The 57,671-nt window shown below is 61.3% G+C and carries 52 protein-coding genes and 1 tRNA gene (2 of these 53 only partly in view); 16 read left to right on the top strand and 37 right to left on the bottom strand.

What is annotated here, in order from left to right; genetic code table 11:
- The 7 genes from ABMC88_RS05430 to dtd all read left to right on the top strand — a co-directional run.
- Positions 1-753, top strand: partial view of a 5-bromo-4-chloroindolyl phosphate hydrolysis family protein gene (locus tag ABMC88_RS05430; protein ID WP_349575826.1) — the 3' portion only. It extends 147 nt beyond the left edge of the window; the window shows 753 of its 900 coding nt (coding positions 148-900); its start codon lies off the left edge, out of view; its stop codon occupies positions 751-753.
- A gap of 27 nt (positions 754-780) precedes the next feature.
- Positions 781-1,965: a toxic anion resistance protein gene (locus ABMC88_RS05425; RefSeq protein ID WP_349575825.1), complete on the top strand. Its 1,185-nt coding sequence runs from the start codon at positions 781-783 to the stop codon at positions 1,963-1,965.
- Positions 1,965-2,939 carry a DUF2927 domain-containing protein gene (locus ABMC88_RS05420; RefSeq protein WP_349576133.1) on the top strand — a complete coding sequence of 325 codons (975 nt, stop codon included), beginning with the start codon at positions 1,965-1,967 and terminating at the stop codon, positions 2,937-2,939. The genes ABMC88_RS05425 and ABMC88_RS05420 overlap by 1 nt, the downstream gene beginning before the upstream one ends.
- A gap of 198 nt (positions 2,940-3,137) precedes the next feature.
- Positions 3,138-4,244 (top strand): SPFH domain-containing protein, encoded by a 1,107-nt coding sequence (locus ABMC88_RS05415; protein ID WP_349575824.1) that lies wholly within the window; start codon positions 3,138-3,140, stop codon positions 4,242-4,244.
- Between the two features lie 141 nt (positions 4,245-4,385).
- Positions 4,386-5,495, top strand: coding sequence for a TFIIB-type zinc ribbon-containing protein (locus ABMC88_RS05410; protein WP_349575823.1), 1,110 nt, complete (start codon positions 4,386-4,388; stop codon positions 5,493-5,495).
- 3 nt (positions 5,496-5,498) lie between these two features.
- Positions 5,499-6,176 carry a nitroreductase gene (locus ABMC88_RS05405; protein WP_349575822.1) on the top strand — a complete coding sequence of 226 codons (678 nt, stop codon included), beginning with the start codon at positions 5,499-5,501 and terminating at the stop codon, positions 6,174-6,176.
- Positions 6,173-6,616 (top strand): D-aminoacyl-tRNA deacylase, encoded by a 444-nt coding sequence (gene dtd, locus ABMC88_RS05400; protein ID WP_349575821.1) that lies wholly within the window; start codon positions 6,173-6,175, stop codon positions 6,614-6,616. The genes ABMC88_RS05405 and dtd overlap by 4 nt, the downstream gene beginning before the upstream one ends.
- 100 nt (positions 6,617-6,716) lie before the next feature.
- On the opposite strand, the gene ABMC88_RS05395 is transcribed toward dtd, so the two are convergent.
- The 4 genes from ABMC88_RS05395 to ABMC88_RS05380 all read right to left on the bottom strand — a co-directional run bounded on the left by ABMC88_RS05395 (position 6,717) and on the right by ABMC88_RS05380 (position 14,728).
- Positions 6,717-7,892 (bottom strand): HlyD family type I secretion periplasmic adaptor subunit, encoded by a 1,176-nt coding sequence (locus tag ABMC88_RS05395; RefSeq protein ID WP_439655581.1) that lies wholly within the window; start codon positions 7,890-7,892, stop codon positions 6,717-6,719.
- A gap of 2 nt (positions 7,893-7,894) precedes the next feature.
- Positions 7,895-10,114, bottom strand: coding sequence for an ATP-binding cassette domain-containing protein (locus ABMC88_RS05390; RefSeq protein WP_439655574.1), 2,220 nt, complete (start codon positions 10,112-10,114; stop codon positions 7,895-7,897).
- Positions 10,111-11,370, bottom strand: a complete 1,260-nt coding sequence (locus tag ABMC88_RS05385) for a TolC family protein (RefSeq protein WP_349575819.1) — start codon at positions 11,368-11,370, stop codon at positions 10,111-10,113. Before ABMC88_RS05385 ends, ABMC88_RS05390 begins: the two co-directional genes overlap by 4 nt.
- A 172-nt stretch (positions 11,371-11,542) precedes the next feature.
- Positions 11,543-14,728: an Ig-like domain-containing protein gene (locus ABMC88_RS05380; RefSeq protein ID WP_349575818.1), complete on the bottom strand. Its 3,186-nt coding sequence runs from the start codon at positions 14,726-14,728 to the stop codon at positions 11,543-11,545.
- A 328-nt stretch (positions 14,729-15,056) separates the two neighbouring features.
- Here ABMC88_RS05380 and ABMC88_RS05375 point away from each other — a divergent pair, with 328 nt between their 5' ends.
- From ABMC88_RS05375 to ABMC88_RS05350, 6 genes are all read left to right on the top strand, one after another.
- Entirely contained in the window at positions 15,057-17,054 is a 1,998-nt protein-coding gene (locus tag ABMC88_RS05375) for a CocE/NonD family hydrolase (RefSeq protein WP_439655573.1), read from the top strand.
- Positions 17,055-17,175: 121 nt separating this feature from the next.
- A complete protein-coding gene (locus ABMC88_RS05370) occupies positions 17,176-18,783 on the top strand; it encodes an ABC transporter substrate-binding protein (protein WP_349575816.1) in 1,608 nt (535 codons plus the stop codon).
- Positions 18,784-18,786: 3 nt separating this feature from the next.
- Positions 18,787-19,743 carry an ABC transporter permease gene (locus ABMC88_RS05365; protein ID WP_349575815.1) on the top strand — a complete coding sequence of 319 codons (957 nt, stop codon included), beginning with the start codon at positions 18,787-18,789 and terminating at the stop codon, positions 19,741-19,743.
- Between the two features lie 127 nt (positions 19,744-19,870).
- A complete protein-coding gene (locus tag ABMC88_RS05360) occupies positions 19,871-20,686 on the top strand; it encodes an ABC transporter permease (protein WP_349575814.1) in 816 nt (271 codons plus the stop codon).
- Complete coding sequence (locus ABMC88_RS05355) at positions 20,683-22,320, top strand: ABC transporter ATP-binding protein (RefSeq protein ID WP_349575813.1); 1,638 nt, start codon at positions 20,683-20,685, stop codon at positions 22,318-22,320. The genes ABMC88_RS05360 and ABMC88_RS05355 overlap by 4 nt, the downstream gene beginning before the upstream one ends.
- A 162-nt stretch (positions 22,321-22,482) precedes the next feature.
- On the top strand, positions 22,483-23,319 hold the full coding sequence (locus tag ABMC88_RS05350) for an alkaline phosphatase family protein (RefSeq protein ID WP_349575812.1): 837 nt from the start codon (positions 22,483-22,485) through the stop codon (positions 23,317-23,319).
- Here ABMC88_RS05350 and ABMC88_RS05345 read toward each other — a convergent pair.
- The 13 genes from ABMC88_RS05345 to ABMC88_RS05285 all read right to left on the bottom strand — a co-directional run bounded on the left by ABMC88_RS05345 (position 23,316) and on the right by ABMC88_RS05285 (position 37,495).
- On the bottom strand, positions 23,316-24,248 hold the full coding sequence (locus ABMC88_RS05345) for an alpha/beta hydrolase (RefSeq protein WP_349575811.1): 933 nt from the start codon (positions 24,246-24,248) through the stop codon (positions 23,316-23,318). The genes ABMC88_RS05350 and ABMC88_RS05345 overlap by 4 nt on opposite strands.
- Positions 24,245-26,125, bottom strand: a complete 1,881-nt coding sequence (locus ABMC88_RS05340; RefSeq protein WP_349575810.1) for an acyl-CoA synthetase — start codon at positions 26,123-26,125, stop codon at positions 24,245-24,247. The genes ABMC88_RS05345 and ABMC88_RS05340 overlap by 4 nt, the downstream gene beginning before the upstream one ends.
- A gap of 223 nt (positions 26,126-26,348) precedes the next feature.
- A complete protein-coding gene (gene lysM, locus ABMC88_RS05335) occupies positions 26,349-26,780 on the bottom strand; it encodes a peptidoglycan-binding protein LysM (protein WP_349575809.1) in 432 nt (143 codons plus the stop codon).
- Between the two features lie 74 nt (positions 26,781-26,854).
- Positions 26,855-28,657 carry an ABC transporter transmembrane domain-containing protein gene (locus ABMC88_RS05330; protein ID WP_349575808.1) on the bottom strand — a complete coding sequence of 601 codons (1,803 nt, stop codon included), beginning with the start codon at positions 28,655-28,657 and terminating at the stop codon, positions 26,855-26,857.
- Between the two features lie 101 nt (positions 28,658-28,758).
- Positions 28,759-28,832: transfer RNA gene (locus ABMC88_RS05325), tRNA-Gly, on the bottom strand.
- 61 nt (positions 28,833-28,893) lie between these two features.
- Positions 28,894-29,586 (bottom strand): maleate cis-trans isomerase family protein, encoded by a 693-nt coding sequence (locus ABMC88_RS05320; RefSeq protein WP_500812338.1) that lies wholly within the window; start codon positions 29,584-29,586, stop codon positions 28,894-28,896.
- Between the two features lie 47 nt (positions 29,587-29,633).
- Positions 29,634-30,674, bottom strand: coding sequence for a pyridoxal-phosphate dependent enzyme (locus ABMC88_RS05315; protein ID WP_349575806.1), 1,041 nt, complete (start codon positions 30,672-30,674; stop codon positions 29,634-29,636).
- 72 nt (positions 30,675-30,746) lie between these two features.
- Positions 30,747-31,310, bottom strand: coding sequence for a hypothetical protein (locus ABMC88_RS05310; protein WP_349575805.1), 564 nt, complete (start codon positions 31,308-31,310; stop codon positions 30,747-30,749).
- Positions 31,307-33,547: a xanthine dehydrogenase family protein molybdopterin-binding subunit gene (locus ABMC88_RS05305; protein ID WP_349575804.1), complete on the bottom strand. Its 2,241-nt coding sequence runs from the start codon at positions 33,545-33,547 to the stop codon at positions 31,307-31,309. The genes ABMC88_RS05310 and ABMC88_RS05305 overlap by 4 nt, the downstream gene beginning before the upstream one ends.
- Before the next feature lie 3 nt (positions 33,548-33,550).
- The gene (locus ABMC88_RS05300; RefSeq protein ID WP_349575803.1) at positions 33,551-34,009 is read right to left on the bottom strand and encodes a (2Fe-2S)-binding protein; all 459 of its coding nucleotides are present in this window, start codon (positions 34,007-34,009) and stop codon (positions 33,551-33,553) included.
- A gap of 310 nt (positions 34,010-34,319) precedes the next feature.
- Complete coding sequence (locus tag ABMC88_RS05295; RefSeq protein WP_349575802.1) at positions 34,320-35,273, bottom strand: hypothetical protein; 954 nt, start codon at positions 35,271-35,273, stop codon at positions 34,320-34,322.
- A gap of 89 nt (positions 35,274-35,362) precedes the next feature.
- Positions 35,363-36,475 (bottom strand): S-(hydroxymethyl)glutathione dehydrogenase/class III alcohol dehydrogenase, encoded by a 1,113-nt coding sequence (locus ABMC88_RS05290; RefSeq protein WP_349576131.1) that lies wholly within the window; start codon positions 36,473-36,475, stop codon positions 35,363-35,365.
- Between the two features lie 57 nt (positions 36,476-36,532).
- Positions 36,533-37,495: an NAD-dependent epimerase/dehydratase family protein gene (locus tag ABMC88_RS05285; RefSeq protein ID WP_349575801.1), complete on the bottom strand. Its 963-nt coding sequence runs from the start codon at positions 37,493-37,495 to the stop codon at positions 36,533-36,535.
- A gap of 92 nt (positions 37,496-37,587) precedes the next feature.
- Here ABMC88_RS05285 and ABMC88_RS05280 point away from each other — a divergent pair, with 92 nt between their 5' ends.
- Positions 37,588-38,469, top strand: a complete 882-nt coding sequence (locus ABMC88_RS05280; RefSeq protein WP_349575800.1) for a LysR family transcriptional regulator — start codon at positions 37,588-37,590, stop codon at positions 38,467-38,469.
- Here the strand turns inward: ABMC88_RS05280 and ABMC88_RS05275 are convergent.
- The 20 genes from ABMC88_RS05275 to ABMC88_RS05180 form a co-directional block, all read right to left on the bottom strand.
- Positions 38,466-38,861, bottom strand: a complete 396-nt coding sequence (locus ABMC88_RS05275) for a Na+/H+ antiporter subunit G (RefSeq protein ID WP_349575799.1) — start codon at positions 38,859-38,861, stop codon at positions 38,466-38,468. The two genes, ABMC88_RS05280 and ABMC88_RS05275, sit on opposite strands and share 4 nt — an antisense overlap.
- The gene (locus ABMC88_RS05270; RefSeq protein ID WP_439655580.1) at positions 38,858-39,124 is read right to left on the bottom strand and encodes a K+/H+ antiporter subunit F; all 267 of its coding nucleotides are present in this window, start codon (positions 39,122-39,124) and stop codon (positions 38,858-38,860) included. The genes ABMC88_RS05275 and ABMC88_RS05270 overlap by 4 nt, the downstream gene beginning before the upstream one ends.
- A gap of 17 nt (positions 39,125-39,141) precedes the next feature.
- Positions 39,142-39,642, bottom strand: a complete 501-nt coding sequence (locus ABMC88_RS05265; RefSeq protein WP_349575797.1) for a Na+/H+ antiporter subunit E — start codon at positions 39,640-39,642, stop codon at positions 39,142-39,144.
- Position 39,643: 1 nt separating this feature from the next.
- The gene (locus tag ABMC88_RS05260; protein WP_349575796.1) at positions 39,644-41,203 is read right to left on the bottom strand and encodes a monovalent cation/H+ antiporter subunit D; all 1,560 of its coding nucleotides are present in this window, start codon (positions 41,201-41,203) and stop codon (positions 39,644-39,646) included.
- Entirely contained in the window at positions 41,200-41,556 is a 357-nt protein-coding gene (locus ABMC88_RS05255; RefSeq protein WP_349575795.1) for a Na+/H+ antiporter subunit C, read from the bottom strand. The genes ABMC88_RS05260 and ABMC88_RS05255 overlap by 4 nt, the downstream gene beginning before the upstream one ends.
- Position 41,557: 1 nt before the next feature.
- A complete protein-coding gene (locus tag ABMC88_RS05250; protein ID WP_349575794.1) occupies positions 41,558-44,425 on the bottom strand; it encodes a monovalent cation/H+ antiporter subunit A in 2,868 nt (955 codons plus the stop codon).
- Between the two features lie 161 nt (positions 44,426-44,586).
- Positions 44,587-45,333 (bottom strand): SDR family oxidoreductase, encoded by a 747-nt coding sequence (locus tag ABMC88_RS05245; RefSeq protein WP_349575793.1) that lies wholly within the window; start codon positions 45,331-45,333, stop codon positions 44,587-44,589.
- Entirely contained in the window at positions 45,324-45,839 is a 516-nt protein-coding gene (locus tag ABMC88_RS05240) for a GNAT family N-acetyltransferase (protein WP_349575792.1), read from the bottom strand. The genes ABMC88_RS05245 and ABMC88_RS05240 overlap by 10 nt, the downstream gene beginning before the upstream one ends.
- Entirely contained in the window at positions 45,832-47,286 is a 1,455-nt protein-coding gene (locus tag ABMC88_RS05235) for an aldehyde dehydrogenase family protein (RefSeq protein WP_349575791.1), read from the bottom strand. The genes ABMC88_RS05240 and ABMC88_RS05235 overlap by 8 nt, the downstream gene beginning before the upstream one ends.
- A gap of 65 nt (positions 47,287-47,351) precedes the next feature.
- Complete coding sequence (locus ABMC88_RS05230; RefSeq protein ID WP_349575790.1) at positions 47,352-48,041, bottom strand: ABC transporter ATP-binding protein; 690 nt, start codon at positions 48,039-48,041, stop codon at positions 47,352-47,354.
- Positions 48,038-48,790, bottom strand: coding sequence for an ABC transporter ATP-binding protein (locus ABMC88_RS05225; protein ID WP_349575789.1), 753 nt, complete (start codon positions 48,788-48,790; stop codon positions 48,038-48,040). Before ABMC88_RS05225 ends, ABMC88_RS05230 begins: the two co-directional genes overlap by 4 nt.
- Entirely contained in the window at positions 48,783-49,766 is a 984-nt protein-coding gene (locus ABMC88_RS05220; protein ID WP_349575788.1) for a branched-chain amino acid ABC transporter permease, read from the bottom strand. The genes ABMC88_RS05225 and ABMC88_RS05220 overlap by 8 nt, the downstream gene beginning before the upstream one ends.
- Entirely contained in the window at positions 49,763-50,683 is a 921-nt protein-coding gene (locus ABMC88_RS05215) for a branched-chain amino acid ABC transporter permease (RefSeq protein WP_349575787.1), read from the bottom strand. The genes ABMC88_RS05220 and ABMC88_RS05215 overlap by 4 nt, the downstream gene beginning before the upstream one ends.
- A gap of 57 nt (positions 50,684-50,740) precedes the next feature.
- Positions 50,741-51,889, bottom strand: coding sequence for an ABC transporter substrate-binding protein (locus tag ABMC88_RS05210; protein WP_349575786.1), 1,149 nt, complete (start codon positions 51,887-51,889; stop codon positions 50,741-50,743).
- A 320-nt stretch (positions 51,890-52,209) separates the two neighbouring features.
- Positions 52,210-52,713 (bottom strand): DUF3299 domain-containing protein, encoded by a 504-nt coding sequence (locus ABMC88_RS05205; RefSeq protein WP_349575785.1) that lies wholly within the window; start codon positions 52,711-52,713, stop codon positions 52,210-52,212.
- On the bottom strand, positions 52,704-53,210 hold the full coding sequence (locus ABMC88_RS05200) for a DUF3299 domain-containing protein (RefSeq protein WP_349575784.1): 507 nt from the start codon (positions 53,208-53,210) through the stop codon (positions 52,704-52,706). Before ABMC88_RS05200 ends, ABMC88_RS05205 begins: the two co-directional genes overlap by 10 nt.
- 18 nt (positions 53,211-53,228) lie before the next feature.
- Positions 53,229-54,479, bottom strand: a complete 1,251-nt coding sequence (locus ABMC88_RS05195) for an ABC transporter permease (RefSeq protein WP_349575783.1) — start codon at positions 54,477-54,479, stop codon at positions 53,229-53,231.
- Positions 54,476-55,177: an ABC transporter ATP-binding protein gene (locus ABMC88_RS05190; protein ID WP_349575782.1), complete on the bottom strand. Its 702-nt coding sequence runs from the start codon at positions 55,175-55,177 to the stop codon at positions 54,476-54,478. The genes ABMC88_RS05195 and ABMC88_RS05190 overlap by 4 nt, the downstream gene beginning before the upstream one ends.
- A 14-nt stretch (positions 55,178-55,191) precedes the next feature.
- Positions 55,192-55,821, bottom strand: coding sequence for a zinc uptake protein ZrgA (zrgA, locus tag ABMC88_RS05185; protein ID WP_349575781.1), 630 nt, complete (start codon positions 55,819-55,821; stop codon positions 55,192-55,194).
- A gap of 158 nt (positions 55,822-55,979) precedes the next feature.
- Positions 55,980-56,357, bottom strand: coding sequence for a DUF1304 domain-containing protein (locus ABMC88_RS05180; protein WP_349575780.1), 378 nt, complete (start codon positions 56,355-56,357; stop codon positions 55,980-55,982).
- Between the two features lie 527 nt (positions 56,358-56,884).
- Between ABMC88_RS05180 and ABMC88_RS05175 the strand changes: the two genes are divergently transcribed.
- Positions 56,885-57,628 (top strand): SDR family NAD(P)-dependent oxidoreductase, encoded by a 744-nt coding sequence (locus ABMC88_RS05175; protein WP_349575779.1) that lies wholly within the window; start codon positions 56,885-56,887, stop codon positions 57,626-57,628.
- A 20-nt stretch (positions 57,629-57,648) separates the two neighbouring features.
- Positions 57,649-57,671 carry the start of a cupin domain-containing protein gene (locus tag ABMC88_RS05170; RefSeq protein WP_349575778.1) on the top strand. It continues 289 nt past the right edge of the window, so 23 of the gene's 312 nt are visible here — the first part of the coding sequence; its start codon is at positions 57,649-57,651; its stop codon lies off the right edge, out of view.

Below are 57,671 nucleotides of genomic sequence, written 5' to 3'. Positions count from 1 at the left end.
ACCACCTTCAGCGATGGTGCGGTGTCCTTCCTTGCGGGTTTGACCGGCGCGCTTTCTCTGACGTTGGCCGCATGGCTGCTGCGCGGCGGTTTGCGTGCCGAGGCCGCGTTCAACTCGCGCAAGGTTGCGCGGCGTCCTGCCCTGCCGCGCAAGATACTTGCGGCGGGCCTTGCAGGGATCGGTGCGGCCCTTGCGGTTTTTGCCCATACCGACACTTCGCTTGGCTTGAACCTGCTCTCGCCCGTTCTTTACGGCATCATTACCACGGGCCTTTTCATCGCGGCCTTCGGCTTTGATCCCATGAAAAGCAAAGGCATGGACGGCATCGACACCTTCCAACAAGACCGCGTGGCCCGTGTGGTCGACGAGGCAGAGCGTCACCTGACCACCATGCGCGAGACGATCCTGCGGGCAGGCGACCGCCAATCAGCTGCGCGGCTGGAAGACTTCGTCGACACCGCCCGCGAACTGATCCGCACAGTCGAAGAAGACCCCCGCGACCTGACCGCTGCGCGTAAATATCTGGGCGTCTACCTACAGGGCGCCCGCAATGCGACCGCGAAATTCGCCGACATCTATGCCCGTACCCAAGACCCCCAAGCGCGGGCCGACTATCTGGCCCTGCTGGATGATCTTGAGCAGAACTTTGCCGCCCGTAACCAAAAATCGCTGCTGGATGACCGCGGCGATCTGAATGTTGAAATCGACGTGCTGCGCGAGCGGCTGTCGCGTGAAGGGGTGCGTCTTAAATGATCCGCACCTCGTTTAAAGGAGACACATATGTCTGATACCGTTCGTGAAAAAGCCGCCCAATCCCTGGCAATGGTCGAAGAAGTGACCGCCGTGGTCCTGCCCGAGCCGATGGACGCAAACGCCGTCATCACGCTGGAGCAAGCGGACGCGCCACTATCCGCCGAGATCCGCTCGCGCATGGACGAGCTGGACATGGACGATACCCAGTCGATCATCAGCTTCGGCTCTGCCGCGCAGGCCGAATTGCAGGAAATATCCCAAGCCATGTTGCAAGACGTGCGCAACAAAGATGTAGGCCCCGCGGGCGACAGCCTGCGCGGGATTGTCACCACCATCCGCGGGTTCTCTGTCTCTGAACTGGACGTGCGCCGCGAGCGTAGCTGGTGGGAAAAACTGATTGGCCGTGCCGCCCCTTTCGCGAAATTCACAGCCAAGTTCGAAAAGGTCCAAGGCCAGATCGACAAGATCACCGACAACCTGCTGAGCCACGAGCATACGCTTCTTAAAGACATCAAATCGCTTGATATGCTCTACGAGAAGACGCTGCAATTCTACGACGAGCTGGCGCTGTACATTGCCGCAGGCGAGGCCAAGATTGCCGAGCTGGACGCCACAGTGATCCCCGCCAAAGAAGCGGAAGTGAACGCAGCCCCCGAGGCCGATCAGGTGATGAAAGCGCAAGAACTGCGTGATTTGCGGGCCGCCCGTGATGATCTGGAGCGCCGCGTGCATGACCTGAAACTCACCCGTCAGGTGACGATGCAGTCGCTCCCCTCGATCCGTTTGGTGCAGGAAAACGACAAGTCACTGGTCACGAAAATCAACTCGACCCTCGTGAATACCGTGCCTCTGTGGGAGACGCAGCTGGCCCAAGCGGTCACAATCCAGCGTTCTATGGAAGCGGCGGTTGCTGTGCGCGAAGCCAATGACCTGACCAACGAGCTGCTCACCTCCAACGCCAAGAACCTGCGCGAAAGCAACAAGGTCATCCGCACCGAGATGGAGCGCGGCGTGTTCGATATCGAAGCGGTCAAAGCGGCCAATGCCGACCTGATTGGCACCATCGAGGAAAGCCTGCAAATCGCGGACGAAGGCAAGGCCAAGCGCGCCGCCGCCGAAACCGATCTCAAGGAAATGGAGGCCAAGCTGCGCGACACGCTGGCCGCCGCCAAAGCCAGCAAGACGGGCTTGGGCGATACGGTCAACACCTGATCGTGGGGCGCGTACGGGGCATAAAAGCGGCGGCGCTGGCACTGTTTGTGCTGGGCGTCGCCGCGTGTTCCGAGACAGTAGTGGCACCCGTTGAACCGGTGCTAAAGCCCAACGCACGCCCTGCCCCGACGCCCAAACCCGCCCCTGCGCCGCAGGTGGCCAAGCCAACCTCGCAAGAGAGTGCGACGCTGCGCAGCTACCTCAATCAAGTGCAGAACGCGCAATTGGGCCAGGGGCTGTTGCGGCGCGATGGCGCTGGGGCGGACACGCCCTTTACCAGTGCCATGCTGGCGCGCAATTTTGAAAAGATCGCCTTTTTCAACGAATACGACAGCAGCTTTTCGGGGCGTGGTGGTGCAAGCCCGCTGCGCCGCTGGTCAGCGCCCGTGCGGATGGACGTGATTTTTGGCGCAGGCGTGCCGCCCTCGCAACGCAAAAGCGACACGGCCAATGTGCGCAGCTATGCCGCGCGGCTGGCCCAAATCACAGGCCACCCCATCGCCATGGAAAAGCAGGCCAATTTCATGGTGATCATCGCAGGCGAGGATGACCGCGCCGAGGCGCTGGCCGCCGCCGCCGCCCGCCTCCCCGGCATCAGCATCGGCAGCCTTGGGCCGCTCATCAATCTGCGCCGCGATGCCTATTGCGTGGTCGCGGCCTACGCTTCCGGAACGGGCAGCAACACCTATACCACCGCCGTTGCCGTGATCCGCGCCGAGAACCCCAGCCTGCTGCGTCTGTCGTGCATTCACGAAGAGCTGGCCCAAGGGCTGGGCCTTGCCAATGACAGCCCCGATGCGCGCCCTTCGATCTTTAACGACGACGATGAATTTGCCCTGCTCACCCGCCATGACGAGCTGTTGCTCAAGATGCTATATGACCCGCGCTTGCGGACAGGTATGAAAGCCGATGACGCGCGTCCAACAGTGCAACGCATCGCCGCAGAGCTGGCCGACGGTGGCGGGCCTGTTTGATCTATGACTCCGAGGGGCAAGGCGACTCCCTCCTCGATCCGCCCCGCTTCTTGTGATGCGCGTCCCGGCGCAACCCAAACTTGATATGTGCGTCCCAGCGCAACCCAACCTTGATATGCGCGTCCCAGCGCAACCCAACCTTGATATGCGCGTCCCAGCGCAATACTCTCCCCCCAATTCAACGCAAGGACCTCACCCATGGGCATTTTCGATTTCCTCTCCGGCCAGTTCATCGACGTCATCCATTGGACCGACGACACCCGCGACACGATGGTCTGGCGGTTCGAGCGTGAGGGCCACGAGATCAAATACGGCGCCAAGCTGACCGTGCGCGAAGGCCAAGCTGCCGTGTTCGTACACGAAGGGCGGCTGGCCGATGTCTTTACCCCCGGCCTCTATATGCTTGAGACGAACAACATGCCGATCCTGACGACCCTGCAACACTGGGACCACGGCTTTAAGTCTCCGTTCAAATCCGAGGTGTATTTCGTCAACACTACGCGGTTCAACAACCTCAAATGGGGCACCAAGAACCCTGTGATCGTGCGCGACCCCGAGTTTGGCCCCGTGCGCCTACGCGCCTTTGGCACCTATTCGGTCCGCGTGACCGACCCTGCTGTATTCCTGCGCGAAATCGTGGGCACCGACGGCGAATTCACCATGGACGAGATCAGCTACCAGATCCGCAACATCATCGTTCAGGAATTCTCGCGCACCATCGCCCGCAGCCAGATCCCCGTGCTGGACATGGCTGCCAATGTCCGCGAATTGGGCAAGCTGATCGGGGGAGAGATTGCGGGCCAGCTGGCCGAATATGGCCTCGCCCTGCCCGAACTCTACATCGAAAATATCTCGCTTCCTCCTGCGGTGGAGGAGGTCATGGACAAACGCTCGTCCATGGGTGTGATCGGGAACCTCAACGAATACATGCAGTTTCAGGCGGCCGAGGCTTTGGGCCAAGAGGGTGCAGGCTCTGCTGCGATACAGGCGGGCATGGGCGCGGGCCTTGGCATGCAGATCGGCGCGCAAGCGGCCACTGGTGGTCCGTGGGGCGCGGCCCTTGCGCCCGCAGCAGCCGCTGCGCCACCCCCGCCTCCGGTTGAACACGTCTGGCACATCGCCAGCGGCGGCGAGACGGCAGGCCCGTTTTCCAAAGCCAAGATGGGCCGCATGGCCGCTGAAGGCACGCTCACCCGCGACAGCTTTGTCTGGACGGCGGGGCAAGACGGCTGGATGCGGGCCGAGGACGTGCGCGAGCTTGCGCAGCTCTTCACCGTGATGCCACCCCCGCCCCCACCGGCGTAATCCACCCTGCGGGGCCAGTGATCTGCGCAGATGCCAGCGCCGTTTCGCCATCGGTCCCGCATCGAATCCGGGCAAAGCGGCGTCTTGATCCCCAAGGCGCTGTGATGCTCCCACGCCCCATCCTGCGACAAAGGTCCGCCTGTGCCAGACACCCGTCCCGACACTGTCCTCCAAGAGCATCGCTTTCCCTGCGATACCTGCGGCTCGGACCTGCGGTATGACCCTGCCAGCGGTGATCTAAAATGCGATCACTGCGGCGCTACCCAACCTATCGGCACAGTCTGGAGCAACTCGGCCACCATAGCCGAGATGGACCTGAGGCGCGGGCTGTCCCAGACCCTTGGCACCGCCGAGATGGAGGAAACCCGTGTCAGCCAGTGCCCCAATTGCGCGGCACAGGTAGAATTTGACGCCAACACCCAAGCCGCCGAATGCCCCTTTTGCGCCACGCCCGTGGTGGTGGACACAGGCGTTCACCGCCACATCAAACCCCGCGCCGTACTGCCCTTTGCCATGGACGAGGCAACAGCCCGCGACGCCATGACCGACTGGCTGGGCAGCCTTTGGTTTGCGCCGAACGGGTTGCAGGAATACGCCCGCAAGGGCCGCCAGCTAGACGGGATATACGTGCCCTACTGGACCTATGACGCGCAAAGCGACACGCGCTACACCGGCGAGCGCGGCACCGTCTATTACCAGACCCGCACCGTGATGCGTGACGGCAAACGCCAACAGGTCCGCGTGGCCAAGGTCCGCTGGCGCGGCACATCGGGGCGCGTGTCGCGGTTCTTTGACGATGTGCTGGTGCTGGGCTCACGCTCATTGCCCAAGCGATTTACAGACGCTTTGGAACCTTGGGATCTGGCCTCACTAGAGACTTATGCGCCTGAATACCTCGCGGGGTTCCGCGCCGAAGGCTATACCGTTCCTCTTGAGGAGGGCTTTGACGAGGCGCAGGAAAAGATGCACGCGATGATCCGCCGCGATGTGAAGTTCGACATCGGCGGCGACCGCCAGCGCATCCACTCGATGGATGTGGACCTGAGTGCGATGACCTTCAAACACATCCTGCTGCCGGTGTGGCTCGCCGCTTATAAATACCGCGGCAAGACGTTCCGCTTTGTCGTGAACGGCCGCACGGGCCGTGTACAGGGCGAACGGCCCTACTCCGCGATCAAGATCACCCTCGCTGTGATCGCCGGCCTGATTATTGCCGCCGGCGTTGGCTATCTCTATGCGATGAACGGATAAGACATGACAGCAATCAACACTTTGACCGATGTGATGCAGGCGCGCTATTCGTGCCGTGCGTTCCGCCCTGATCCTGTCCCTGATGGCGATCTGATGCAGATCGTTCAGACCGCCCGCCACATGCCATCGTGGTGCAACGCCCAGCCGTGGCAGGTCGAGATTACGCGCGGTGCCGCGACCGAACGGTTGCGCACTGCACTGACCGAAGCAGCCAGCACAGGCACGCCCCCTGCGCCCGATCTGGCGTGGCCTGGCAAATACACCGGAGACTATGCCGAACGCCGCCGCACCTGCGGCTTCCAACTATACGACGCCGTGGGCATCGAAAAATCCGACCGCGCAGGCCGCGCCGCGCAAATGCTGCGCAACTACAGCTTCTTTGACGCACCCCATGTCGCCATCATCCACTCCCCTGCCGAGCTGGGCCCTTACGGCGCGATGGACACCGGCGGCTTCGTCGCGGCTTTCACGTTGGCAGCCACAGCCCTTGGCATCGCCACCATCCCCCAAGCCGCCATCGCCGCCTACGCCCCCCTGCTCAAAGAGCAGCTTGGCATTGCCGACGACCGCCTGATCCTCTGCGCCATTTCGCTGGGCTATGCCGACACGGACGCGCCCGCCAACAGCTTCCGCACTGCCCGTGCGGACGCAACCAACATCCTGAACTGGCACGACACATGAGAGCGCTTCTGCAACGCGCCACAGAGGCCAGCGTCACGGTTGAGGGCGAAGTCATCGGAGAGATTGGCGCGGGCTTGCTGATCTTTGTCTGCGCCATGCCCGACGATACATATGACACGGCCAAAGCGCTGGCGCTGAAAATCTCGAAACTGCGGCTCTTCAAAGATGACGCTGGCAAGATGAACCTCAGCCTCTCCCAAACAGGCGGAGCCGCCTTGGTCGTCAGCCAGTTCACTCTGGCTGCCGACACGTCACGCGGGACACGTCCGGGGTTCTCCTACGCCGCCAAACCCGATGTGGCCGAAACCTTGTACTTGCAATTCGCCGCCTGCCTGCGTGACCTGAACATCCCCGTGCAAACAGGCCGTTTTGGCGCGGATATGTCCGTGGCCCTCACCAATGACGGACCGGTCACCATCTGGCTTGATACAAACGCCTAAAACACCCCCGATCAAGGTCCCTAAAACGTAGAATGCGGACCACAGGGGCCCGCATCCTAGCGCTCATAAAACGTGTCTTGCGCTTTAGCGCACCGTGGGGTCACGGCTCGCGGAAGGCCTCTTTGGATTTGTAGAGGGGCTTCAGCAAGTATTGCAGCACGGTTTTGGAGCCTGTGTGCAGCTCGACGCTGGCCTGCATACCGGGGCGGATTTCCAGCTCTGACTGACGCGGGGTGAGGTTTTCCGTGTCCACCGCCAGCACCACCTTGTAGTGCGGGTCGCCATCGGGATCCCGCGCCCGCTCGTCCTTGAACGTATCCGCCGAGATCAGCTGCACTTCACCCTGCAACGTGCCGTAAATCGTATAATCATAAGCCGACAGTTTGACCGTCGCCGATTGCCCGCGGCGCACGCCTGCAATGTCTTCGGGCTTCACGCGGGCCTCGACAAACAGCTCCTCGTCCAGCGGGATAATCTGCAAAATCTCCTCGCCCGGGCGCACAACGCCGCCGATGGTCGTGACGCTGAGGTTATTCACAATCCCGCGCATCGGGCTGCGCAACAGCGTGCGGTCCAGCTGGTCGGTGCTGGCCTTGAGGTTCTGGCGCAGGGTCGATAGCTCTTTCAACACGTCCGAGTATTCTTGCGCACGCTCAAGATCGGTCCGTGTTACGACCTCGTCATACTTGATCTTGGCATCGGCGAAGGCTTTTCGCGCCCGCGTGGCTTCGATCAGTGACACGATTTTGTTCTTCAACAGGCCGTTCATCACATCACGCTCGCGCTGCGCCTCGGTCAGCACACGTTTGGCACCTTCCATGGACGAGACGAAATCGGACTGGCGGGCGTTCAACAGCGCCGCTTCCGAGAGCATCATCTCGGGCGTGCGGCGGGCCCATTCTTGCGGAACGTCAAATTCAAACGCGCCTTCCATCTCGGCCTCCAGCCGCAGGCGACGGATCTCGAACGCGCTGATCTGGTCTTGCAGATCATCCACGGCGGATTGGAACTGCGTATTGTGCAACCGTGCCAGCACATCGCCCTGCTCGACGATGTCGCCTTCGCCGACACCCAGCTCGGCCAGAATGCCGCCCTCAAGGTTCTGGATGATCTGCGGGCGCGAGCTGCTGATCATCGAGCCTTCGGCGCGCACAATCTCGTCCACCCAAGCGAAAAACGCCCAGATCACAAAGACAATCACCGTTGCAGCGCAGAGCCAGACCACCATAGAGGGGCCGCGCATCTGCTTTTCGATATGGGTATCCATGCCGGTCATGCTCATGCCGCACCTCCTTTGACGGCGCTGAGATGCGCCATGACTTCGTCTTTTGGCCCGTCAATGCTCATCCTGCCATTGTGCAGAATGATCGTACGGGTCGTCAGCGCAAGGATCGGTGCGCGGTGCGTGGCGATGACAGCCGTGCGGCCCGCCATCCAGGTCTTGAGCCGCTCGACCAAGGCCGTCTCCAGCTTTTGATCAAGCGCGGCAGTCGGTTCATCCAACAGACAGATCTTGGGGTCTTGCAACCACAACCGCGCCCAGCCGATGCTTTGACGCTGCCCGATAGAAAGGCCCGCGCCTGCGTCCAGAATATCCAGATCGAGGCCCTTGGGGTGATTGCGCACAAACTCCCCCAGCCCTGCAAAATCAAGCGATTGCATCAGACGCGCATCGTCGCGCTCCAGCATCGTCAGGTTCAGGTTATCGCGCAGCGTGCCCGAGAACAGGCGCACGTCTTGGCCCAGATACCCAACTAGGCGGCGCAGATCGCGCGGCTCGATCTGGGTCATCTCGGTGCCGTCGATCAACACGCGGCCCGTGGTGGGCGCATACAGACCGCTCAGCATTTTCAGAAGCGAGGATTTGCCCGAACCATTGGCCCCGAGGATCGCCACGCGCTGGCCGGGCAGGATGTTGATACCGGGCAGGTCCAGCGTGGGCGCGCCCTCTTCGATATAGCGGAAAGTGACATCGCGCAGCTCGAAGTTGCCCGCAAGGTGATCACGGCGCATATAGGTGCGGCCCTCGGCCACGTCCTGTTCGGAACTTGCAATATGCTCCAACCCGTCCAGCGCGGATTTCACGTTGCCCCAGCGGGCCATCGTGCCCGCCAGTTGCGTCAGCGGCGCAAGTGTACGCGAGGTCAGGATACCCGTTGCAATGATCGAACCCACGGTAAAGTGGCCTGCAAAGACCAGATAGGTGCCCATGATAACGGCAGCGACATAGGTGCCCTGCTGGACCCCTTGGCTCCAGAACGTCAGGACAGAGGCCAGCTTGCGCTGCTCGGAGGATTTGACGGCGGACAGGGTCGTCAGCTCGGCCCAAAGGCGCTGCACGCGGTCTTCGCCGCGTTGGGTTTTGACGGTATCCAGCTCGAAGATCGCTTCGTGCAGCAAGCGCGATGATTTGGCATGTGCGCCTTGGGTCTCGGCCGTCAGGCGGATCATCCGCTTTTGCAGGAAGAACCCCGGCACGACCATCAAGATACCGCCCAGCACCAGCACCCAAACCACATTGCCCGCGATAGACGCGACAAGGGCGAGGAAAACAAAAATGAACGGAATGTCGGCGATTGTGCCAATGGTCGAGGCCGTAAAGAACTCGCGCACCGAAGTGAATTCCCGCATGGAGGAAAACAGATCGGACGGCGCTTGGGGGCGCTTGTCGCTGCGCATCCCAAGGATGCGGTTCATCAAAAGCTGCATCACCGAAAGCTCGATCTGGCGGCCTGCGCCATCCATCAGCTGGGCGCGGGCGATCTTGATGAAGGCTTCCATCAGCAGGGCAAGACACGCACCGGCGGCCAACACCCACAGGGTCGCCTCGGACTGGTGCGGGATCACGCGGTCATAGACCTGCAAAGAGAACAGCGCGACGGCCACGGCCAACAGGTTCGCGGTGAAAGAGCCAAGAGCGACCTCGCCAAGCTGGCGGCGGAACTGGCCGAAGTGGCCCCAGAACCAATGCTTGGGCTTTTCAGCGGTCTTGTGAACTTCGGCCACTTTTTCAATCGGCATCTCGCCGCGCAGAGTAAGGCCAGAGAAGAACGGCACAAAGTCAGCGGCAGGGACAACCGCACGGTTGTCGGGGCATGTCTTGTCATAGACCACCAGATCGCCGTGCTCGCGGCCCATCACCAGCAACAGCTGGCCCGAGGTCATATAGACCAGCGCGGGGAAGGCTTGGTCATCCAGCGTGTCGATGCTTTGCAACTGGGCGCTGAGGCCGTTGCGGCGCAGCAGGGTTGCGATGATTTGCGCTTCTTCATGCTCGGGCGTGTCGGGGGTCAGACGACGCGCCAGCGCATCGGCCAGATCGGCCTGCGAGATGTCGCTGCCCAATACGCTGGCGTATGTTGCGATTAATGCGCCCCGCGCCCGCAGGCGGTCCTCGAAGGTCGATGTATTGTCGGCCTTGGGCGCTTCTACGGCTTCGGAGGGTTTCAAACGGCCCGCATTGCCGTTCACAATCGTTAACGTAAACGGCGTGCTCATATCTGTGATCCATCTGCCAATACACCAAGCAGTTCGGCCATGGCCAATCGCAGCCGGATGGCTTCGTATTTCAGGGTAACTTCGTTTTCTTGCTGGCGGGCGAACGTCTCGTAGACGCCGACCACATCCATGACCTGACGCTGGCCCGCATCATATTGTTGCTGGAACAAATCAAGGTTCTTTTTCGCTTGCGCGGTCAGGCCGGAAGCCTCTGCCGCCTGGCGCTCTTTGGAGGCGATCTGCCCCTCAAGCTTGCGCAGCTGTCGGTTTGCGTCCTCGGATGCTTGGGCCACGCGGCGGCCTGCGGCCTCTTTGGTGGCTTCGATCGCTTTCAGACGGTCACCGGTGCCAAGGCCCAGAAGGCTGTCGGTTGTGATGCTCAGGCCCGCTGAGCCGCCCTCCCCGATTGTGCCTTTGGCGCTGAGCCCGGGCAGCTGGCCTGCGCGGTCGACTTTGGCAGCGGCGATGGCGCGGATCTTTTCGGCTTCGGATTGCGTAACGCTGAGCGGTTGTGCCTGTGTGGCGCTGACGGGAATGCGCGAAGTGCCGGAGACACCGCTGAGGTCGCCCACGGACATGGCGTTCAATTCGGCGATGGCCGTGGTAGCGGCTTCGGCTGTGGCCGATTGCGTGGCGCGGATTTCCAGCAATTTCTGGCGCAGGACGTTCAGGTCCGAGCTGTCAGAGACGCCGCCGTTCACCCGTTGCTGCATGACCCATTCGAAATGGCCCATGTCTTTGGCGCTGCGGGTGGCCAGCACGTGCTTTTGCCGCGCTTCCAATGCGTTGATATAGAGGCCAAGGCCAGTGCCGACACGGGCGTTGGTATCGGCAGCAAGAGCCACGGCTGCGACTTCCACGTCAGCCACCGCGAACTCACGCTCGCCCTTTTTGCGGCCATTGTCGAAAATAACCTGCTCAACGATGATGTTGGCCACAAGGGACCCCAGCGATGACAGGCTGATGTTCGGCCCGATGGAGGGCAGCCAGTTTTTCGAGGCGGCACGGGCGCGCAACTGGGCGGCGCGCAGCTCGCTCTCGGCAGAACGGGAGTTGGCGGCCAGCACGGCGTTCGCCACACGTGCATAAGAGCCACCCGAAGGCAGCACCGAACGGCGGGCCATAAGCCCCTGGATAATTTCGCTTTGCGCGTTGATCTTGTCGGAATGTGTGGGTTTTGGCGTGGCTGTATTGCTACCGCTTGCCTGCATCGCCACCGTTTCGGATGCCTCTGCATCGCCCCGGATGTCTGACATACATCCGCTGATCGCCAGCGTGCTTGCGCACAACGCTGCCGTGAGTTTCTTACACTGCCCCATATCCTGCCCTTAACGTGCCGATATTTATATTTATTTTTGTTCTTATGTGTGGGCTGCGGCGGTGGTTTGGCCCCGCCGCATGCCCGTATTTTGTATCGCGCGTTGGCGATTAGATGGTGACAGGGATTTCCTGTTCGACCAGCAGCGTGCCTTCGGCACCCACGGCGTAGACATTGTATGTCTGGCCATCGACGCTTTGCGTGCCTTGCGCCACACCACCCTGAATGGTCACCTGATCCTCGGACGAGCCGTGGATGGTGAGGGTGTTTGTGTCTGTCGACAGCGCCAGCAGGCTGGCTTCGTCGATGACAACGCTGGCCGCTTCGGCGAAGTCGAGATCGAGGTTTTCGATCTGGTAGTCGCCCAGTGCCATGTTGGTCAGATCAACCGCGTTGGTCGCGGATTCGTCGTCCAGCACCAGATAGGTGCCCGAGGTGTTGCCCGCTTCATCTGTGGAGTTCACGATCAGCTGGGAGCCGTTGGGCACGTCCTGATCGAAGATGAAGTTGGTCTCACCGAGGAAGGAGTTGAACCCTTGCTGGCCCGACACTTCGGAGATGCTGCCATCTGCCTGTACCTGCGTGATGCTTTGAACATCTGTGGTCGGCATGCCACCTTCCATCTCTGTCTCGATCGAGATGCCGCGGATGCCGTCACCGTCACGGGTGAAGGATGCGATGACGGGACCGTCAGGCGCTGCCGTGTCGATCGACAAGGTGTCGTCGATGGTGGCAACGTTGCCCACGTGATCTGTCGCTTCAACCAAAATGTCAGCCGCATATGCACCGCTGCGCACGTCTGCTGCGGGCACGGTCACGGACCAGTTGCCAGCCGCATCGACGGTTGCATCGTATGTGGTGCCGTCGAATGTGACACGCACAGTCGATCCTGCCTCTACCGAGCCGCCCAGATCAATGCCTGTGGCTGCTTCGGCGGCGTTGACCACCTGATCCGCACCGGCAGAGTTGCTGGTCATCGCGAGTGGCACAACTTCGGTATCCACCTGAACGGTGCCCGACGCGGAGGCGACGTTGCCCGCAGCGTCTGTCGCTGTGACCTCGACCTGCGTGGTGTAGGTGCCTGTCTCCATCGCGTTGCCGTTGAATGACACGCTCCAGTTACCGGCCGCATCAACAACCGCGTTGCCTGTCTGACCTGCCATTGTAACCACAACAGAGGTAGAGCCCACTTCGGTCGTGCCTGTGACGGTGATCATGCCGTTCTGCTCGGAGGCGCTGATGATGTTGTCAGTTGCAACATCGTCGACGTTTACGGACAGGTTGTCGACGCGTGTGTCAACTTCGACGCTGTCTGTGGCCGAGCGGCTGTTGCCGTAGGCGTCCGTCGTTGTCGCTGTGATTTCAGCGGTGTAGACCCCTGCCGCCACATCGTTAGCCGAGAAGAATGCTTCCCAGTTGCCCGATCCATTCGCGACGACATTGTGGCTGACGCCTTCCATGGTCACGGTGACAACCGCGCCTGGATCGGCGGTGCCTGTCAGAACCACACCATCGCTGGCCTCGGCTTCATTGACGACGTCGTCGCCTTCAACCGGTGCCGGATCAATGGTCAGAACGCCCGCGTCAGTGTCGACAGTCACGGATGTAGAGGCCGTATCAACGTTGCCTGCGGCATCTGTCGCTGTCGCTGTCATGGTGGTGGTGTATGTACCACCCGCCACGCTGCCCGCAGGGAAGGTTGCCGTCCAGCTGCCGTTGGAAGACACAACCGCTGTAACGCTTGCGCCGCCCAGTTCTACAACCACGCTCGAGCCGGGCTCGGTCATGCCGGAGACTGTCAGGGCTTCGCCTGCTTCCGCAGCGTTGATCACGCCGTCCGCACCGCCAGTGGTGGAGGTGATGGAGTGGTCGCGCACCAGCGTGTCGACTTCGAATGTACCTGACGTGCTGGCAGAGTTGCCAAAGCTGTCGGTTGCAACAACGGACACGGTACCGGTGTATTCGCCATCAACCAGATCGGTTGAGCTGAAGGTAGAAGACCACGTGCCGCCCGCGGTTGCGGTGACTGTCTGGGTGACGCCCCCTACGGTGACTTCAACGCTGGAACCAGGCTGCGCGGTGCCGGTAAAGGATACGCCGTTGCCGAACTCTGCGCCGTTCACTGTGCCGTCGCCGCCTATCGTGGCTGTTTCGACTGTCACAGTGGTAACAGTGTCTACGACCAGTGTGTCGGTAAATGTGGCGCTGTTGCCAAAGCTGTCTGTTGTGACTGCTGTGATTTCAGTGGTGTATTCGCCAGGCTCAAGCGTGCCGTAATCCCATGTTGCGGTCCATGTGCCCGCGTCCGAGATGGTCGCCGTCTGCGTGACGCCCGAAATAGTGATCGCGATGGTAGAGCCTGCTTCGCCAGTACCCGACAGGGTAATGCCGTCTGCAAAATCGGCTTCGTTTACAACATGGCCAACTGAATCGGTGCCTTGGGTAAAGACGATTTCAGGGGCGGTCGTATCGATTTCGAAAGACGGGCCGTCAAGGACAGTCACATCGCCGTTACCGTCGGTTACGGTAACGACCGCATCATAAACGCCGTCCTCGGGGAATGTTTCGCCCTCGAAGACCGCTTCAAAGTTGCCATCTTCGTCGATGACGGTGTCTACGCTTTGATCGCCTACGGTGACGGTCACGTCATCGCCCGGCTCACCGCCGCCTGTGATGGTCAGCGTGTCCTGCGTTTCGTCGTCGCCGCCGATTGTGACGTTGGCGTCTGCGTTATCTACATAAGGGTCCACGGGGCCATCTTCGCCGCCACCACCTGCGCCACCCAAAAGCGCCGCGCCACCAAGGCCCGCCGCGATTGCAGCGCCGCCGCCGAACAAGCTGCCGCCGCCCAGAAGGGCCGCGCCCAGCATGGACACGTCGCCGTCGCCATCGGCAAGCGGCACACCGGCCACTTCAGAGTTGCCGAGGAAGATCAGCTCATCCGAGGGGGACCATTTGCCCCATTCGGCTGTGGGCCCGTACTGTGCGTACAGGTTGCCCTGACCCTGATCAACAAAGCTTACTTCGTTGAGATAGCCATCGGCCGACACGAACAAGCGGTTTGCATCACCGCTGTCGTTGAAGAAGTTGTCGATGGTGATCGTGCGCCCGTCGCTCAGCGTGATGACAAGCTGGTCGCCATTGCGGACCTGGCTCGCAAAATCGGACTGACGTGCGTTTATGGAAATTTCCTGGCCTGCGCCGGCCACGATTACCTGGTTCTGTACATCGGAGGACACTGTCCCACGCTGGATTGCGCCCGCACTTCCGCGGACGACGAAATCAATCGCCTTCATAGTCTTACCACTCTACCTCGAAAGCGCCCACTTTAGTGCAGGTCACTTGGTTCTGATTTTTTGTTTTGCTGCTACCCGGCCCGTTCGAGCGTGCCGTGATTTCACCGTTATTTCGTCACATTATTCGCGTCATTTTATAAAATCCAGTACTTTATTGGCAAATTTTCCCCATAACTTCATCGCTGTGCGCCTTGCGCAACAAGATGTAGTGGTGTGGCAGACGGTCACAGAGTGCAACAATCGGTAACTTTACGCAGGTTTCAAGGCGTTAACCCTGCTTTTCAGATACGCCGTTGACATAGACCCGCAAGGCAAACACCTTGGGCGTATGGTACAAAAAAACAACGTTTTACGCCCCTTTTCCGAAGACCCCGATCAACCAGTCATAATGTCCGACGGCACACGGCTCTCCGCAAGGTTGTGGAAGCCCGATGACGCGGCTGATGATCCCGTTCCGCTCATTCTTGAATTCCTGCCCTACCGCAAACGCGACGGGACCTGTGCGCGTGATGCGTTGACCCACCCCTATTTCGCCGCACGCGGCTATGCCTGTGCGCGGGTGGACATGCGTGGCAATGGCGACAGCCACGGCGTGATGGAGGACGAATACACCGCGCAAGAGCTTTCAGACGCGGTTGAAGTGATCGAATGGGCCGCAGCGCAGCCGTGGTGCAATGGCCGCGTCGGCATGATGGGGATCAGCTGGGGCGGGTTCAATTCTTTGCAGGTCGCGGCCCTCGCGCCCGATGCGCTGAAGGCGATCATCACCCTATGCTCGACCGTGGACCGTTTTGCCGACGACATACACTACAAAGGCGGCTGCCTTTTGAACGAGAATTTGGGCTGGGGGGCGACCATGCTCAGCTATTCCAGCCGTGCGCCCGACCCCGCCCTGCGCGATGACTGGCGCGAGATGTGGCTGGAGCGTCTCGAAAACGAGCCCTTCCTGCCCGCCACATGGCTTCGCCATCAACGCCGTGACGCCTATTGGCAGCATGGATCGGTCTGTGAGGTTTTTAGCGCGATCAAGGCAAAGGTATTGGCTGTGGGCGGCTGGGGCGATGCCTATAAAAACACCGTGCCGCAACTGGTCGAGGCGCTGGACGGGGCCAAAGGCATTGTCGGCCCGTGGGTCCACAAATACCCGCATTTCGCTGTGCCAGAGCCGCGGATCGGCTTTCTGCAAGAGGCGCTGCGCTGGTGGGACCGGTGGCTCAAGGACATTGATACAGGCGTGACCGACGACCCCGACTACCGCGCCTATCTGATGGACGGCGTGCGCCCCGCCGCGTGGTACACCGAACGCGCAGGACGCTGGATCGCCGAAGACACAGGCGCCACAACCCACCTGCCCGTTCAGACCCTGCACCTGACGCCGGAGGGCGGGTTGGACACGGCGCCCCATGCGCTGACGCATACCGTTGCCTCCCCTGCGCACTGCGGGGCCGCATCGGGTGAATACTGCGCGATCTGGCTGGGGCCCGAAATGCCCGGTGACCAGCGCAGCGATGATGCGCTGTCATCGACCTTCACCTCTGCCCCGCTGGCGGCGGATATGGATATTGTGGGGGCCGCACGGATGACGCTGGCATTGGCCAGCGACACGCCCCAAGGCCAGATTGCCGTGCGCCTCAACCATATTCACGCAGACGGCGCGGCCACGCGCATCACCTACGGTGTGCTGAACCTGTCGCACCGCACCAGCGCCGCCAACCCTACCCCCATGACACCGGGCGCTGTGGAGGATCTCAGCTTTGATCTGGACCATATCGCCTACCGCGTGCCAGCGGGTGACCGCATTCGCGTCAGCATCTCGACCGCTTATTGGCCGCTTGTCTGGCCCGCGCCAGAGGCCACCCAGATCACCCTGCACAGCGCTGCAATCGCGCTGCCGCAACGCCCCACAACGGGCGGCGACGAAGTTTCATTTTTGCCACCCGACGCTGCCGACCCGTGGAAAACCGAAGAGATCCGCCCCGAAAACCACATCCGCCGTCAGGAAGTAGACATGGTGACGGGCATCCACAGCCTTGTGATCGAGGACGACTTTGGCATGGTGCGCGACTGCGATCACGGGCTGATCACAGGATCGCTGGCACGCGAACGCTGGGACATCCACCCCGATGATCCGCTGTCTGCCCGTGGCAGTTGCGATTGGGAGGACACGCTGGAGCGGGATGACACCCGCCTGCGCACCCGCGCCCGCTGTGAAATGTGGTCGGACGCGACAACCTTCTACCTCAGCGCGAAAGTAGAGGCGTGGGAGAACGACACACTCGTTTTCACCCGCGACCATGAAGACGCCATTGCGCGGGACAACCTCTAACGCAGTCGGGAAAAATTCAGGGCATTAACCCTTGCGGGTGAGTGTCAAATACGTAACGCTAAGGCCATTAACAATAAACGCTGCGCCAAAATGCGCACGATTCCAACTTGGAGACGACACAATGAAAGATAACCTCAAACAGCTGAGCACGGCTGTCACCGCCGGTCTGATGACCCGCCGTGAATTTGTTTCCCGTGCCGCCGCACTGGGCGTCACTGCCGCTGTTGCCAATTCGATGCTGGCGGGTACGGCTTCCGCCGATGCCCACGCCAAGCCTGTCGCGGGCGGCACGTTCCGCATGGGCGTCTCTGGCGGCGAATCTACGAACACGCAAGACCCCGCAGGCTGGGCATCCGATGTCCCACTTGCCACCGGCTTCTTCTGGGGCGAGCCTCTGGTCGAGCTGGACAGCGACGGCACATTGCGTGGTCTGGTCGCAGAAAGCTGGTCGGGCTCCGAAGACGCGTCCGTCTGGACCTTCACCGTGCGTCAGGGCTGCACCTTCTCAAACGGCGCGCAAGTGACCGCCGAAGATGTCATGAAAACGATGGAGCGCCACTCCAACGAAGATTCCAAATCGGGCGCGCTTGGCATCATGAAGGGCATCAAGGCGATGTCCGTGGACGGTAACGACTTTATCTGCGAGCTTGAGACCGGCAACGCGGACCTGCCGTTCCTGATGGCCGACTACCACCTGATCATCCAGCCCAACGGCGGCTTTGATGATCCGACGGCGGCGATCGGTACGGGCGCTTATGTCATGGAAGACTACGAGCCCGGCGTTCGTGCCACGGCCGTGCGCCGCGATGATTACTGGGGCGGCACACAAGAAGAAGTGGCCCACTATGACAAGATCGAGCTGATCGTTCTGAACGATGCGACAGCACGGACCGCAGCCCTGCAATCGGGTCAGGTAGATGCCATCAACCGCGTTGAGCCCAAGATCGCCAAGCTGCTGGACCGCGCACCGAACCTGACGGTCAAAAACGTTTCTGGCCGCGGCCACTATGTGTTTATCGCCCACGTCGATACCGCACCGCTGGACAACAACGACCTGCGTCTGGCGCTGAAATACGCCATCGACCGTCAGGAGATGGTGGACAAGATCCTTCAGGGCTATGGCGGCATCGGCAACGACATGCCCATCAACGCGGCCTACCCGCTGTTTGACGACACAATCCCGCAGCGCGAATTCTCGCTGGAGAAAGCGGCCGAGCACTACAAAAAGTCTGGCCACGACGGCAGCCCCATCGTTCTGCGCGTCGCAGACGGTGCCTTCCCTGGTGCGGTGGACGCGGCCGCGCTCTTCCAGCAATCCGCGCAAAAGGCGGGCATCCCGCTGGAGATCAAGCGTGAGCCGAACGATGGCTACTGGTCCGAAGTCTGGAACGTGCAACCGTTCTGCGCCTCTTACTGGGGTGGTCGTCCTGTGCAGGACCAGATGTATGCAACCGCGTATCTCTCAACTGCCGACTGGAACGACACCCGTTGGAAGCGCGACGAGTTCGACGCCATGCTGCTTGCAGCACGCGCCGAGCTGGACGAAGGCAAACGCAAGGAAATCTATTCCCAGATGGGCCGTATGCTGAACGAAGAAGGCGGTGTGATCCTGCCGATGTTCAACGACTTCGTCGATGCGATTTCCAACGATGTCCAAGGCTATGTTGGCAACCCCAGCGGCCCGCAGATGTACTGGAAGACCTTCAAGTACACATGGAAGACGGCATAACCCGTGCATCCTATTATCAAATTGGTGGCCCAGCGTTTAACGCTGGGCTTCCTGCTTCTCCTCGCGGCGTCCGTCCTGATCTTTGCCGGCACCACCATGCTGCCCGGCGATGTGGCGCAACAAATTCTCGGACAAGGGGCCACGCCCGAAAACCTCGCGAACCTGCGCGCAGAGTTGGGCCTGAACGATCCCCCTGTCACACGGTACTTCCAATGGCTTGGCGGCATCCTTCAGGGTGACCTTGGCACCGCGCTGACCAATGGCCGCGACATTGCCGACAGCATCGCAGGCCGCCTGAAAAACACGATGTTCCTTGCCTTCTGGGCAGCTGTGATTTCCGTGCCTCTGGCGATCTTTCTGGGCCTGCTGGCCGTGCGCTATAAAGACAAATGGCCTGACAAACTGATCTCGGCGGTGACGCTGACGACGATCTCGATCCCTGAGTTTATGATCGGCTATATCCTTGTCTACTGGCTCGCGATCAAACTGCGCTGGTTCCCGTCTGTGGCCATCATGAACGATTCCATGAGCCTTGGGGAGAAACTCAACGCGATTGCGATCCCTGTGATGGTGCTGACGCTGGTGGTGCTGGCGCATATGATGCGCATGACCCGCGCCGCGATCCTGAACGTGATGCAATCGGCCTATATCGAGACGGCCGAACTGAAGGGCCTGCGTATGCTGACAGTGATCCGCAAGCACGCCTTTCCAAACGCCGTCGCCCCGATCGTCAACGTGGTGATGATCAACATGGCCTATCTGGTTGTGGGTGTCGTTGTGGTCGAGGTCGTCTTTGCCTATCCCGGCATGGGGCAATACCTTGTCGACCACGTGAGCAAACGCGACGTGCCCGTGGTGCAGGCCTGCGGGCTGATCTTTGCCGCCGTCTATATCGGGCTGAACCTTGTGGCCGACATAGTCTCGATCCTGACCAACCCAAGATTGAGGCATCCAAAATGAAAAATCTCCGATTTTTTCATTTCGCGCGACCAAGCGGTTTTGCAAAGCAAGAGCGCCGGCAGACGGCCCGTATCTGTGAAGTACGTATGACCAAACACACACCGACCATGTCCCAGAGGGCTGCATCATGAGCCGCATCCCCCCCGCCGCTCTCATCGGCCTGTTCTTCACCGCGCTGTTCTTCTTCTGCGCCATTTTCGCACCGTGGATCGCGCCCTACGGCATGGCCGAGGTCGTTGGCGATGTGTGGGAGCCTTCCTCGGACGAATTCCTGCTTGGCACCGACAGCATCGGCCGCGACCTGCTGAGCCGCATGATCTGGGGCGGGCGCACGACGATCTTTATCGCCACCGCCGCAACAATCCTCAGCTTCACGCTCGGGTCGGTTCTGGGCTTTTTCGCCGCTGTGTCGGGCGGGTGGGTCGATCAGGTGCTCAGCCGTTTTATCGATCTGATTATGTCGATCCCCTCGCTCATCTTTGCGCTGGTGGTTTTGTCGGTCATGCCGACGACGATCCTGACACTGGTGGTCCTGATGGGGCTGCTGGATTCAACCCGCGTCTTCCGTCTGGCCCGTGCTGTGGCGGTGGACATCACGGTTATGGATTACGTCGAAGCCGCACGCCTGCGCGGCGAGAAGATCGGCTGGATCATCTTTCGCGAAACCCTGCCCAACGCCTTATCGCCTTTGGTGGCGGAAATGGGCCTGCGCTTTATCTTTATGGTGCTGTTCGTCTCGACGCTGTCGTTCTTGGGCCTTGGCGTGCAACCGCCGCAGGCGGACTGGGGTGGCATTGTGAAAGAGAACAAGGAAGGCATCAACTACGGCATTCAGGCGGCCCTCTACCCTGCCTATGCCATCGCCATCCTGTGCATCTCGATCAACCTTGTGGCGGACTGGATTCTGGCCCGCACCACATCCCTGAAAGGCGGTCGCGGATGAGTGAACCCCTGCTCAAAGTACGCGGTCTGAAAATCGGCGCGACGATCTATCCCCCCGGTGAAAAGTCCCGCGATATCGAGATCGTGCACGGCGTTGATTTCGATCTGGAGGCGGGCAAAGTGCTGGGCCTGATCGGCGAATCCGGTGCGGGCAAGTCCACCATCGGGCTGGCAGCTATGGCCTATGGCCGTGGCGGGGTCGAGCTGACGGGCGGCGAGGTCTGGGTCAACGGGCGCGACATCCTGCAATCGGGCATGCCGGACAAACGCCGCCTGCGCGGCGCCGAGGTAACTTACGTCAGCCAGTCCGCTGCCGCATCGTTCAACCCTGCCAAACGGATTATGGAGCAAGTGACCGAGGCCGCGATCGGCCAAGGCAAATTCTCCCGCAAGGACGCAGAAGACCGCGCCGTTGAGTTGTTCCGCAAACTGGGCCTGCCTGACCCTGAAAACATCGGATCACGCTACCCGCACCAAGTCTCGGGCGGGCAATTGCAGCGCTGCATGACCGCGCTGGCGCTGTGTCCCCAGCCCGATCTGGTGGTGTTTGACGAGCCGACGACCGCGCTGGATGTGACCACGCAGATCGACGTGCTGAAGGCGATCAAGGACGCGATCCGCGACACGGGCGTGGCCGCCCTTTATATCACGCATGATCTGGCCGTTGTGGCGCAGGTCAGCGATCACATCATGGTGCTGCAACAGGGTGCGATGGTCGAATACGGCACCACCGACCAGATCATCAACGCCCCGCGAGAGGAGTATACCCAAGCGCTGGTTTCCGTCCGCTCGATCAAACATATCGAGAAGGAGCCGACCGCCGATCCGCTGCTGCGGGTGCAAGGCATCACAGCGCGGTACAAAGGCACCGGTTTCGACGTTCTCAAAGACATCAACGTGGACATTCACCCGGGCCAGACGCTGGCGGTTGTGGGGGAAAGCGGCTCTGGCAAATCGACGCTGGCGCGGGTGATCACGGGGTTGCTGCCTCCCTCGGCGGGCGAGATTACCTTTGACGGGCGCACGCTGACACCCGATCTTGCGACGCGGCCATTGGACGATCTGCGTGAGTTGCAGATGATCTATCAGATGGCCGACACCGCGATGAACCCGCGCCAGACGGTGGGCACGATCATCGGGCGGCCGTTGGAGTTCTACTTTGGCCTCAAAGGGGCCGAGAAACAGAAGCGCATTCAGGAGCTGCTGGACGAGATCGAGCTTGGCGAAGGCTTCCAAGACCGCTATCCCGCCGAGCTGTCGGGCGGGCAAAAGCAACGGGTGTGCATTGCGCGCGCGCTGGCGGCCAAGCCCAAGCTGATCATCTGCGACGAGGTGACGTCGGCACTGGACCCGCTGGTGGCGGATGGCATCCTCAAGCTGCTGCTCAACCTGCAAAAGGTCGAGAACGTCGCCTATCTGTTCATCACCCATGATCTGGCAACCGTCAAGGCCATCGCCGACAGCATCGCAGTCATGTACCAAGGCGAGGTCGTGCGGTACGGCCCCAAATCCCAAGTGCTGGCTCCGCCGTTTGACGACTACACCGACCTGTTGCTCAGCTCGGTCCCGGAGATGAAGATCGGCTGGCTGGAAGACGTGATTGCCAACCGTAAAATGGAGAGTGCGGGCAACTGACGGGCCGGATTTTTCCGAAAAATCCGGTACGGAAAATGGCGCATTTTCCGGCCACCGCCTCGGATGGCGCGCATCATCTGCGTAACGCATCGGAGTTTGCGCCAACTTCCGCACCGTTTTCCGCGCCGGAAAACGCCCCCCTCGCCTGAAAAGGATCTGCTCATGAAAAACAAACTCCTTCTCATCATCCTCGACGGCGTCCCCTACCGCAACTGGCGGCGATTGTTCGGCAATCTGGAGGGCTGGGTCGATAGTGGCGATGCACGGGTGTGGAAGATACGCTCGGTGCTGCCGTCGATCTCGGCCTCGTGCTATGCGTCGATCCACACAGGCGTGGCCCCAGCCCAACATGGCTGTACGGGCAACGGCAATGTGTTCCGCCTCAGCCAGCCTGATGTCTTTGCCCAAACCCGCAAGGCTGGCGGCGTCACGGGCGCTGTGGCGCACAGCTTTTGGTCCGAGTTCTTCAACCGACATCCTTTCGATTATGTCCGCGATATCGAGTATGACGAGCCCGACAGCGACACCATCAACCATGGCCGTTTTCACACCATGACGGGCTATGGTGCTGCGAACCAGATGACGCCATCGGATGTGGACCTGTTTGCGACACTGACCAACATGTGCCTGCGGTTCGGGCTGGATTACGGGATGCTGCACACATGCACGCTCGACAGTATGGGCCACCGCTTTTTCCACGACTGTCAGGAGATGGATCACGCCTGTTTTGTCATGGACGAGATGCTGGCCCCCTTCATCCCCAAATGGCGCGCTGCGGGGTATGAGGTGATTGTCACCGCTGATCATGGGCAGGACCACCGTGGCCACCACGGCGGGCGGGATCCGTTGCAGCAAGAGGCGGCCTTGTACTACTTCGGCGATGCCGAAGGGCCAGAGGCCGATCAGGTCATCGACCAGCTACAGCTTGCCCCCACAATCCTGAGCCGTCTGGGCGCGCCCATTCCCGACACGATGAAAGCGGGCAGTTTCCTGCGTTAAGCAGCAAAGGGCCACTGCCCCTTGGACAGGGCCGCGGCCGCATCGACCACGCAGTCAAAGAATGCAGCCGCACGGGCGCTGCTATGACGCGCCCGCAAACATCCATGCACCAGCCCAGCCGCGTTGAACCAGACGGCACGGCCCCCTGCGGCAAGGATCGCATCGCGGTAGGCCTCTCCGTCGCTGGCAAGCGGATCGCACTGCGCCGTTACCACCACCGTTGGCGGCAGGCCCGCGAAATCGCTGTCATGCAAGGGTGCAAATCTGGGGTCGCCTTGTGGCGGCGTCGCCCCGGCACAGCGGATGGTTTTGTAGAACTCCATATCCCGCGTGGTCAGCTCAGGCGCGTTGGCGTGGGTTACGTAGCTGCCTTTGGTCGGATCACCGCCCAAACCGGGATAGATCAACACCTGCCCCGCGACCCGTGCGCGGGTATGGTGGGTCACGGCGGCAGCCAGATTTCCCCCTGCGCTGTCGCCAGCCATTATGATCGGCCCGCCATAGGCCTCCTCAATCGCGTCAAACGCGGCCTTTGCATCGTTGTAACACGCGGGAAAGACAACCTCGGGCGCGAGGCCGTAATCAACCGAGATCACGCGCACCTCCGCACGGGCACACAGCTCGGCGCAGACATCATCGTGGCTGTCCAGCCCGCCAACAACAAAGCCGCCACCGTGGTAATAGACAAGGGTCGCATCGCCCGTCTGCGGTGTCTCGTAGATGCGGCAGGGGACACCGCCAAATTGCGCGTCTTGTGTTATTACACCCTCAGGGTGGCCTGCGTGGAAGGCCGCGCACATGGCGTTGTACACCTCGCGCTGGCCCTCAACCGTCAGATCGACCGCATTGGGCGGATAAAACGCCGCCCCTTTGGCGATATAGGCCCGCACCTCGTCATCGAGGAGCAGGCCATAGTCAGGGTCGCTCACACAGCGGCGTCCCATTTTGCGGTGAAGGAGTTCAGAACCCCACCCACCGCCGCATCATCGGCGCCGTTCATCGCGATCATCGCAACAAGACCGCGCTTTTTGTCGTCGATGACGTGGTCAACACGCGCCGCAACGCCTGCTTTCTCCAGCGCCCCGTCAAAGACGCGAACAATCGCATCGCGGCGCAGGTCGGGTTTAAAGATTTTCCCAACGGCCGTCTTTGGCAGTTCGGCCATGATCTTGAGGTGCTTCGGGTGCGCCGCCTTCTCCATAACCTTCTCTTTGGCAAAGGCCAGCAGCTCTGTATCGGTGACGCTTGCGCCCTCGACCAGTTCCACAAAGACACACGGCACTTCGCCTGCGTGGGCATCGGGCTGACCGATTGCACCGGCAAAGGCTACGGCGGGGTGGGCCAGCATTGCTTCCTCGATCTCGGCGGGGTCGATGTTGTGACCGCCACGGATGATCAGATCCTTGGCGCGGCCTGTGATCCAGATATAGCCGTCTTCGTCCTTGCGCCCCAAGTCGCCTGTGCGCAGGTATTTTTCATCGTAATAGAGGTCTTTGTTCTTGTCCGCCTCGGTATAGGTATTGCCCGCGAACACACCGGGGTTGGATACGCAAATCTCGCCGATCTCGTCCGTGGCGGCATCAACGGGGCCGTGTGGCGTGTTTTTGACGATGCGCACTTTGCAATAGGGGAATTCGACCCCGATAGAGCCTACTTTGCGCAAACCATCGGTGGGGTTGCCCGAAACAAGAACCGTCGCCTCGGTCAGGCCGTAGCCTTCGACGATGGTGATGCCTGTGGCTTCCTCGAACCGCTTGAACAGTTCCAGCGGCAGCGGCGCAGAGCCCGAGAAGGCCGTTTTCACCGTAGACAAATCCGCATCAATCGGGCGCTGCATCTTGGCTGAAATAGCGGTGGGAACCGTGATGATAAACGTGACTTTCCACCGCTCGCACAGCTTCCAGAAGTTATCAAACACGCCATCGCCGCGATACCCTTGGGGCGTGGGCAGCACGATATGCGCGCCACCGTGCATGACGCCCATGAACACCGCGTGAACGGCCATGACGTGGAAAAACGGCAGCGGGCACATGGCCACATCCGTGTCGCCATACAGCAGCCGCGCACCGGTCCAGCCATTATAGATTGCGCCAGAATACTTGTGCTGCGCGACCTTGGGCATGCCCGTAGTCCCGCCCGTGTGGAAATAGAACGCCACGCGGTCTTCTTGCGGATCATCAAAGTCCAGCGTCTTGGACTGTTTGTCCATTTCAGTATTCAGGTTCATATATTTGGCTTGGTTCTGCACCGTCAGCTTGGGACGGATCAGCGGCACGATCAGCTTTTTCACACCCGTCAGATAGCGGTGCAAATCTACCTCGAGCACGGTCTCGACGTTGGGAGCAAGAGCCACCGCTTCGGCCGTTTTCTCTGCCACATCGGTCTTGGGGAACGGGCGCAGGGTCACGACAACTTTGGCGTTTGTCTCGCGCAGGATGGCACCGATCTGTTCGGGCTCCAGCAGCGGGTTGATCGGGTTCACGATACCCGCGATCGCGCCGCCAACCAGCGTGATCGCTGTCTCGTTTGCGTTTGGCAGAATGTAGGCAACAACATCCTTGGGTCCGACCCCGAGGCTGCGAAACAGGTTTGCAGCCTGCACGGATTTATCATGGAACTGCTGCCAGCTCAGCGTCTCGGCGTGATCCTTTGGACCCGAAAGCAACTGATAGGTAATCGCGTTGTTGTTCGGATACTTCTGTGCTGTGCTCGACAACATGCCATACAGCGTTTTATGCAGGTCGCGATCTTCCCACGCGCTCTCTGCCTCGATCATGTCGCGGTCCGCGATTCCCGAATATCCCATCAGTCTTCCTCCCCTGGCGCCGCCGCTTTTCGCGGCTTGCGTAATTTGAAACGCAAGGATGCAAGGGATGTTTGGGAATTTCAAGCAATCCATCCAAACAAACGCAGCGTAAACTGCGTAACTGCCCAAACGTCAATTCAATCAGAGGAGAAGGAACCCGCTTGCAAAGCGGTTAAAGAGCCACGGCCAAGGCAATTACACCCTGGCCGTGCGCAAAAATCTATCAGGCTGCGGGAATACGCAGAACCTGACCGGGATAGATTTTGTCGGGGTGCGTCAACATCGGCTTGTTGGCCTCGAAGATTTTCTCGTAGTGGGCGCCGTTGCCCAATGTCTTTTCCGAGATCGCCCAAAGGGTGTCGCCCTTTTCAACGGTGTGGAACGTAGGCTCGCCTTCGCCGCCAGCCACATCGTCCTCAACAGCGGCCACGCCTTCAACGTTGCCCACCGCCAGAATGACTTTTTCGCGCATTTCCTGCGACGCGGCCGTGCCGGTCACTTTGACCTTGTCGCCTTCAACCGTGATGTCCAGACCTTCGGCATCAAGGCCCAGGTCCTTCAGCTCGTCCTGAAGGGCGGCACCGGATACTTCTGGTGCATCGTCGCCGCCGAATACTTTCTTGCCAGCGCCTTTAACAAAACTCCACAAACCCATAATCATTCTCCTTTGTTGGCATGGATAACTGGGGCCGAGTGTTCACCCGCCAAGCGCGCAGGCGCAAGAGGCAATTACTCTGCCGCGATCCCGTCCGTGAACTGGAGCCGCGCCAGACGCGCATAAAGACCGCCCTTGGCAACCAGCGCATCATGGGTGCCGGTGTCAACGATCCGTCCTGCATCCAGCACAACAATGCGGTCGGCCTTCTTCACGGTGGCCAGACGGTGCGCCACGATGAGCGTGGTGCGGTCCGCGCTCAACTCCTCGACGGCGGCCTGCACGGCGCGTTCGCTTTCGGCGTCCAGCGCGCTGGTCGCTTCGTCCAGCAACAGCACAGGTGCGGCCCGCAGGATAGCGCGGGCAATGGCGATCCGCTGCTTCTGGCCGCCCGACAGCATCACGCCCCGCTCGCCCAGATAGCTGTCATAGCCCTCCGGCAGTTTGGCGATGAATTCATCCGCAGCGGCGGCTTTTGCCGCCACCTCGATCTCGGCGTCGGTGGCATCGGGGCGACCAAAGCGGATGTTTTCACGGGCGGATGCGGCAAAGATTACAGGGTCTTGCGGGACCAATGCGATCTCACGGCGGAAGTCTTCGCGGTCCATGTCGCGCAGGTCGATTCCGTCAAAGGTGATGCGGCCCTGCTGCGGGTCATAGAACCGCAGGATCATCTGGATGATGGTTGTCTTGCCAGCGCCCGACGGGCCAACAAAGGCCACCGTTTCACCCGGCTTGATCTCAAGGCTAACGGCATCCAGCGCGGCTGTTTCAGGCCGTGATGGATAGCGAAAGCTCACATCCTCAAAGCGGATATGCCCCTGCACAGGGGCAGGCAGCGACTGGCCTGCGTCGGGGTCGCACACGGGGTCTTCGGTCTCCAGCAGATCAACCAGACGCTCTGTCGCGCCAGCGGCCCGTTGCAGTTCGGACCAGATTTCCGACAGCGCGGCAACGGCCCCCGCAACCATAACGGCATAGATCACAAATTGCACCAGTGCCCCGATGGTCATCACATCGGCCCGCACATCGCGCGCGCCGATCCACAGCACGCCCACCACGCCCGAAAACGCGAGGAAGATCACGATAGAGGTCAGGAACGCCCGCGTGCGGATACGGCGGCGCGCCGCATCAAACGAGCTTTCGGTCATGCGGGCGAACTGGGCGCGGCTGCCTTGCTCATGGGTAAACGCCTGCACGGTTTGCACGGCAGTCAGGCTTTCGGAAGCATTGCCCGAAGAGGCCGCGATCCAGTCCTGATTTTCGCGGCTGATTACGCGCAAGCGACGCCCCAGCACAAGGATCGGCACCACCACTGCAGGCACAATCAGCAAAACCATCCCCGCCAGCTTGGCCGAGGTGATGAGCATCAGGATCAGCCCGCCGATGAATGTCAGAAAGTTGCGCAGCGCGATCGAGATAGACGAGCCGATCACGCTCAGGATCAGTGTCGTGTCTGTGGTGATCCGGCTCAGAACCTCACCCGTCATGATCCGTTCATAAAAGACCGGACTCATTGAAATGACGCGGTCGAATGTCGCCTTGCGGATGTCTGCCACGACACGCTCGCCCAGCCGCGTGACCAGCGCATAGCGCAGCGCCGAGCCCACGGCCAGCAAGCCCGCAATAGCCAACGCGGCCATGAAATACTGATCCAGAAGCGCAGATTCGCCCGTGTCGAACGTGTCGACCACACGGCGCACCGCCAATGGCAGCGCAAGCGAGATCATCGCCGTCATCACCAGTGCAAAAAACGCCGCCGCCATCAACCAGCGATAGGGACGCAGGAACGGAGCCAACGCACGCAAGGCGCCAATACGGCGTGATTTGGCCCGCTCTTCCGTGGCAGAGGGCGGGGGCGTGGGGCTGTCAGCCATGGGCTGTCCTTTGGGTTATCTCGACGCGTGTTTCTGGCCCGCAACACAGGCGGGGTCAAGCGCGAGAGCGCGACATATCGTCAATTATGAATGGGTTTTTCTGGAGCGGGCGGCGGGAATCGAACCCGCATCATCAGCTTGGAAGGCTGAGGTCTTACCATTACACAACGCCCGCGCCGTGTGGTGTTTGGGTATGACATCCCGCCCGAAGGGTCAAGCCGCAAGCCGTGCAGAATTTACCGCGTTGGTGTGATCGCGCCCAAACGACCGGGGATGCGCACAGGCGTGCCCGTCAGCTGCCCCAAATGCCATCCCAATGCCGAATTGCTAGAAATGCACGGCAGGTCCGTTTGCGCCTCGATCTTTTCGATCACGTCCAGCGTGCGCAGGTTGGTGCAGGACAGGAACACGGCCTGCGTGCTGCCCTGTGCTGCCAGATCGCAGGCAGCCTTGGCGATGGACGGCCCGCTAATCCTCACCACACTGGCCTCGTTCGCCTCGTCAAAGCTGCCGAAGACGGGCGTGGCGATCCCCGCGCCTGCCAGAACCGTGCGCAAACGGTCACTGACATCTGCCGTATAGGGCGACAAAAACGCAAGCGAAGTGATGTTCAGCGCGCGGCAGGCCGCGATCAATGCGCTCAACGGGTCAGTGACATGGGCGGTCTGTGCGCCTTGGCCGATTATCTGCGCGACCTTCCCCGCGCCGATCTGGGCCGTGGCAGAGGTGCAGCCATAGCCGATGGCCGCATAATCCATCGCTTGGGGGAGCAGTGCGGCGGCGGTGGTCAAATGGCCGCCCATGGCACGCAGGCTTTCAGGCGTCACTTCGGCCCCCGAAGGCACGCGACTGACGTACAGCGGTGCGTCTGCTGGGATCATGGCCCGCAAATCGCCCTCCAGCGTCTCGTCCGTTTGAAGGACGATCATCCCCAATGGGGCCGCCCCGTCCGCCGCACGGGTATAGCTGTACCGCGTCACGCAGCCGGACCCTCGCTGAGGATGCACAAGACCCGCGATTGCGCTGTCACGCCCAATGCCTCGCGCTGCGCCTCGCTGAGTGCCATCAGTGCCGCGACCCCTGCCGCGCCCGACGGCGAAGACGGCAGCCCCGCCACCATCGCAACACCCGCCCCCGCTTGGCCCTCGGCCTCTGAAATCAGCGCAAAGGCATCCGCGTCCTGCGCCAACCCTTTCAGCGCGATAAGCGAAGGCATCTTGCAATCCAGCCGCCCCATCTCTGACACGGGACCGGTGCTTTCCACCGCTTCCCCCGCCACGATCGAGCCATGCAGCGCGGGGGCGGCGTCAGGCTCAACCACCACAATGCGCGGTGCTGCGCCCCAAGCGTGACGCGCCAGCGTGGCGCAAGCACAGGCCAGTCCGCCAACGCCCGCTTGCAAAAAGATATGGGTCGGGGTGTCGGGTAGTTGCGCAATCGCTTCGGCCATCAGGACGGTATATCCCTCCATCAACCGATGCGGCCGCTCTGTATAGCCGTGCCATGACCCGTCCGACAACAATATCCAGCCGTGTTCGGCGGCGGCTGTATTGGCGGCGTCTAGGCTGTCCTCATAGGTCTCGCCCGCGCGGACGACCTTCGCGCCTTGTTCGGCCAGACGCGCGGCAAAGCTGTCGGGAACAGACTCTGCGATATAGACGACCGAGGACGCGCCAAAGGCTTTTGCCCCTGCCGCCACGGACATGCCGTGATTGCCAGCACTGGCTGTGACATAGGTATTTGCGCTGATGTCGCCCTTCTGCGCATCGCAGGCGATGACATAGGCCGCGCCCAATGCCTTGAAACTGCCTAAACCCATGCGCCCCCGCTCGTCCTTGATCCAGACGTCCTGCACGAAAGCTTCGGTCGCAAGGGCGGTGGCGGTGTGTAAGGGCGTTTCAGCCGCGACAGGACAACGCGCAACCAACGCCTGCGCACGCGGCGCATCGGCGGACGGCAGAGGTATATCCTCTAGCCCGACAAGAGGCGCGGGGCGGGTGATGTGTAAAATATCCATAGCGCTCAGGTGAGCCGCAAGACGCCTGCGCGTCAAGCGCCTTTACGGCAAAGCTGCACCTGTTTGCGCCACTCAGTCCGCCGCGCAGGGCATCCCTGCGGCGGTCCATATCTCGAAATCGAGTGTTAGATCGGCCAGCGTGCGTGGCGCAGGATCACGTCCTTCACCGGGGGTGAAGCCATAGGCCACAAAGACGCTGGTGCGCACATGGTCGACCAGTTCCTCTGGGGTGAGGCCATCGTTGCTGTCGGGGTCGCGCATCTGGGCGCAGATTTCCGCGCTGGATTTCCCGCGCCACGCCAGCTCGACGGGGGGCAGTCGCCATGCATCGTCCACTTGGGGGGCGGCGTGGGGGCGGTCGTTTGCCCCTTCGGCGCTGATGTGGCAAGTGCGGCAGGGGATGCTTTCGGCACCAATGCGGCTCTCCCCCGCGACGATGTTCATGCCGTGCAAACGGTCAGAGCCATAGCCCAGATTATCCCACGCGGGCCGCCCATCGGCCCCCACATGGCAATTGGTACAACGCGGATGCGAGGCAACCTCGAATATCCGCGCCCAAGCTTCCTGCCCGCTGTCTTGGGCCTGCGCTGCAAACGGAAGTGCTGCCAAAGTGAGGGCTACCATCATGCGCATCATACAAAATCCACCGTGTTGAAAAACGGCATCTCACGCAGGCGCGTGCCCGTGGCGGCAAAAATCGCGTTGGCCAGCGCAGGCGCGGCAGGCGGCACGGGGGGTTCGCCCACACCGCGCACCGTATCGCCATTTTCAAGGCCGCGCACTTCGATCACGGGGCATTGGTGCAGGCGCATCCCTTCGGCCATGTGATAGTTGTCTTGCTCGGCGCGGCCATCCGAATAGGTGATTTCCGAATTCATGGCATGGCCAAGCCCCCAAATCACACCGCCCGCCACGACATTCTCGAAGGTCACGGGGTCCACCACGCGCCCCACTTCGGCGGCGATCCAGACCTTGTCGATCTTGATGCCTGCGGGGGTGTTCGTCACCTCGACCACCTCTGCCGTTGGCACGCCGAACGCGGTGACCAGGGCAACGCCGCGCCCTTTGCCCTCGGCCAGTGGACTGCCCCAATCGCTCATCTCGGCCACGGCTTCCAGCACGGCGCGGGCATCTGCGTCATTGACCAGACGCAGGCGTTCTTCCATCGGGTCAGCGCCTGCGGCGTGGATCAACTCGTCCAGAAACCCTTCGGCAAAGAAGCCCGCCGTGGACGCCCCGACAGAGCGCCACGACGACGTCGGCGCAAGCTCTGGCACCGCGTAAGCGCGCACGCGCAGGTCGGGCACAGCATAGCGCATGTTCCACGCCCCCGCCGCAAGCTGCGTATCGGGCCCCGGCACTGGTGCCCCCAAACGCGCAGATTGCGACCGCGAGGACGAGACAGTGGCGATGTCGAGGTCAAGTGCTGTCACCTGCCCGCCTGCCACCGCACCGCGCCCCCGCGCCATACCGATCTGGCGGTTATAGTCTTGGGCAAAGTCCTCTTCGCGGCTGAAGGTCAGTTTGACAGGGGTGCCCGGCACCTTGCTGGCAATATCGACAGCCACGTCAATGTTGTCGAACTCCAATCGGTGGCCAAAGCTGCCGCCCGCGAATTGCGCGTGGAAAAAGACCTGATCTGCGTCCATTTCCAGCCGTGCCGCCACGCGTTGTTCGACAAATCGGGGCAACTGATGCGCGGCCCAGACGTCCACGCGGGTGTCCGTGACTTTTGCAACCGTGCTGAGAGGTTCCAGCGGTTGGTGCGCGACATAGGGCGCGCGGTATTCGGCCTCAATCACATCTGTATCGCTGAGCGCGGCGTCCACATCGCCGTCATGCCGCCACTCTTTATCCAGATGGTCGGGGGTGAACGACGCCTCTACCGCCGCCCAGTGATCGGCCTGCTCGGCGGGATATGGCGCTGCGGCCCAATCGTATTCGATCTGGTCCAACGCCTGAAACGCCCGCCATGTGTTGTCTGCGATCACGGCCACACCGTAGGGCAGTTCGATGATCTGCTGCACGCCGCGCATGTCTTTTGCGGCGGTGGCGTCGAACCCCGACAGGGCCGCCCCTTTGCGCGGGTTCATCCGCACAGAGGCATGGACCATCCCCTCGACTTTAATGTCGATCCCGTAGGTTTGCGTGCCTGTGGATTTGGCCAGCATGTCCAGCCGTTGCACTGGTTTACCGATCAAGCGCCACTGCGACGGGTCGCGCAGCGTGACATCTGTGACAGGGTCCATCTGCGCCGCTTTTTCGGCCAGTTCGGTATAGGGCATCCGCGTGCCGTCAGGCAGAACAACCGCCGCCCGTTCGGTGCGCAACCGCGTAAAATGCACGCCCGTCTCTGTTGCTGCCACCGCTTTGAGCGTGTCACGCGCCACGGCCCCCGCCATGCGCAGTTTGTCGAAACTGTCAGGCACAGAGGTCGAGCCACCCGTGACCTGCGCACCCATCACCTTTAGAACAGCATTCATCGAGCTGCGCATCGTTTCAGCGGCAAAGCTGTCATCGTTGGAGCGGAACGGCACTGCTTCGGCAGCGAGGGCAGTGTTGTAATAGGCCGCAGCGGGCGCGCCGGGGATCGTGGTGACCTGATCAAGGTCCACGTCCAGTTCCTCGGCGATCAGCATCGCCTGCATCGAGGTCGCCCCCTGCCCCAGATCAGTGTGCGGCGTCACCAGCGTAATACCGTCCGCGTTGATCTTGACCCAAGGGTTAAAGACGGCATCGCCCGCATCTGCGTCCATGCTCAGCGGGTTATCGGGGTCGCGTTTCACCAGATAGGTGCCAAAGGCCACCCCGCCGACAAGGGCGGCAGAGCCGACAAGAAACGTGCGGCGGGCAATAGTTTTGAGACGTCCCATAGATCAGGCTCCTTGCAGCTTGGTCGCGGCGGTTTTCACGGCGGCGCGGATGCGTGGGTAGGTGCCACAGCGGCATAGGTTCCCGCTCATCGCTTGGTCGATCTGGTCGTCGGTAGGCTCTGAATTCAGGTCAAGGAAGCTGGCCGCCTGCATCATCTGGCCTGACTGGCAGTAGCCGCATTGCGCGACCTGATGCTCGATCCATGCTTCTTGGACCGCGTGCAGCGCCCCCGGAGCGCCGAGCCCTTCGATCGTGGTAATGTCGCCGTCCACATCGCCCGCTTGCAACTGGCACGAGCGCACGGCGACGCCGTCCACATGCACGGTGCAGGCCCCGCATTGCGCAATGCCGCAGCCGTATTTCACCCCCGTGATCCCCAGCTCGTCGCGCAGCACCCACAACAAGGGCATGTCGTCTTCGACATCAATGTCGTGGGTTTTCCCGTTCACGTTCAGCTTCATGTCTTTGCCCCGTTTCCTGTCGTTATTTCGTTTGCATCCGCGCAGCCAATCACCATCACGCACGACCCTGGTGCGCCCGTCCAGCCCACCCTTACGCGCCTTGTCGTGGTCACGCGCTTGCCACCCTACATAGCCTTCCGACCGTGGTTGGCCAATGCGGCCAAGCGGGTGCCTTGCGTGTGCCGCGCATTATCAAAGGGTATCGCTGTTTCCTGCCGCCGTATATCATTAGATACGCGGGGTCGGGACAGGAGTTCAACGGGGGTTTACGTGAGGTCGCGCTCATCGCTGTCTGCGCCTTGCGGCACAGCTACGCTCTTCGCCAATCGGGGGCGAGCGCGGTGATGAGGGCCGTGTGATGCGCCGTCAGCTTGGCGATCATGGTGCCCAAATCAGGCGCGGCGGGCAAGGAATATCCGACCTTGTCCATCAGCTGCCAGAATTCATCCGCTGTGAAATCTGCAAGCGGTTTGTCGGAACCAATCGCACGGACTTCCCTTGCCAACTGCGCAGGCTGCACCCCTTCGTCCAGCAGGCCAAAGTGATATTCATGATCGAGAAAGACCACCTCACCGCGGCGCCTACCGTCGAGGATTTGCACATACAGATTGCCGCCCGCGTCCACGCCCACCGGAATGCCAAAACGCAAAAAGGCTGTGTCGTAAAAGCCGAAATCGCCCAGCCTGTCGGGATAGCTGAGGTAGGGATGCCCCTGCCCTGCCCCAAACAGATGGGTCGCATCGGCCAGCAGGCCCAACTCTGTCTTCTGTGCCTGCTCTTGCGCGCGCATGGCGCTGTAAAAGTCATGCTCCCCCTCGCGGCGCGTGGTGTCCCATGCAGGGTCTTGCCACCACGACCAGTTGATCCCGTTGCGGGTTTGCAGGAACCGCTTGTGATCTTCGCAGAGCGTGTGGCCCGTCTGTACCTCAAGCGATGCGATATCCGCATCCAAAGGCAGCGGGTTCAGTGTGTCGCCGCCAAACATCGCCCATGCGCCGGGGTAAGTCTCGATCACGGTTTCAGCCGCCGCATCTGGCGCGGCGTCAGGGGTGCAGCGCACGGTGACCTTGCCCAACCCTGTGAAATGCTGCGGCAGTGGGGCAAAGTCATAAGTCAGCGACTTGCCCGGCGGGATGGTGGCACGCGCCCCGCTTGTCATGGCCGCGCCGTCCTCGCGGAAGGCTTGTAGCAGCACGGGCATCGCGGGACCTTCACCTTCGGTCCCGACGATGACGCCGATATGCTGGCCTTGAAACAACGGCATGGGCGTGTCGTTCCAATAGCCCGTCAGATGGTGGTACCCGTGTTCCCCCAGATTGGTCGGAGACACGCGGCGGAAGACGGGTGTACGCGTCAGAACTCGACAACGGCGCGGATGGATTTGCCTTCGTGCATCAGGTCGAAGCCCTCATTGATCTGATCAAGAGTGAGCTTGTGAGTGATCATCGGGTCGATCTCGATCTTGCCGTTCATATACCAATCAACAATCTTGGGCACGTCCGTACGCCCCTTGGCCCCGCCAAAGGCAGTGCCGCGCCAGACGCGGCCTGTCACCAACTGGAAAGGACGGGTCGAGATTTCGGCACCCGCAGGGGCAACGCCGATGATGATGCTTTCGCCCCAGCCTTTGTGTGCGGCCTCAAGCGCGTCGCGCATCACTTTGGTGTTGCCTGTGGCGTCAAAGGTATAGTCTGCTCCGCCGCCCGTCAGTTCAACCAGATGGGCCACCAGATCACCGTCGATCTTGGACGGGTTCACAAAGTCGGTCATGCCGAAATATGTGCCGGTTTCTTCCTTGTCGTCGTTCAGGTCCACGCCGACAATCTGATCCGCTCCCGCCATGCGCAGGCCCTGAATTACATTGAGGCCGATGCCCCCAAGACCGAATACCACACAGCGCGCGCCGATCTCGACCTTGGCGGTGTTGATGACGGCACCGATGCCTGTGGTCACGCCGCAGCCGATATAGCATATCTTGTCAAAGGGCGCGTCCTTGCGCACCTTGGCCAGCGCAATCTCTGGCACAACCGTGTGGTTGGCGAAGGTCGAACAGCCCATATAGTGATGGATCGGCGTGCCATCCAGCATCGAGAACCGCGTGGTGCCGTCGGGCAACTGCCCGCGCCCTTGGGTCACGCGGATCGCTTGGCACAGGTTGGTCTTGCCGCTCAGACAGTACTCACACTCGCGGCATTCAGGCGTATAAAGCGGGATGACGTGATCGCCGACTTCCAGCGTGGTGACGCCTTCGCCGACTTCCATCACAATGCCCGCACCCTCATGGCCAAGGATCGCGGGAAAGATGCCTTCGGGATCGTCGCCCGAGCGGGTGAATTCATCCGTGTGGCACAAGCCTGTGGCCTTGATCTCGACCAAGACCTCACCGCGCTTGGGGCCTTCAAGGTTGACCTCCATAATCTCAAGCGGTTTTCCAGCTTCGACAGCAACGGCGGCGCGGGTCTTCATCATGGGAGGTCCTCCTGAACTCGTTCAAGTCAGGAGGACCAAAGCCAGCCGCCCTTGTCAAGTGGTGCGGAGCGGTTGCGGCCAATCCGCGGAGGGTGCAGACTGCGCAACGACTTCGCGCATCGCGACCTCCAGCCGCGTGGGCGTAAAGTCAGGCAAGACCGCGCGCAACGGCGCGGGGTCCAGACGGTGCGGCGTGTCCCAGAGATAGCGCATCTCCATCAGCTCGCGCAGCTCTTTGCTGAACACCCCCATCATGCGGATGGCAAACCACGGAATTTTCCCCAGTTTGAGCGGTCGACCCACGGCCAATGACACAGCAGCGCGCAGCTCTGCCCCCGACAGGGAATACCCCTCGAACCCGAAACTGGCATAGGGCGGCAGGGTTTCGCGTTTGGCCGCCAGCATTTCGGCAGCGCGGGCCATGTCGGGCAGGTAAGCCCAGGCATGCACCGCGTCCATGCGGCCAGGATAGGTGAACCCGCCCTTATAGGCATTATGCGCGATGTATTTGTCGAACCAATTGCCCGAGGGGCCGCTTTCGATGAAATCGCCACCGCGCAGCACGATCGTGCGCAAACCTTGCTCCGCTGCACGTTCAAAGGCCACCTCCATCTCAACCCGCAACATGCCTTTACGGGTATGCACGCCGCCTCTGGCGTTTTCATGCCAAACTGCGGGGCCGTCTTTGTCAAAGACATAGACATTGCCGGGGATGATCACGGTGGCCCCACTTGCAAGACCGCCGGCAATCACATTTGCGGTCATATCAGGCATCATGGACGCCCAGTCACGGTAGAGCATGTTCACCGCATGGACGATGACATCCACACCTTGCGCGGCGCGGATCACCGCATCGCGGTCCATCGGATCGCACGCGATGTGGCGCAGGCCGCTGCGCGCGGTGCCTGCCCCTTTGCGGCTGGCAGCGGTGACATGCCAGCCTGCCCGCAAGAAGGCTTTTGTTGCGGCGCGGCCAAAACGACCAGTGGCACCAAGGATAAGGACGGTCTGTGTCATTGGGCTTTCCTTTTGTGATGTGTTGACACCCAACGGATAGCAATCAATAATTGAATGGATAACTGTCAAAAAATGCAGACTGATATCCATTTATGAATAGCGCAGATATACCGTGGCACCTGCTGCAATCCTTTGCCGCGATCAGTGCGGCGGGGTCCCTGTCGGCTGCGGCGCAGACCACGAACGCCAGCCAACCCACGCTCAGCCGTCACCTCGGCCAGCTTGAGAGCCATCTGGGCCAGCGGTTGTTTTTCCGCTCTGGTGCGGGGCTGACCCTGACGCCCGAAGGCGCTGTGGTGCAGGCCCATGTGGACGCCATGGCGCAGGCGGCGGCCCAAGTCTCGATCGCGCAGGATGCAAAGGGAGCGGTCAGCGGCACAGTCCGCATCACTGCCAGCCAGATCGCCGCGACCTATCTGCTGCCGCCGATGCTGGCTGCGCTGCACGCCGCACATCCCGCGCTGAGCCTTGAGGTCCTGGCCTCGGACCAGACGGACAATCTGCTGCGCCGCGAGGCTGATCTTGCCGTGCGGATGTATCGCCCCACGCAGAACGATCTGATTGCAAAAAAGGTCGCCGAACTGCCCATCGGGATTTACGCTGCCCGCAGCTATGTCGATGTCCACGGGGTGCCGAAAGGCCCCGAAGATTTAGGAAACCACAAGGTCATCGGCTATGACCGCAGTACGCTGATCATTGACGGTATGGCACGTCTGGGCATGAAGGTGGACCGCAGCTTTTTCGCGTTCCGGTCGGATGATCAGGTCGTGTGCTGGCGCATGGTGCAGGCGGGCATGGGCATCGGGTTCGGCCAGCGGGCCATGGCCCAAGCGGACCCCGCGCTGGTCCCGATATGGCCCGAAATGGAGGTGGGCCACATTCCTGTCTGGCTCACCGCGCACCCCGACCTACGAATGAGCCCGCGGGTACGCATCTGCTTTGACCATCTGGCAGAAAGCTTTGCCGCGCTTTAGGTTTTGTCCACCGAGAGGCTGATGGGGTCGACATCGCTGGCAGGCACGTCAAAGGTCGCCCACTGCTCGTCCCCGGGCAGTTCTGGCGGAGTATCACAGGTGCCTTTATGCATGTTCACCTTGGCGATAAAATTGGCCGAGATGGGCGCGGTAACGAACAGGAACGCCATGATCAACAGCTCGTGAATGGCGCCGTTTTGGAACACCCCGTTATAGATGATCGACGCCAGAAGCAGCGCGCCAATGCCAACGGTGCCGACTTTGGTCGGGGCATGAAGGCGGGTCATGCTGTCGTTGAATTTCAACAGGCCAATCGCGCCGACCAGCGTAAAGACAGAGCCGACAATCAGGCAGAAACTGACGGCATAAAGGGCAACAACTTCGTACATCATTCGATGATATCCCCGCGCAAGACAAACCGCGCATAGGCGACGGTTGAAACAAACCCAAGCATCGCGATGATCAGCGATGCCTCGAAATAAATGCGGATACCCTGCGACAGGCCCATCAGTACGATAAGGCCGATGGCGTTCAAGACCATCGTGTCCAGCGCCAGAATCCGGTCACCCGTACCGGGGCCGATCAATACGCGCACCATCGCCATGATCTGGCACAGGCCCACAATGACAAAGGCGCCCAGCAGCGCGTAGTCCATGATTTGTTGAGCGAGGATCATATGAAAATCTCCTTCAGGCGGGCCTCATAGCGCGTTTTAATGCTGTCGACTTCCGACTGCGGATCATCCGTGTGCAGCACATGCACCAGCAGGTAGTGCCCGCTTTGCGAGATGTCCGCCGTTACCGTGCCCGGCGTCAGCGTAATCGTGCCTGCCAGCAGGGTGATCGCCTCGGGTTGGCGCAGCTCCAGCGGGATGGTGATCCACGCGGGCTTCAGCTTGTCATTCGAGACGGTCAGCACGATCCATGCGACCTGCACATTGGCCACCATGATGTCCCACAGCACCAACAGCCCATAGGGAATGATCTTGCCATAACGTACACCGTTGGGGCGTTCAGGCCAGAAAGCAGCCGTAAGGCGCGGGATAATGATCCCGAGGATCAGACCGAAAACCGCCATCCCCGCAGAAAAGCTGTTTTGCAGCAAAATCCAGACAACCGTCAGCAACAGCGTCAGAACAGGATGTGGGAAGAGCCAGTGGAAAAGGCGTGCCATCTCAGTGATCTCCCTCTTTTGCGTCTGCTTTTGCGGCACCGCTCAGCTTGCCGGGTGTGCCAAGCACCGTCTCGGTATAGTCGGCGGGGGCGAAGAGTTGCTGTGCGGTGGTGGTTGTATAGGCGTACATTTGGCCCGCAAAAGCCGTGTGCGCCAGCAGCATCACGATCATCCCGCCAACAGCCACAAAGGACAGCGCGGATGGCGCGGGACGGCCCGCTTCAGGCACGGGCGCACCATCGGACTGCGCCTTCCAGAACAGGACCGAGCCTGCCCGCGCAAAGCCCACCACATTGATCAGGCTACAGACCAATACGACAGTCCAGACCCAGGCATCAGGGCCGCTGTCAAAGGCGGCGTTCAGCACCATCAGCTTGCCCACAAACCCGGACAAAGGCGGCAGGCCCGTCATAGCAATCGCCGCGACCATAAACAGCCCCGCAATCAACGCAGCCCCCGCCACAGGCGCATCGGTGCGCAAATGCAGGTGCCCGCGGCTTTGACGCACCAGATCGACGATCAGGAACAGCGCCGCCGCCGCAAAGGTCGAATGCACGATGTAATACAAAGCCGAGGCGATGCTGGTTTGGGTGAACATGCCCACCGCAACCATCACCATCCCCATCGAGCCTATGACAGAGAAAGCAACCAGACGGTCCAGCTTTTTCGCGGCCAAAACGCCAACGGCACCTACCGCCAGCGACAGCAGCGCCACAGGCAGAAGCCAGTCGCCATGCAGCCCTGCGGTGACCTCCAGATCGACGGGAAAGATCATCGTGTAGACGCGGATGATCGCATAGGCGCCGACTTTGGTCATAATCGCGAACAGGGCCGCCACGGGCGGCGGTGCTTCGGCATAAGAGCTGGGCAGCCAGAAGTGCAGCGGCACAATCGCCGCCTTGATCGCGAAGACTAGGATCAGCAGAACGGCGGCCACGCGGATACCCACCGTCTCATCGGCGCTGATCAATTGCACACGCTGCGCAAGGTCCGCCATGTTCAGCGTCCCTGTCTCGGCATAAAGCGCGCCAAGTGCGAACAGGAACAGGGTCGAGCCAAGCAGGTTAAACAGCACATATTGCACACCCGCCCGCAGCCGCACGTTGCCGCCCGAATGGATCATCAAACCGTAGGACGCGATCAACAGCACCTCGAAAAACACAAAGAGGTTGAACAGGTCACCCGTCAGGAAAGCCCCCGCGATGCCCATCAATTGAAACTGGAACAGCGCATGGAAATGGCGTCCGCGCTCATCCCACCGCGACCCGATGGCGTAAAGCAGCACAAACAGCGCCAGCACCGCCATCAGCAGCACCATCATCGTGCTGAGCCTGTCGCCCACCAGCACAATCCCGAAGGGGGCCGCCCATGCGCCCAATTGGTACAGCATCACCGTGCCGTCCGATGTCTCTATCGCCAGCCCCAGCGCAATCGCGATCATCGCCAGCACACCCACCACCGAGAACACCCGCTGGATGCCCATGTGATACCGCGCCGCGAGAATGATAAAGGGCGCAAGCAGCGCCGGCAGGACAACCGGCATAATCAGCCAATGAGTCATCGTGCATCCTCCGCGTCATAGCCCAGATCCGGCTCTGCCCCGTCATCAATGTGATCGTCATCCGTGCCCAGATAGGCACCCAGCGCGATCATCACGACCACGGCGGTCATCCCGAAAGAGATCACAATCGCGGTCAGCACCAAAGCTTGGGGGAGCGGATCAGTATAAGTGGTGGAATCCGTCAGGATCGGCGGTGCGCCGATGGTCAAACGGCCCGAGGCAAACAGGAACACATTCACCGCATAGGTCAGCAGCGAGACACCCAAAATCACCGGAAAGGTGCGCAGGCGCATCACCAGATACAAGCCACCAGCAGTCAAAATGCCAATGGCGGAAGCGACTAGAATTTCCATGTTATGCTCCTTCCCCGCGCAAGGCTTCGGCTTCGGTGCGCGACGGGTTGATGTCCATCGCAAAGTCGCTGTCTTTGACGTGAGCGCGGCGTGCAAGGCGGCTGAACCCGTCCAGTGACAGCATCACAGCACCGACCACAGCAAGGAACACGCCAAGGTCGAACAAGGCGGCGGTGGCCAGCTCGAATTTCTCGAAGGGCGGGATGCGCACATAGGTAAAGTCGGACGTCAGGAAAGGCTGGCCCACAAACCACGAACCGATGCCCGTAAGCCCCGCGATCAGCACGCCCGCGCCGATCACCCCGTGGTGCGGATAGCGTTGGCGCGCTGTCGCCCAGCTGTAGCCGCTGGCCATATATTGCATCACCAGACCAATCGAGACGACAAGCCCCGAGATAAACCCGCCCCCCGGCTCGTTATGGCCGCGCAGGAAGATGTAGAAGCCGACCATCATCACAACGGGCATCAGCACGCGGGTCAGCACAACCATCATCATCGGGTGCATGTCCCCCGCCAGCGGTTTGTCGGGGCGGCGGTTCAAAAGCCGCGCACGGACAGGACCGCCCAGCAACGTCTCGGTCAGGGCGTAGATCAGCACGGCAGCAATGCCCAAGACGATGATTTCACCGAAGGTGTCAAAGCCACGGAAATCCACAAGGATTACGTTAACCACATTGGTACCGCCGCCGCCCTTGTAACTGTTGGCGAGGTGGAACTCCGAAATCGGAGAGCTGACCGCGTCGCGCAGCATATAGTGATAGCTTAGCGCCATCGCCGCCGCCCCGCCCGCCACAGCAACCGATACATCGCGCAAACGGCGCAAGACGCTGCTCTCGACAGGGGTTTCGTTGGGCAGGAAGTTCAGCGCAAGCAGCATAAGAATGGTGGTGACCACCTCAACCGTGATCTGCGTCATCGCCAGATCGGGCGCCGAGAAGAAGACAAACCCGACCGAGACCATAAGCCCCACGATGCCAATCAACACCAGCGACAGCAAACGGTTGCGGTGCAACAGCACCATCCCCGCCACGGCAGCAGTCATCATGAGCCAGCCTGCAATCTCGATCGCGCCGGCGGGCTGCACCGTGCGGGTGGTCGCCCCCACCGTGCCGCTGGCCCATGCGTAGTATCCCGCCGCAACCACCGTCACCGCCATCACCGCGCCATAACGCGTGAAGGCGCCGTTGTGCAGCGGCAGGGTCAAGGCTTGGGACAGGCCCACGATGCGGGCGATCAATGCCTCGAATATGGTTTTCGCTTCGGGGCGCGGCGCGGCATCCCACAGGCGCAACAGCGGGTTGAACAGTGCCAATACGATCAAACCACCGACCACAGCCGCGATGGACATATAAAGCGCAGGCACCAGCCCGTGCCAGATTTTGAAATAGGCCGTGGGCACTTCGGCAGCGCCTCCCAACACGGCAGAGGTGATCGCCTTGACCGCAGGCTCTGCCAGAAACGGAGCAACGCCGATCACGACCACCAGAACCACCAGAACCGCAGGCGGCAACCACAGACCCGCAGGCGGGTCATGCGGCTTGGCCGGATAATCGTCGCGCTGTGGGCCAAGGAACGTATGCCCGATCAGACGGAAACAATAGGCCGCAGAAAACAGCGAGCCGACAACAGCCAGCGCAGGCACAATCCAGTGATTGCCCCCCAGCACGGTGTGATAGGCCTCTTCCAACATCATCTCTTTGCTCAGGAACCCGTTCAGCAGCGGAATACCCGCCATCGACAAAGCGGCCAATGTGGCGATCACAAAGGTGATCGGCATCAGATGCCGCAACCCGCCAAGGCGGCGGATGTCGCGTGTGTGCGTCTCGTGATCAATAATACCTGCGGACATAAACAAGGCCGCCTTGAACGTCGCGTGGTTCAGGATGTGAAACACCGCCGCCATTGCGCCGAAGGCCGTGCCCGTCCCCAAAAGCATCGTGATCAGGCCAAGGTGGCTAACGGTCGAGAATGCCAACAGCGCCTTGAGGTCATGTTTGAACAGCGCGATCACCGCGCCCAGCACCATCGTAATCAGCCCCGCCGAGGTGACAATCCAGAACCATTCAGGCGTACCCGACAGCACAGGCCACATGCGCGCCATCAGGAAAATCCCCGCCTTCACCATCGTCGCCGAGTGCAGATAGGCCGAGACAGGCGTGGGGGCCGCCATCGCGTGCGGCAACCAGAAATGAAACGGGAATTGCGCGGATTTTGTAAAACAGCCCAGCAGGATCAGGATCAGCGCGGGCAGATACAGGCTGCTTTCCTGAATAAGCTCACGGTTCTGCAAGATCACGCTCAGGTCATAGCTGCCCGCGATCTGGCCAAGGATCATCATCCCCCCAATCATCGCCAAACCGCCCATCCCTGTAACGGTCAACGCCATACGCGCCCCTTCCCGCCCTTCGGCGAGGTGCTTCCAATAGCCGATCAGCAGGAAGGACGAAAGCGACGTCAGCTCCCAAAACACAAGCAAAAGCAGGATGTTGTCAGACAGGACAATCCCGACCATCGCGCCCTGGAACAGCAACAGATAGGTGAAAAACTCACCCATGTTGTCCTCACGCGCCAGATAGAAGCGGGCGTAGGTAATGATCAAAAGCCCGATCCCAAGGATCAGCGTGGCAAAGAAGAACCCCAGCGCGTCCAGCATCAGCGTGAAGTTCAGCCCAAGGCTGGGGATCCAATCAGCGCGGAACATCACCACATCGCCCGCCATCACGGCAGGCAGGTTGGTCATCAACCCGACAAAAGCCGCAAGCGTGACGGTGAATGTCACACCGGCACAGGCGGCGCGTCCGGCTTGGTTCATCAATCCGGGCAGCAACGCCCCCAGAAACGGCAAGGCAACGATCAAAAGAAGGGACACATGTGCTCCGTACTGTTGGGGCCCGCGGGTCTCTCCCCCCTCGGGCTGTCGTCTCACCGTGATTTGGAATCAGGGCGATAGGTTCGGGATGGTATAAGCGGTATTTAGGCTGGGCGCGAACCGATACCAATATCTTTGCGCAAATTACTTTAGCCTTTTGATCAGATACACCGCCCGCCGTCCACTTCCATGCAGACCCCCGTGACCATCGACGCCTCGTCCGAACACAGATAGCACGCGGCATTGCCCATATCCTCGGGCGTTGAAAAACGGCCCAACGGGATGGTCGAAATAAACTTGGCACGCATTTCGGGCGTGTCTTCGCCCATGAACGACGCCAGCAGAGGCGTCTCGCCCGCGACGGGGTTGAGCGCATTGACCCGCACACCAGCGGGGGCCAGTTCAACCGCCATGCCTTTCGTCGCGTTGTTCATCCAGCCTTTGGAGGCGTTGTACCAATTGAGGTTGGGGCGCGGCGACACGCCAGCCGTCGAGGCGACGTTGAGGATATTACCCTGCCCCCGCGCCTTCATCAGCGGCACGATGTGACGGGCCGTCAGGTAGACGGATTTACAGTTCACGGCAAAGACGCGGTCAAAGTCCTCTTCGCTCACAGCCTCCATCGGGCTGGGCAGATGGGTCACGCCTGCGTTATTCACAAGGATGTCGATATGGCCCCAAGCGGCGATCGCCTGCGCGGCCATCGCCTCGACACTTGCGCCGTCCGCGACATTGGCGGTGGCGACAATGGCATGGGCGCCCATCTCTTGCTTCAGGTCCTCTGCCATCGCGGTATTAAGGTCCGCAATCATCACCTGCGCCCCTTCGGCCACGAATTTGCGCACGATCCCCGCGCCAAAGCCCGAAGCCCCGCCTGTTACAATCGCTGTTTTGCCCTTCAATCGCATGGTGCTTCCTCCCAGTTCAGTTTCAAAACATGGCGTGCGTGGCCGTCCCCGTCAGGGTCTGCGGGCACGGCGCGTTCGGGCACAAACCCTTCGCGCTGCCAAAACCTGCGCCCGCGCGGGTTCGCGTCCAGAACCGCGACACGGATGCAGCTGGCGCCCTGTGCGCGGGCCAAATCAAACACATGCCCTGCCATACGCGCACCCAAACCCGCACCGCGGGCAGCGGGATCAACCAGCAACAACCCCATGTACCATTCCCGCGTCTGATAGAAGTTGCGCAAACAGGTGACGACAGCGGCCAGCTTTCCCTCCTGCTCGGCGCAGAAGGCCAAGACATCCTCGGGTGGCAGCGCGGGCGGGGCCTCGGCCAACAGCTTTGACGCATAGTCGGGCGGCGGTGGCGCGCCTGTTTCCAAGGTAATATAATCCGCAGCACGCAGGCATAAATCCTGCACCGCATCCGCATCACGGGCGGGATCAACGCTGCGGATCACGGCCCTACCCATGATAGGCCGCCACGGTCTTGAGCGAGGTAAAGCCATAAAGCGCCTCGAACCCTTTTTCGCGGCCATGCCCCGACAGACCAGAGCCGCCAAAGGGCAGCTCGACCCCGCCGCCTGCGCCGTAGTTATTCAAAAACACCTGCCCTGCCCGCAGCGCTTTGGCCAGCCGCATCTGCCGCCCCCCGTCGCGGGTCCAGACCGAGGCGACCAGCCCGTAGGCGGTGCCATTGGCGATCTCGCGGGCCTCGTCTTCGTCCGTGAAAGGGATGATGACCTGCACGGGGCCGAAAATCTCGTCTTGGGCGAGGGTGTGATCGGGGGAGACGCCCTCGAACAAGGTCGGCGGCACATAGGCACCGCCTGCGGGCGCATCGTCCACAACGGTGCCTTGGGCGATGCGGGTCAGGTCAGCCCCTTTGGCAAGAAAGCCTTCGACAATCTGCTTTTGACGGGCCGACACCAGTGGCCCCACAGCCAGATCGGCCATCGCAGGACCCGCCCGCAGCGCGGCATAGCGTTCGGCCATCTTGCTCACGACCTGCGCATAGACGCCCCGCTGCACCAGAATGCGCGAAGAGGCCGAGCAGGTTTGGCCCGCGTTCTGAATGCCCGCGTTCACAAGAAAAGGCAGTGCGGCGTCAATGTCGGCATCGTCGAACACCAGTTGCGGCGACTTGCCCCCCAGCTCCAGCGTAACAGGCACCAGATTTTGCGCGGCTGATTGCTGCACCAAACGGCCCGTGCCGACCGATCCTGTGAAGGACAGATGATTCACATCGCTGTGCGCGGTCAGCGCGGCCCCTGCTTCGGCCCCCAATCCGGGCACGATGTTGAGCGCACCCGCAGGCAGCCCCGCACGCCGCGCCAACTCACCAAAGGCCAGTGCGGTCAGGCAGGCTTCTTCCGCAGGTTTCAACACGCAGGCATTCCCCGTGGCCAGCGCCGCTCCGACCGAGCGGCCGATGATCTGCATCGGGTAGTTCCACGGCACGATATGGCCCGTGACCCCATGCGCCTCGCGCAGGGTATAGACGGTGTAGCCGTCGAGATAGGGAATAGTTGCCCCGTGCAGCTTGTCCGCAGCACCTGCGTAGAATTCCATATAGCGGGCCAGGGCCACAACATCCGCCCGCGCCTGTGACAGGGGTTTGCCGACATCGCGGGCTTCCAGCTCGGCCAGATGATCGATGTTCTCCAGCACCAGCGCACCGAGTTTTTGCAGCACGCGGCCACGCTCGGGGGCGGTGGCGCGGCCCCACGGGCCGTTGAACGCCGCACGGGCGGCGGCCACGGCGCGGTCAATATCATCTGGCCCGCCGCGGGCGATCTCGCATAGGGTGCTGCCATCGGAAGGGTCCAGCAGGGGGAGTGTCTCGCCACTGGCGCACGGGTGCCATTCGCCCGCGATCAGGCAATGTTTCGGGTCCACGTCAAACGGCTGAACGGTCATGGGCGGGTCTCCTTTGGCGGTGGTCACCACAGTGGCAAGGCCGCCCGCATGATGCAAGTGCGGGCTTAGACGCCGAGGAATTGCGCGGTGATCTCTTCGTTCAGCGTATCTGCCGCGCCGTGCCAGACGTCCGCGCCGCGCTCCAGTATGGTGATGCGGTCCGCGATCTGGCGCAGTTCGCTCAGGGATTTGTCGACCACCAATATGGACAGACCCGTTTGCGATTTCAGCGTGGCGATCGCGGCCCAGATTTCTTGGCGCACAATGGGGGCGAGGCCTTCGGTCGCCTCGTCAAGGATCAACAGGCGGGGGTTGGTCATCAGCGCACGGGCAATCGACAGCATCTGTTGCTCGCCGCCCGATAGCGACGCGGCGGATTGCTCCTGCCGCTCGGCCAGACGGGGGAACAGGGCTGTGACGCGGGCGAAATCCCAATGGCCTTTGGTCGCCGCTGCGTGGCAGTTCTCCCAAACGGTAAGGTTGGCGAAGCAGCGCCGCCCTTCGGGCACCAGCCCCAGACCCATACGCGCCGCACGGTGCGCGGGGATGCGGGCCAGATCGGTGCCGCTCAGCCGTATCTGCCCGCCGTCCAGCGGCAGCAGCTTGCATATGGTCTTGATCGTGGTGGATTTGCCCATGCCGTTGCGCCCCATCAGGGCCAGCACCTCGCCCTCGGCGATCTGTAGCGACACGCCGAACAGCGCCTGCGATGCGCCGTAAGAGGCGGTGATATGCTCGACCGACAGCAGGCTCATGCGCCCTCCCCCAGATAGGCGGCGCGGACGGCAGGATCACGGCGGATTTCGGCGACGGTGCCAGTGGCGATCACCTCGCCGTAGACCAGCACGCTGATCCGGTCGGCAAGCGCAAAGACCGCGTCCATGTCGTGTTCAACCAACAGGATCGGCGCTTGCGCCCGCAAGCCATCCAGAAATCCGGTCATGGTTTTGGAGCCTTCAATGCCAAGACCCGCCATTGGTTCGTCCATAACAAAGGCTTTGGGGGAGAGCGTCAGCGCCACCGCGACTTCCAATTGGCGGCGCTCTCCGTGCGACAGCTCGGCGGCGCGGGTGGCGGATTTGGCAGCAAGGCCCACGCGCTCAAGCGCGGCTTGGGCCGTGGCGCGGGCGTCTTGCTGCGCAAGTGCTGCACGCCACAGGCCGAGCCCGCCTACCTTGGACGCCCCCAACGCGCCCAGCAGGGCGTTTTGCAGCACCGTATCCTCCATCGCGAGCTGCGATATCTGGAAGGTTCGCGCCAATCCGCGCCGTGCGCGGGCGGGTGTGTCGAGGGTTGTGACGTCCTCGCCCGCCAGCATGATCCGGCCCGCGTCGGGCGCGAGGCTGCCTGCGATCTGTTGGATCAACGTGGATTTACCCGCGCCATTGGGGCCGATCAGCGCGTGGATTTCACCGCGCCGCAGATCAAGGGTGATGTCGCGGCTGGCCTGCAATGCGCCGAAGGATTTGCAGATGCCACGGGTTTGCAGGACCGCCTCAGTCATGGGTCTTCTCCCGCCCTGCCAACAGGCCGATCAGACCGCCGCGTGCAAAGAGCACGATCATCAGCAACAGCGCCCCCAGATAGATGTGCCAATAGTCCGACAACCCGCCCAAGACATGCTCGAGCGTGACAAAGACGATGGCGCCGACGACGGGGCCAAACAGGCGGGCGGTGCCACCGATGAGGATGAACACGATGATCTCTCCACTCAGCTGCCAGCTGAACATCGTGGGGCTGACGAAACGGTTGAGGTCGGCGAAAAGCGCGCCCGCCAGCCCCGTGATCATCCCCGATATGACAAAGGCCATCAGCCGCAAGCGGTAGGGCGACAGGCCCACCGTCTCGACCCGCGCGGGCGATTGGCGAGCGGCGCCAAGAGCAAGGCCAAAGGGCGCACACGCCAGCCGCGCCGCGATCCACAGCACGGCAAAAAGCCACGCCGCGCAGATGGCATAGAATTGCAGCGGGTCCAGCGTGTTCAGCCCCGGAAAGCTGTTGCGTACGTAGATGGGCAAGCCGTCCTCGCCGCCGTAAGCAGGCCAGCTGATCGCGAAATAGTAAAACATCTGCCCGAAGGCGAGTGTGATCATGATGAAATAAACGCCTGTGGTGCGCAGGCTCAGCGCGCCGATGGCCAGCGCCGCAAGACCCGAGGCCGCCACAGCCACCAGCCAGATCACCAACATGGATTTTGTGCCTTCCAGCACAAAGGGCGCAGACAGGATCGGCGTATAGGATTGCGCATGGCTGGCAAGGATACCCATGGCATAGCCACCCAGCCCGAAGAAGGCGGCGTGCCCGAGGCTCACCAATCCGCCGATGCCCAGCGCGATATTGAGCCCGACCCCCGCCAGCGCAAAGATCACCGCTTTGGTCGCCAGCGTGATCAGGAAGGGCTCGTCCAGCCACAGAGCCAGCAGTGGAAACAGGACCAGCGTCAGCGTGACGGCAGTGTTGAGGATGTGTTCGCGGTTCATGTGCGGGCACCGAACAGGCCGGTGGGTCGCCAGATCAGCACCACAGCCATAAGGATGTAGATCAGCATCGAAGACAGGGCGGAGCCTGCGGCCGAGGCCGTACTGTTCTCCATAAACAGACGAAACAGTTGCGGCAGTAGTACCCCGCCCAGCGTATCGGTCAGCCCCACAAGGATCGCCCCTACCAGCGCCCCTTTGATCGAGCCGATGCCACCGATCACAATAACCACAAAGGCAAGGATCAGCACAGGCTCGCCCATGCCGACCTGCACCGACTGGATCGCGCCGACAAGCGCACCGGCCAGCCCCGCCAGCCCCGCGCCCAGTGCAAAGACGATTGTGTAAAGCCGCGTAATATCCACGCCCAAAGCGGCAATCATCTCGCGGTCATTTTCGCCTGCGCGGATCTGGATGCCCAGCCGCGTTTTGGCGATCAAAGCGAAGAGCCCGCAAGCGATGAGCACCCCCACCGCAATCAGGAACAAGCGGTAGAGCGGATACTGGATGCCACCGGGCAAACTAACAGGCCCCGACAGATAGTCAGGAATGTTCAAAAACAGCGGGAAAGAGCCAAAGACCCACCGCGTCCCTTCGGAAAAAATCAGGATCAGCGCAAAGGTGGCAAGCACCTGATCCAGATGGTCACGGGCGTACAGCCGCCGGATCACCGCCACCTCAATCAGCGCGCCCGCCGCCGCAGCGGCAGCAAGGGCCGCCACCAGCGCAAACGCAAAACTGCCCGTCGCCGCCGCGACAGCGGCCGCCGCAAAAGCGCCCACCATAAACAGTGATCCATGCGCCAGATTGATCAGCCCCATCACACCAAACACCAGTGTCAGGCCCGCCGCCATGACAAACAGCATCACGCCCAGTTGCAGACCATTGAGGACCTGCTCGGCCAATAGGATCAGAGACATGGGTTAAATTCCGCGCAGGGCACTAACGGGGCGACACATGCGCCGCCCCGCTGTGTGCTACATCTTGCAGTCAGCGGCATAAACGTCCGCGTGGTTTTCCAGCGCCGTGCCAACAATCTTGTTGGTGAAGACATCGCCTTCCTGAATGACCTCGCGGACATAGATGTTCTGGATGGGGTGGTTGTTGGTGTTGAACTTGAACTCCCCCCGCGTGCTGTCGAACTCGGCCGCTTTCAGCGCACTGCGGAAGGCATCCGCATCCGTGACACTGGCCTTGTCCATCGCGCTCAGCAGCAGGTTGGCGGTGTCGAACCCTTGCGAGGCATAAAGCGAGGGCAAGCGGCCGTATTCAGCCTGAAACGTCTCGACAAAGGCGGCGTTGGTCGCGTTGTCGATGTCCTTGTTCCACTGCGAGGTGTTGATGACGCCAAGGGCCGCCGCGCCTACGGCTTGCAGGATGCCTTGGTCAAAGCTGAAGGCGGGGCCCACAACGGGGATGTCCAAGCCGCTGTCGGCATATTGCTTGAGGAAGGAAATCCCCATGCCACCCGGCAGGAAGAAGAACACGCTATCGGCACCCGATGCGCGGATTTGCGCGATCTCGGAGGCATAGTCGGTCTGGCCCAGCTTCGTCAGAAGCTCGCCCGACAGCGCGCCCTGATACTGGCGCTTGTAGCCTGTCAGCGCGTCCTGACCCGCAGGATAGTTTGGCGCAAGAATGAAGGACGATTCGAAACCGGCGGTGTTGGCATAGGCCCCTGCCGCTTCGTGCAGGTTGTCGTTCTGCCATGCGACGTTGAAATAGTTGGCGTTACAGCCCTTGCCCGCCAGCGCCGAAGGACCGGCATTGGGCGAGAGGTAGAACTTGCCCTGCGCCACAGCAGCAGGCACCACAGCCATGGCAAGGTTCGACCAGATGATACCCGTCAACACATCGACCTTTTCGGACTGGATCATCTTGTCGGCCAGTTGCACGGCGATGTCGGGCTTGCGCTGGTCATCCTCGATGACGACTTCGATGTTTTCATTGCCCGATTGTTTCACCGCCAGCATAAAGCCGTCGCGCACATCAAGGCCAAGCCCCGCACCGCCGCCCGACAGCGTGGTGATCATGCCGACTTTTACCTTGGCGCCGTGACCGTCTGCAAAGCCGGACGTGCCAAGAGCCGCCAAAGCGCAGCCCAGTGCAAGTGATTTCAGTTTCATGTGTCGTCTCCCCTTTGGCCCGCCTTTGGTGGCGGTGCCTTTGACTGTATCGTGCATTAGTATTGCGATCAGCGCACGAAACGCAATGCGGCGCGCCTCAGGTCCGATCAGGTTTTAGTTCCTTCGGGCAAAGCTGTTTACTGCGCCGATTGTGCTGCATCGGCGATTTACGCCAGCGGCACTGCCTGCAAAAACACGGCGCTGAAATAGAGGGTGAAGACCAGAACCCGCGACGTGACCGCCCCTGCAAAGAAATCGCACCGCAGCCGCGCATGATGTCACGGTAGGCAAAGCACTGGATGGTGTCGCGGCGGGAAGTGTCAGAAAGGCTCGATCCGGTCGGCAGAGAGGGCATAGGCGATGTCGGCCAGCTGGGTAGATGTGGCAACGGTGCCGAACATGCCGATCACGTTGACCGCCTCGAACATACCCGAGCTTTCGTAGGGTTTTTCCGTAGTGACAAAGACCAGTTGGTTGGCAGGCGGTGGCGGGACATGCACGCAAGCGCCGACAAAAGGCACCAGAATGAACGCGGTGACGCCTGCTCCCTCGTGATCAATCGGCACGATGAACCCCGGCAGGCGCACGATTTCGCCGTTCCAGTCGGTGCGCGCCCCGTTCGAGGGCGGCTGCTGGCGCGACATATCGGGGCCGTCGTGGTTCAGCAGGCTTTGGAGTGCAGGGGGCACCACGGGCTGCCCTTCGGGGATCAGATCGGTCCATTCCAGATCAATGTAATCCTCGGCAAAGGCCGCATGCGGCATCGCCGCCCACGCGCCCAGCGCCGACAAAAACGTGCGGCGGTTCAGGCGGGTTATTCCCATTCGTAAGTCTCGATCAGGTCCGCGGTCATGGAATAGCCGATGTCGGCCAGCGTTGTGGATTGCAGCTCGTGACGCAGTTGGCCTGTGACCCAGACGGCATCCCACAGCCTATCGCTTGGCCACGGTTTTTTCGTCTCGACATAGACCAACTGGTTGGCGGGCGGCGGCGGCGTATGCACGCAAGCCCCCGCATAGGGCACCATCAGAAAGCTGGTGACCCCTTTGGTCGTCAGATCAATCGGCAGCATATAGCCCGGCATTTTGATATAGGCACCGTCCAGCTTTTTGTTCAGCTTGGTGGCGTTCTCGTCGAACTCGGGCAACCATGTATCGGCAATGGCGTCAATCTCGCCCTCGCCGATGATCTTGGAATAGGGGACACCGGGGGGGATCAGGTCCTGCCACTGGATTTCACGCGCGGCACGGGCAAAGCCGCTGCGCGGCAGGGCGGCAACCGCCGCTGCGGTGGTGATCAGTTTGCGTCGTGATAGGTGCATGGCCACAGCCCCCTGTTCCTAGATCCTGACCATCATACCATCCGCGAGCGACATGCGGTAGGCTCTGATCGCGGGGATCATGCTCACGATTGCGCCAGCGACGACCACGCCGACCAGCACCCAAAGCTCGCGCAGCGAGGGCGGCTCGATCGGGAGCCATAGGCCAAAGGCCGCGTCGATCATCGGCTGCGCCACCAGCAGCCCCAGATAGAGCATCCCGAGGCCGAGAACGGCGCCAATGGCCGCCATCAGCGCCGCCTCGATCACCAGTAGCCCAAGGATCACGCGGGGGCGTGCGCCCATGGCACGGAAAATCGCCATCTCGCGCCGCCTCTCGTTCAGGCTTGAGAATATCGTGGCCATCATCCCGATCAACGCCGTCACCACCACCATGCCCGACACCGCGATCAGCGCCGTCTCGGCGATGCCGACGATCTGCCACAGCTCTTGCAAGGCAACGCCGGGCAGGATCGCCAGTAGCGGCTCTTGGGGGTAGTCGTTTATGGCGCGTTGCAGACCGAACACTTGCAAACGGCTTTTCACGCCGACCAAGGCGGCAGTGACGGCTTGCGGTTCCAGATCCATCTGGCGGATCACATCCGCGGGAGTGGATTGACCGGGAATTTTTGCACCGCTGCGCCAATCAACGTGGATCGCCTCGATCGCTTGGAGACTAACGATGACGGTGCGGTCAACAGGTGTACCGGTTTTTTCAAGGATACCCGACACGCGGAACGGCTTGTCATCGTGGGAGACGAACGAGGCAAGGCCATGGGCCACAACAATGGGATCGCCAATGCCATAGCCCAGCGTCGCGGCAACATCCGCGCCAATCACCGTGTCAAACAGATCGCCCATCACCGCCCCGCCGCGCAGCGCCAGCGCCTGCCCGCCGCGGTATTTGTACCGATCGAAGAAGGCAGGCGTGGTGCCCATGACCCGAAACTGTCGATGACTATCCCCAAGCGAGATCGGCACGATCCAGTCCACCTCGGGGCGGGCTTTGATGTCCAGGTAACTTTGCCACGTGAGATTGTTCGTGGCATTCCCGATGCGGAATACGGAATACAGCAGCAGCTGGACCGAACCTGACCGCGCCCCGACAATCAGATCAGTCCCCGAGATGGTATCGGCGAAGCTGGCCTTGGCACCTGTGCGCACCTTTTCGACCCCCAGAAACAGCGCGACCGACAGCGCGATGGCAAGAATGGTCATCGCCACGGTGAGCGCCCGTGCGGTCAGCGAGCCAAAGGCAAGGCGTAAAATCATGGTGCGGCCTGCATCGGTTGTGTGACATCCGACATCTCGACCACACGGTCGAAATGCGCTGCCAGACGGGCATCATGGCTGACCATCAGCAAGGTGCTGCCTGCGCTGCGGGCTTGGGCGAACAGCAGCTCAAGAAAAGTCGCTTGGGTCGCGGCATCCAGCGCCGAGGTCGGCTCGTCCGCGACAATCAGGGGCGGTGCGCCGATCAGGGCGCGGGCGGCGGCGACACGCTGTTGCTGCCCGACGCTGAGCTTGCCCGCCTGCGCGGCAACCGCATCGGGCGGCAGGCCAAGACCCAGACAAAGATCCCGTGCCACAGCCGCTGCATCTGTCACCCGCGCACGGCGCGCTGGTGCAAACCGCAGCGGAAGCAGGATGTTATCGCGCACAGACGCATAGGGCAGCAAATTGAACTGCTGAAAGATCAGGCCGATATGCTCGGCCCGAAAGCGGTCGCGTTGGCCCGCCGACAGGGTGGCGATGTCGGTTCCCGCCACCTGCACAGCCCCCGCATCTGCCAATATCGTCCCGCAGATCAGCGACAAAAGCGTGGACTTTCCGGACCCGCTTTGCCCCAGCAGCAAGACGGTCTCGGACCTGCGCAAAGAGAATTCGGGCACATCCAACCCAAAAGACGCCCGCCCGGGCCAACGGTAGCGGACGTCTTTCAGCTTAAGGATCGGTGTATCTGTGGTCATGTCGCCCAGTAGGGTCAGAACATGTCGCGCAGATCAAGGGTTGGCGCGTCCCGCATCACCTCGAACGCCGTTGCGCCGCGCTCTGCGATTACCTGAACCTCAAGCTCAACCGCGTTCGGGAAGGCCGCAAAATAGGTAAAGGTAATCAGGGTCGCCTGCCCCATATCTGCACAGTCGAGCAGATATGACGCGTGGAATTCAGTGTGACCCGCCGCTTCTTCATGCTCTGCGTGATCGTGGTCTTTGTGGTCACCGTCGTGTTCAGCGTCGTCATGATCTTTGTGGTCGTCATCATGCTCGGCGTGGTCGTCGCCTTCGTCCTCGTGATCGTCACTCTCCAATGATGCAGCCGCCTGCACCACGCTGCATCCTGCCGCCGCAGGGAGCGTGAACAGATCAAGCGGCCGCGCCAAACGCGCAACGGCTGCATCAATTGCCGCACGGTCCGCTGCCGTTTTCGCAGCATATTCAAAGCCAACAATATCCGCCCCGGGGGCATGCAGTTCCATCGCGATCCGGCCTGCGTCAAAGGCAATATCCAATTGGCCCACACCATGCTCGTGCGCGTCGAGTTGGCGCGTTTCCTCGGCGATGGCCGCACCGGCAGTCAACAAAAACAGGGCTGTGGAAGTGAGTTTGATCATCGCAATATGTCCTTTTCGAAAGGAGAGAAGGGAATGTCAGGCGGCGCAGTCCGGCAGCGCCCGTAAGGCTCAACAATGTGGCGGGTGGCCAAAGGCAACCAGCCCAACGTTGTTACGTTATAAGATAACTTATGCAGCCCTGCAAACCAAACCCTGCATCAATGCGCGGCCCGACGCTCAGCTGCGATAAAAATCAGCGCTAAAGCTGCGGGCACCATCTGGAACAACCCCGACCGCAACGCGATCGTCATTGCAGCGGCAACGCCTGCGATAAGAACAAAGGTCAAGAAGCACACCGCAATTCGGCGCTGCCACATCCTGTCGGCGATCAGCAAGGACCAGATCAACCCAGCGGCAAGGAACGCGTTATAGACGCCCTGATTTGCGGCCAACTGCGTGGTTTGCACGAATATCTCGGGCGGCAGCGTGCCGAAAATCGCAGGCCCGCGAGAGGTCCATGCAAAGATCTCGAACCACGCGATGTAGCAATGCAAGGCGGCAATCACGGCAATCAGGCTGAGGTAGAGGCGTCTCATGGCGGGGTCCTATTCGTTTGATATGTCTTAGAGATTGAAACACAAGCGCGCATTCGCCCGGATCACGGCGCACTACTGCACGAAAAACAGCCGCGTTGCATGGCAAGATTCGGGTGCGGTCATTTCATGCTGTGGCGCGTGCAACTCAGCGCAGCTTTTCAGAGTGGCGCGTAAATTGACAGTATTAACTTTGGTGAGTCTCCCCTGCGTTTCGCCTTAGCCCATTGGGGCCACCCCGATCGTGATTGCCAATCCGCAAATCAGTTGTTGACTAGTATCCAAGATTGCGTGTTGATGAATGCCATGACCGAAACCGCAGGCATCACTACAACCTGGACGGCCTTGGGACTTGGGGTCAGGCCCATAGTGCCCCCCCCGAAACGACCGAAAATAGTACGGGAAGAGATAGAGTGTTCGAGTTCTCATTAAAGCCCTTGGCAGTGGCTGCCGCGGCTTGGCCCAGAGCGCTCGGATAGTCGCCCCCTGCCCACACCAACAACCACATCACCGAAGAAGGAACCACCGCCATGAAACTTGCAGGTAAAACAGCCATTATCACCGGAGGCGGCCGCGATATCGGCAGCGCCGTTGCGATAAAACTCGCGTCAGAAGGTGCCAATGTGGCGATCAACTATTTCGCCAGCTCTGAAGGCGCGGATAAAACCGTCGCCGCGATCGAGGCCGCCGGCGGCAAAGCCATCGCCCTGCAAGGCGACCTGACCAATCAGGCGGACGTTGACGCGCTGGTCGCCACCACCGTCGGGACCTTCGGCAGTGTCGATGTGCTGGTCAATAACGCAGGCGGCTTGATCGCCCGCAAGACCATCGCGGAGATGGAGCTGGAGCATTGGGACGCAGTGATGCGCCTGAACGTGACCAGCACGTTTATGATGACCAAAGCGTGCCTTGCGCAAATGAAGACTGGTGCCATCGTCAATCTGGCCAGTCAGGCGGGCCGTGACGGCGGCGGTGCAGGCGCGGTGGCCTATGCCACCTCCAAAGGCGCGATTATGACAATGACGCGCGGCTTGGCAAAAGAACTCGGGCCGGACATCCGCGTGAACGCGCTGTGCCCCGGGATGATCGACACTGATTTCCATAACATCCACACGCCCGACGCAGGCCGCCGCGGGTTCGAGGCGAACGCCCCCCTCAAACGTCAAGGTCATGTGGAAGACGCGGCGAATATGGTGCTGTTCCTGGCCTGCGATGACAGCGCCTTTGTCACGGGCACCAACATGGATCTGAACGGCGGTATGCTGTTCTCGTAACCCTTGAAAGGAGCAATCCGATGGCCCGGTTCCCCACTGTCCC

The sequence above is a fragment of the Sulfitobacter aquimarinus genome (assembly GCF_040149565.1).
Taxonomy (GTDB): Bacteria; Pseudomonadota; Alphaproteobacteria; order Rhodobacterales; family Rhodobacteraceae; genus Sulfitobacter; species Sulfitobacter aquimarinus.
The sequence above is the reverse complement of the archived record's forward strand: the minus strand, read 5'-3'. Positions and strand labels throughout refer to the sequence as shown.

Coding starts and splice junctions, on each gene's coding strand:
- ABMC88_RS05330 (WP_349575808.1), bottom strand. CDS start 28,657: ATGGCTGACAGCCCCACGCCCCCGCCCTCTGCCACGGAAGAGCGGGCC.
- ABMC88_RS05225 (WP_349575789.1), bottom strand. CDS start 48,790: ATGACTGAGGCGGTCCTGCAAACCCGTGGCATCTGCAAATCCTTCGGC.
- ABMC88_RS05205 (WP_349575785.1), bottom strand. CDS start 52,713: ATGGGAATAACCCGCCTGAACCGCCGCACGTTTTTGTCGGCGCTGGGC.
- ABMC88_RS05280 (WP_349575800.1), top strand. CDS start 37,588: ATGAATAGCGCAGATATACCGTGGCACCTGCTGCAATCCTTTGCCGCG.
- ABMC88_RS05380 (WP_349575818.1), bottom strand. CDS start 14,728: ATGAAGGCGATTGATTTCGTCGTCCGCGGAAGTGCGGGCGCAATCCAG.
- ABMC88_RS05190 (WP_349575782.1), bottom strand. CDS start 55,177: ATGACCACAGATACACCGATCCTTAAGCTGAAAGACGTCCGCTACCGT.
- ABMC88_RS05305 (WP_349575804.1), bottom strand. CDS start 33,547: ATGGGACGTCTCAAAACTATTGCCCGCCGCACGTTTCTTGTCGGCTCT.
- ABMC88_RS05245 (WP_349575793.1), bottom strand. CDS start 45,333: ATGCGATTGAAGGGCAAAACAGCGATTGTAACAGGCGGGGCTTCGGGC.
- ABMC88_RS05315 (WP_349575806.1), bottom strand. CDS start 30,674: ATGGATATTTTACACATCACCCGCCCCGCGCCTCTTGTCGGGCTAGAG.
- ABMC88_RS05230 (WP_349575790.1), bottom strand. CDS start 48,041: ATGAGCCTGCTGTCGGTCGAGCATATCACCGCCTCTTACGGCGCATCG.
- ABMC88_RS05375 (WP_439655573.1), top strand. CDS start 15,057: ATGGTACAAAAAAACAACGTTTTACGCCCCTTTTCCGAAGACCCCGAT.
- ABMC88_RS05310 (WP_349575805.1), bottom strand. CDS start 31,310: ATGATGCGCATGATGGTAGCCCTCACTTTGGCAGCACTTCCGTTTGCA.
- ABMC88_RS05195 (WP_349575783.1), bottom strand. CDS start 54,479: ATGATTTTACGCCTTGCCTTTGGCTCGCTGACCGCACGGGCGCTCACC.
- ABMC88_RS05215 (WP_349575787.1), bottom strand. CDS start 50,683: ATGTCTCTGATCCTATTGGCCGAGCAGGTCCTCAATGGTCTGCAACTG.
- ABMC88_RS05415 (WP_349575824.1), top strand. CDS start 3,138: ATGGGCATTTTCGATTTCCTCTCCGGCCAGTTCATCGACGTCATCCAT.
- ABMC88_RS05255 (WP_349575795.1), bottom strand. CDS start 41,556: ATGGAAATTCTAGTCGCTTCCGCCATTGGCATTTTGACTGCTGGTGGC.
- ABMC88_RS05370 (WP_349575816.1), top strand. CDS start 17,176: ATGAAAGATAACCTCAAACAGCTGAGCACGGCTGTCACCGCCGGTCTG.
- zrgA (WP_349575781.1), bottom strand. CDS start 55,821: ATGATCAAACTCACTTCCACAGCCCTGTTTTTGTTGACTGCCGGTGCG.
- ABMC88_RS05260 (WP_349575796.1), bottom strand. CDS start 41,203: ATGACTCATTGGCTGATTATGCCGGTTGTCCTGCCGGCGCTGCTTGCG.
- ABMC88_RS05270 (WP_439655580.1), bottom strand. CDS start 39,124: ATGGACTACGCGCTGCTGGGCGCCTTTGTCATTGTGGGCCTGTGCCAG.
- ABMC88_RS05175 (WP_349575779.1), top strand. CDS start 56,885: ATGAAACTTGCAGGTAAAACAGCCATTATCACCGGAGGCGGCCGCGAT.
- ABMC88_RS05360 (WP_349575814.1), top strand. CDS start 19,871: ATGAGCCGCATCCCCCCCGCCGCTCTCATCGGCCTGTTCTTCACCGCG.
- lysM (WP_349575809.1), bottom strand. CDS start 26,780: ATGGGTTTGTGGAGTTTTGTTAAAGGCGCTGGCAAGAAAGTATTCGGC.
- ABMC88_RS05275 (WP_349575799.1), bottom strand. CDS start 38,861: ATGATGTACGAAGTTGTTGCCCTTTATGCCGTCAGTTTCTGCCTGATT.
- ABMC88_RS05235 (WP_349575791.1), bottom strand. CDS start 47,286: ATGACCGTTCAGCCGTTTGACGTGGACCCGAAACATTGCCTGATCGCG.
- ABMC88_RS05285 (WP_349575801.1), bottom strand. CDS start 37,495: ATGACACAGACCGTCCTTATCCTTGGTGCCACTGGTCGTTTTGGCCGC.
- ABMC88_RS05240 (WP_349575792.1), bottom strand. CDS start 45,839: ATGGGTAGGGCCGTGATCCGCAGCGTTGATCCCGCCCGTGATGCGGAT.
- dtd (WP_349575821.1), top strand. CDS start 6,173: ATGAGAGCGCTTCTGCAACGCGCCACAGAGGCCAGCGTCACGGTTGAG.
- ABMC88_RS05180 (WP_349575780.1), bottom strand. CDS start 56,357: ATGAGACGCCTCTACCTCAGCCTGATTGCCGTGATTGCCGCCTTGCAT.
- ABMC88_RS05340 (WP_349575810.1), bottom strand. CDS start 26,125: ATGGGATATTCGGGAATCGCGGACCGCGACATGATCGAGGCAGAGAGC.
- ABMC88_RS05220 (WP_349575788.1), bottom strand. CDS start 49,766: ATGAACCGCGAACACATCCTCAACACTGCCGTCACGCTGACGCTGGTC.
- ABMC88_RS05320 (WP_500812338.1), bottom strand. CDS start 29,586: ATGATCGTCCTTCAAACGGACGAGACGCTGGAGGGCGATTTGCGGGCC.
- ABMC88_RS05385 (WP_349575819.1), bottom strand. CDS start 11,370: ATGTCAGACATCCGGGGCGATGCAGAGGCATCCGAAACGGTGGCGATG.
- ABMC88_RS05350 (WP_349575812.1), top strand. CDS start 22,483: ATGAAAAACAAACTCCTTCTCATCATCCTCGACGGCGTCCCCTACCGC.
- ABMC88_RS05395 (WP_439655581.1), bottom strand. CDS start 7,892: ATGACCGGCATGGATACCCATATCGAAAAGCAGATGCGCGGCCCCTCT.
- ABMC88_RS05405 (WP_349575822.1), top strand. CDS start 5,499: ATGACAGCAATCAACACTTTGACCGATGTGATGCAGGCGCGCTATTCG.
- ABMC88_RS05290 (WP_349576131.1), bottom strand. CDS start 36,475: ATGAAGACCCGCGCCGCCGTTGCTGTCGAAGCTGGAAAACCGCTTGAG.
- ABMC88_RS05265 (WP_349575797.1), bottom strand. CDS start 39,642: ATGGCACGCCTTTTCCACTGGCTCTTCCCACATCCTGTTCTGACGCTG.
- ABMC88_RS05295 (WP_349575802.1), bottom strand. CDS start 35,273: ATGCCGTTGTTTCAAGGCCAGCATATCGGCGTCATCGTCGGGACCGAA.
- ABMC88_RS05355 (WP_349575813.1), top strand. CDS start 20,683: ATGAGTGAACCCCTGCTCAAAGTACGCGGTCTGAAAATCGGCGCGACG.
- ABMC88_RS05200 (WP_349575784.1), bottom strand. CDS start 53,210: ATGCACCTATCACGACGCAAACTGATCACCACCGCAGCGGCGGTTGCC.
- ABMC88_RS05210 (WP_349575786.1), bottom strand. CDS start 51,889: ATGAAACTGAAATCACTTGCACTGGGCTGCGCTTTGGCGGCTCTTGGC.
- ABMC88_RS05300 (WP_349575803.1), bottom strand. CDS start 34,009: ATGAAGCTGAACGTGAACGGGAAAACCCACGACATTGATGTCGAAGAC.
- ABMC88_RS05390 (WP_439655574.1), bottom strand. CDS start 10,114: ATGAGCACGCCGTTTACGTTAACGATTGTGAACGGCAATGCGGGCCGT.
- ABMC88_RS05425 (WP_349575825.1), top strand. CDS start 781: ATGTCTGATACCGTTCGTGAAAAAGCCGCCCAATCCCTGGCAATGGTC.